Annotated in this window: 60 protein-coding genes and 1 riboswitch (1 of these 61 only partly in view); of the genes, 41 read left to right on the top strand and 19 right to left on the bottom strand. The window is 63.4% G+C overall.

The features are described 5' to 3' along the window. Nucleotides 1-22 precede the first annotated feature (22 nt). The 27 genes from flgA (at nt 23) to C8348_RS06730 (ending at nt 24,440) form a co-directional block, all read left to right on the top strand. Nucleotides 23-487 carry a flagellar basal body P-ring formation chaperone FlgA gene (gene flgA / locus C8348_RS06860; RefSeq protein WP_106752567.1) on the top strand — a complete coding sequence of 155 codons (465 nt, stop codon included), beginning with the start codon at nt 23-25 and terminating at the stop codon, nt 485-487. Nucleotides 488-489: 2 nt separating this feature from the next. Further along, on the top strand, nt 490-1,602 hold the full coding sequence (gene flgI / locus C8348_RS06855; protein ID WP_106752566.1) for a flagellar basal body P-ring protein FlgI: 1,113 nt from the start codon (nt 490-492) through the stop codon (nt 1,600-1,602). Nucleotides 1,603-1,766: 164 nt separating this feature from the next. Then, nucleotides 1,767-2,330 carry a MotE family protein gene (locus C8348_RS06850; protein WP_208983611.1) on the top strand — a complete coding sequence of 188 codons (564 nt, stop codon included), beginning with the start codon at nt 1,767-1,769 and terminating at the stop codon, nt 2,328-2,330. Next, a complete protein-coding gene (gene flgH, locus C8348_RS06845; protein ID WP_106752565.1) occupies nt 2,330-3,046 on the top strand; it encodes a flagellar basal body L-ring protein FlgH in 717 nt (238 codons plus the stop codon). The genes C8348_RS06850 and flgH overlap by 1 nt, the downstream gene beginning before the upstream one ends. Nucleotides 3,047-3,072: 26 nt before the next feature. Continuing rightward, a complete protein-coding gene (locus C8348_RS06840; protein ID WP_106752564.1) occupies nt 3,073-3,561 on the top strand; it encodes a flagellar basal body-associated FliL family protein in 489 nt (162 codons plus the stop codon). After that, the gene (gene fliP / locus C8348_RS06835) at nt 3,558-4,313 is read left to right on the top strand and encodes a flagellar type III secretion system pore protein FliP (RefSeq protein WP_106752563.1); all 756 of its coding nucleotides are present in this window, start codon (nt 3,558-3,560) and stop codon (nt 4,311-4,313) included. Before C8348_RS06840 ends, fliP begins: the two co-directional genes overlap by 4 nt. A gap of 411 nt (nt 4,314-4,724) precedes the next feature. Beyond that, nucleotides 4,725-5,642 (top strand): flagellin N-terminal helical domain-containing protein, encoded by a 918-nt coding sequence (locus tag C8348_RS06830; RefSeq protein WP_106752562.1) that lies wholly within the window; start codon nt 4,725-4,727, stop codon nt 5,640-5,642. 156 nt (nt 5,643-5,798) lie between these two features. Beyond that, the gene (fliF, locus tag C8348_RS06825) at nt 5,799-7,439 is read left to right on the top strand and encodes a flagellar basal-body MS-ring/collar protein FliF (RefSeq protein WP_106752561.1); all 1,641 of its coding nucleotides are present in this window, start codon (nt 5,799-5,801) and stop codon (nt 7,437-7,439) included. Further along, the gene (locus tag C8348_RS06820) at nt 7,439-8,083 is read left to right on the top strand and encodes a P-loop NTPase family protein (protein ID WP_106752560.1); all 645 of its coding nucleotides are present in this window, start codon (nt 7,439-7,441) and stop codon (nt 8,081-8,083) included. The genes fliF and C8348_RS06820 overlap by 1 nt, the downstream gene beginning before the upstream one ends. Beyond that, a complete protein-coding gene (locus C8348_RS06815) occupies nt 8,080-9,417 on the top strand; it encodes a MotB family protein (protein ID WP_106752559.1) in 1,338 nt (445 codons plus the stop codon). The genes C8348_RS06820 and C8348_RS06815 overlap by 4 nt, the downstream gene beginning before the upstream one ends. After that, nucleotides 9,414-10,757, top strand: coding sequence for a chemotaxis protein (locus C8348_RS06810; RefSeq protein ID WP_106752558.1), 1,344 nt, complete (start codon nt 9,414-9,416; stop codon nt 10,755-10,757). Before C8348_RS06815 ends, C8348_RS06810 begins: the two co-directional genes overlap by 4 nt. Continuing rightward, nucleotides 10,748-12,019, top strand: coding sequence for a flagellar hook-length control protein FliK (gene fliK, locus C8348_RS06805; protein ID WP_106752557.1), 1,272 nt, complete (start codon nt 10,748-10,750; stop codon nt 12,017-12,019). Before C8348_RS06810 ends, fliK begins: the two co-directional genes overlap by 10 nt. Continuing rightward, nucleotides 11,967-12,560: a transglycosylase SLT domain-containing protein gene (locus C8348_RS06800; RefSeq protein ID WP_208983609.1), complete on the top strand. Its 594-nt coding sequence runs from the start codon at nt 11,967-11,969 to the stop codon at nt 12,558-12,560. Before fliK ends, C8348_RS06800 begins: the two co-directional genes overlap by 53 nt. Before the next feature lie 480 nt (nt 12,561-13,040). Further along, nucleotides 13,041-14,315: a flagellar hook protein FlgE gene (locus C8348_RS06795; protein ID WP_106752556.1), complete on the top strand. Its 1,275-nt coding sequence runs from the start codon at nt 13,041-13,043 to the stop codon at nt 14,313-14,315. A gap of 27 nt (nt 14,316-14,342) precedes the next feature. After that, on the top strand, nt 14,343-15,833 hold the full coding sequence (flgK, locus tag C8348_RS06790) for a flagellar hook-associated protein FlgK (protein ID WP_106752555.1): 1,491 nt from the start codon (nt 14,343-14,345) through the stop codon (nt 15,831-15,833). Between the two features lie 6 nt (nt 15,834-15,839). Next, nucleotides 15,840-16,889, top strand: a complete 1,050-nt coding sequence (locus C8348_RS06785) for a flagellar hook-associated family protein (protein ID WP_106752554.1) — start codon at nt 15,840-15,842, stop codon at nt 16,887-16,889. Nucleotides 16,890-16,961: 72 nt separating this feature from the next. Further along, nucleotides 16,962-17,312 carry a flagellar biosynthesis regulator FlaF gene (gene flaF, locus C8348_RS06780; protein WP_106752553.1) on the top strand — a complete coding sequence of 117 codons (351 nt, stop codon included), beginning with the start codon at nt 16,962-16,964 and terminating at the stop codon, nt 17,310-17,312. A gap of 5 nt (nt 17,313-17,317) precedes the next feature. Further along, a complete protein-coding gene (gene flbT / locus C8348_RS06775) occupies nt 17,318-17,740 on the top strand; it encodes a flagellar biosynthesis repressor FlbT (RefSeq protein ID WP_106752552.1) in 423 nt (140 codons plus the stop codon). 25 nt (nt 17,741-17,765) lie between these two features. Then, the gene (gene flgD / locus C8348_RS06770) at nt 17,766-18,182 is read left to right on the top strand and encodes a flagellar hook assembly protein FlgD (RefSeq protein WP_106752551.1); all 417 of its coding nucleotides are present in this window, start codon (nt 17,766-17,768) and stop codon (nt 18,180-18,182) included. A gap of 2 nt (nt 18,183-18,184) precedes the next feature. Next, complete coding sequence (locus C8348_RS06765; RefSeq protein ID WP_106752550.1) at nt 18,185-18,451, top strand: flagellar biosynthetic protein FliQ; 267 nt, start codon at nt 18,185-18,187, stop codon at nt 18,449-18,451. Nucleotides 18,452-18,536: 85 nt separating this feature from the next. Then, a complete protein-coding gene (gene flhA, locus C8348_RS06760) occupies nt 18,537-20,627 on the top strand; it encodes a flagellar biosynthesis protein FlhA (protein ID WP_106752549.1) in 2,091 nt (696 codons plus the stop codon). Between the two features lie 2 nt (nt 20,628-20,629). Then, a complete protein-coding gene (gene fliR, locus C8348_RS06755; RefSeq protein ID WP_106752548.1) occupies nt 20,630-21,403 on the top strand; it encodes a flagellar biosynthesis protein FliR in 774 nt (257 codons plus the stop codon). Nucleotides 21,404-21,410: 7 nt separating this feature from the next. After that, nucleotides 21,411-21,848 carry a flagellar biosynthesis protein R gene (locus C8348_RS06750; protein WP_106752547.1) on the top strand — a complete coding sequence of 146 codons (438 nt, stop codon included), beginning with the start codon at nt 21,411-21,413 and terminating at the stop codon, nt 21,846-21,848. Between the two features lie 43 nt (nt 21,849-21,891). Continuing rightward, nucleotides 21,892-22,359 (top strand): rod-binding protein, encoded by a 468-nt coding sequence (locus tag C8348_RS06745; RefSeq protein WP_106752546.1) that lies wholly within the window; start codon nt 21,892-21,894, stop codon nt 22,357-22,359. Next, on the top strand, nt 22,356-22,775 hold the full coding sequence (locus tag C8348_RS06740; protein ID WP_208983607.1) for a flagellar protein FlgN: 420 nt from the start codon (nt 22,356-22,358) through the stop codon (nt 22,773-22,775). The genes C8348_RS06745 and C8348_RS06740 overlap by 4 nt, the downstream gene beginning before the upstream one ends. Next, on the top strand, nt 22,772-23,227 hold the full coding sequence (locus tag C8348_RS06735; RefSeq protein ID WP_106752848.1) for a hypothetical protein: 456 nt from the start codon (nt 22,772-22,774) through the stop codon (nt 23,225-23,227). Before C8348_RS06740 ends, C8348_RS06735 begins: the two co-directional genes overlap by 4 nt. 262 nt (nt 23,228-23,489) lie before the next feature. Continuing rightward, a complete protein-coding gene (locus C8348_RS06730; RefSeq protein ID WP_244293951.1) occupies nt 23,490-24,440 on the top strand; it encodes an NYN domain-containing protein in 951 nt (316 codons plus the stop codon). Between the two features lie 35 nt (nt 24,441-24,475). On the opposite strand, the gene C8348_RS06725 is transcribed toward C8348_RS06730, so the two are convergent. The 7 genes from C8348_RS06725 to motA all read right to left on the bottom strand — a co-directional run bounded on the left by C8348_RS06725 (nt 24,476) and on the right by motA (nt 29,887). After that, entirely contained in the window at nt 24,476-24,955 is a 480-nt protein-coding gene (locus tag C8348_RS06725; RefSeq protein WP_106752544.1) for a hypothetical protein, read from the bottom strand. After that, nucleotides 24,955-26,031: a flagellar biosynthesis protein FlhB gene (gene flhB, locus C8348_RS06720; RefSeq protein ID WP_106752543.1), complete on the bottom strand. Its 1,077-nt coding sequence runs from the start codon at nt 26,029-26,031 to the stop codon at nt 24,955-24,957. Before flhB ends, C8348_RS06725 begins: the two co-directional genes overlap by 1 nt. Nucleotides 26,032-26,085: 54 nt before the next feature. After that, complete coding sequence (locus tag C8348_RS06715) at nt 26,086-27,120, bottom strand: flagellar motor switch protein FliG (protein ID WP_106752542.1); 1,035 nt, start codon at nt 27,118-27,120, stop codon at nt 26,086-26,088. Between the two features lie 26 nt (nt 27,121-27,146). Then, a complete protein-coding gene (fliN, locus tag C8348_RS06710) occupies nt 27,147-27,440 on the bottom strand; it encodes a flagellar motor switch protein FliN (RefSeq protein WP_244293959.1) in 294 nt (97 codons plus the stop codon). 95 nt (nt 27,441-27,535) lie between these two features. Further along, nucleotides 27,536-28,063, bottom strand: a complete 528-nt coding sequence (locus C8348_RS06705; RefSeq protein ID WP_106752540.1) for a hypothetical protein — start codon at nt 28,061-28,063, stop codon at nt 27,536-27,538. Further along, nucleotides 28,044-28,988 carry a flagellar motor switch protein FliM gene (locus C8348_RS06700; RefSeq protein ID WP_106752539.1) on the bottom strand — a complete coding sequence of 315 codons (945 nt, stop codon included), beginning with the start codon at nt 28,986-28,988 and terminating at the stop codon, nt 28,044-28,046. The genes C8348_RS06705 and C8348_RS06700 overlap by 20 nt, the downstream gene beginning before the upstream one ends. Before the next feature lie 2 nt (nt 28,989-28,990). Continuing rightward, on the bottom strand, nt 28,991-29,887 hold the full coding sequence (motA, locus tag C8348_RS06695) for a flagellar motor stator protein MotA (protein WP_106752538.1): 897 nt from the start codon (nt 29,885-29,887) through the stop codon (nt 28,991-28,993). Nucleotides 29,888-30,165: 278 nt separating this feature from the next. Between motA and C8348_RS06690 the strand changes: the two genes are divergently transcribed. The 9 genes from C8348_RS06690 to C8348_RS06650 all read left to right on the top strand — a co-directional run bounded on the left by C8348_RS06690 (nt 30,166) and on the right by C8348_RS06650 (nt 38,576). Further along, nucleotides 30,166-30,954 (top strand): DUF1217 domain-containing protein, encoded by a 789-nt coding sequence (locus C8348_RS06690; protein WP_106752537.1) that lies wholly within the window; start codon nt 30,166-30,168, stop codon nt 30,952-30,954. Between the two features lie 5 nt (nt 30,955-30,959). Beyond that, nucleotides 30,960-31,685 carry a flagellar basal-body rod protein FlgF gene (gene flgF, locus C8348_RS06685; RefSeq protein ID WP_106752536.1) on the top strand — a complete coding sequence of 242 codons (726 nt, stop codon included), beginning with the start codon at nt 30,960-30,962 and terminating at the stop codon, nt 31,683-31,685. Nucleotides 31,686-31,730: 45 nt separating this feature from the next. Continuing rightward, nucleotides 31,731-33,056: a flagellar protein export ATPase FliI gene (fliI, locus tag C8348_RS06680; protein WP_106752535.1), complete on the top strand. Its 1,326-nt coding sequence runs from the start codon at nt 31,731-31,733 to the stop codon at nt 33,054-33,056. A gap of 318 nt (nt 33,057-33,374) precedes the next feature. Next, nucleotides 33,375-34,115, top strand: a complete 741-nt coding sequence (locus tag C8348_RS06675) for a response regulator transcription factor (protein WP_106752534.1) — start codon at nt 33,375-33,377, stop codon at nt 34,113-34,115. A gap of 193 nt (nt 34,116-34,308) precedes the next feature. Then, nucleotides 34,309-35,097: a precorrin-6A synthase (deacetylating) gene (gene cobF / locus C8348_RS06670; RefSeq protein WP_279629377.1), complete on the top strand. Its 789-nt coding sequence runs from the start codon at nt 34,309-34,311 to the stop codon at nt 35,095-35,097. Further along, nucleotides 35,094-36,431 (top strand): precorrin-3B synthase, encoded by a 1,338-nt coding sequence (gene cobG, locus C8348_RS06665; protein ID WP_106752532.1) that lies wholly within the window; start codon nt 35,094-35,096, stop codon nt 36,429-36,431. The genes cobF and cobG overlap by 4 nt, the downstream gene beginning before the upstream one ends. Then, nucleotides 36,428-37,060, top strand: coding sequence for a precorrin-8X methylmutase (locus C8348_RS06660; RefSeq protein WP_106752531.1), 633 nt, complete (start codon nt 36,428-36,430; stop codon nt 37,058-37,060). Before cobG ends, C8348_RS06660 begins: the two co-directional genes overlap by 4 nt. An 11-nt stretch (nt 37,061-37,071) precedes the next feature. Continuing rightward, nucleotides 37,072-37,815 carry a precorrin-2 C(20)-methyltransferase gene (locus C8348_RS06655; RefSeq protein ID WP_106752847.1) on the top strand — a complete coding sequence of 248 codons (744 nt, stop codon included), beginning with the start codon at nt 37,072-37,074 and terminating at the stop codon, nt 37,813-37,815. Then, the gene (locus C8348_RS06650) at nt 37,812-38,576 is read left to right on the top strand and encodes a precorrin-3B C(17)-methyltransferase (RefSeq protein ID WP_106752530.1); all 765 of its coding nucleotides are present in this window, start codon (nt 37,812-37,814) and stop codon (nt 38,574-38,576) included. The genes C8348_RS06655 and C8348_RS06650 overlap by 4 nt, the downstream gene beginning before the upstream one ends. Here the strand turns inward: C8348_RS06650 and C8348_RS06645 are convergent. Beyond that, the gene (locus C8348_RS06645) at nt 38,540-39,310 is read right to left on the bottom strand and encodes a cobalt-precorrin-6A reductase (RefSeq protein WP_106752529.1); all 771 of its coding nucleotides are present in this window, start codon (nt 39,308-39,310) and stop codon (nt 38,540-38,542) included. The two genes, C8348_RS06650 and C8348_RS06645, sit on opposite strands and share 37 nt — an antisense overlap. Between C8348_RS06645 and cbiE the strand changes: the two genes are divergently transcribed. Both cbiE and cobM read left to right on the top strand, forming a co-directional pair. After that, on the top strand, nt 39,303-40,610 hold the full coding sequence (gene cbiE, locus C8348_RS06640; RefSeq protein ID WP_244293950.1) for a precorrin-6y C5,15-methyltransferase (decarboxylating) subunit CbiE: 1,308 nt from the start codon (nt 39,303-39,305) through the stop codon (nt 40,608-40,610). The genes C8348_RS06645 and cbiE overlap by 8 nt on opposite strands. A 20-nt stretch (nt 40,611-40,630) precedes the next feature. Further along, a complete protein-coding gene (gene cobM / locus C8348_RS06635) occupies nt 40,631-41,392 on the top strand; it encodes a precorrin-4 C(11)-methyltransferase (RefSeq protein WP_106752528.1) in 762 nt (253 codons plus the stop codon). A 22-nt stretch (nt 41,393-41,414) separates the two neighbouring features. Here cobM and C8348_RS06630 read toward each other — a convergent pair whose 3' ends face one another. The 7 genes from C8348_RS06630 to C8348_RS06600 all read right to left on the bottom strand — a co-directional run bounded on the left by C8348_RS06630 (nt 41,415) and on the right by C8348_RS06600 (nt 48,571). After that, nucleotides 41,415-42,107: a pirin family protein gene (locus C8348_RS06630; RefSeq protein ID WP_198646952.1), complete on the bottom strand. Its 693-nt coding sequence runs from the start codon at nt 42,105-42,107 to the stop codon at nt 41,415-41,417. Between the two features lie 124 nt (nt 42,108-42,231). Then, the gene (locus tag C8348_RS06625; protein WP_106752845.1) at nt 42,232-43,416 is read right to left on the bottom strand and encodes a trans-sulfuration enzyme family protein; all 1,185 of its coding nucleotides are present in this window, start codon (nt 43,414-43,416) and stop codon (nt 42,232-42,234) included. Between the two features lie 142 nt (nt 43,417-43,558). Continuing rightward, nucleotides 43,559-44,533, bottom strand: coding sequence for a class 1b ribonucleoside-diphosphate reductase subunit beta (nrdF, locus tag C8348_RS06620; RefSeq protein ID WP_106752526.1), 975 nt, complete (start codon nt 44,531-44,533; stop codon nt 43,559-43,561). Nucleotides 44,534-44,550: 17 nt separating this feature from the next. Beyond that, nucleotides 44,551-46,743, bottom strand: coding sequence for a class 1b ribonucleoside-diphosphate reductase subunit alpha (gene nrdE / locus C8348_RS06615; protein ID WP_106752525.1), 2,193 nt, complete (start codon nt 46,741-46,743; stop codon nt 44,551-44,553). After that, nucleotides 46,737-47,135: a class Ib ribonucleoside-diphosphate reductase assembly flavoprotein NrdI gene (gene nrdI / locus C8348_RS06610; RefSeq protein ID WP_106752524.1), complete on the bottom strand. Its 399-nt coding sequence runs from the start codon at nt 47,133-47,135 to the stop codon at nt 46,737-46,739. Before nrdI ends, nrdE begins: the two co-directional genes overlap by 7 nt. A 9-nt stretch (nt 47,136-47,144) precedes the next feature. Further along, nucleotides 47,145-47,366: a glutaredoxin-like protein NrdH gene (gene nrdH / locus C8348_RS06605; protein ID WP_106752844.1), complete on the bottom strand. Its 222-nt coding sequence runs from the start codon at nt 47,364-47,366 to the stop codon at nt 47,145-47,147. Nucleotides 47,367-47,628: 262 nt separating this feature from the next. Next, a riboswitch (cobalamin riboswitch) is annotated at nt 47,629-47,845 on the bottom strand. Between the two features lie 60 nt (nt 47,846-47,905). Continuing rightward, nucleotides 47,906-48,571 (bottom strand): GntR family transcriptional regulator, encoded by a 666-nt coding sequence (locus tag C8348_RS06600; RefSeq protein WP_106752523.1) that lies wholly within the window; start codon nt 48,569-48,571, stop codon nt 47,906-47,908. Nucleotides 48,572-48,716: 145 nt separating this feature from the next. Here C8348_RS06600 and C8348_RS06595 point away from each other — a divergent pair, with 145 nt between their 5' ends. Next, nucleotides 48,717-49,382, top strand: coding sequence for a GntR family transcriptional regulator (locus tag C8348_RS06595; protein WP_208983606.1), 666 nt, complete (start codon nt 48,717-48,719; stop codon nt 49,380-49,382). Here C8348_RS06595 and C8348_RS06590 read toward each other — a convergent pair. Genes C8348_RS06590 through dctP form a run of 4 tightly spaced genes read right to left on the bottom strand, consistent with a single transcriptional unit; the run spans nt 49,366 to nt 52,998 of the window. After that, nucleotides 49,366-50,208, bottom strand: a complete 843-nt coding sequence (locus tag C8348_RS06590; protein WP_106752521.1) for a shikimate dehydrogenase family protein — start codon at nt 50,206-50,208, stop codon at nt 49,366-49,368. The two genes, C8348_RS06595 and C8348_RS06590, sit on opposite strands and share 17 nt — an antisense overlap. Next, nucleotides 50,205-51,500, bottom strand: coding sequence for a TRAP transporter large permease (locus tag C8348_RS06585; protein ID WP_106752520.1), 1,296 nt, complete (start codon nt 51,498-51,500; stop codon nt 50,205-50,207). The genes C8348_RS06590 and C8348_RS06585 overlap by 4 nt, the downstream gene beginning before the upstream one ends. Next, complete coding sequence (locus C8348_RS06580) at nt 51,497-51,988, bottom strand: TRAP transporter small permease (RefSeq protein WP_106752519.1); 492 nt, start codon at nt 51,986-51,988, stop codon at nt 51,497-51,499. The genes C8348_RS06585 and C8348_RS06580 overlap by 4 nt, the downstream gene beginning before the upstream one ends. A gap of 11 nt (nt 51,989-51,999) precedes the next feature. After that, on the bottom strand, nt 52,000-52,998 hold the full coding sequence (gene dctP / locus C8348_RS06575) for a TRAP transporter substrate-binding protein DctP (protein WP_106752518.1): 999 nt from the start codon (nt 52,996-52,998) through the stop codon (nt 52,000-52,002). A gap of 277 nt (nt 52,999-53,275) precedes the next feature. On the opposite strand from dctP, the gene aroQ reads away from it, so the two are divergent. Continuing rightward, complete coding sequence (aroQ, locus tag C8348_RS06570; protein WP_106752517.1) at nt 53,276-53,710, top strand: type II 3-dehydroquinate dehydratase; 435 nt, start codon at nt 53,276-53,278, stop codon at nt 53,708-53,710. Beyond that, nucleotides 53,707-54,100, top strand: partial view of a Gfo/Idh/MocA family protein gene (locus C8348_RS06565; RefSeq protein WP_106752516.1) — the start only. It continues 647 nt past the right edge of the window; 394 of the gene's 1,041 nt are visible here — the first part of the coding sequence; its start codon is at nt 53,707-53,709; its stop codon lies off the right edge, out of view. Before aroQ ends, C8348_RS06565 begins: the two co-directional genes overlap by 4 nt.

Genomic DNA, 54,100 nt, shown 5'->3' with positions numbered 1-54,100 from the left:
GGAGCTGACAAGGAGGCGCGCCATGTTCGTGCGACTGTTCATCTGCATGTTCGTTGCCGGAATGGTGGCCTCGGCGGCCCTGTCGGCGGCAAAGGCCGCCAACATCGATCTGCCGGTGCCGCGCGCCACGATCCATCCTGGCGATCTCATCAGCGCCGACATGGTCATCATTCGCCGCTTCCCGGAAAAGACCACGCGGCGGTTCCAGGTGGTGATGAGCCGCGAGGACATGGTGGGAAAGGTGGCTCGCCGCACACTGCAGCCCGGTCATCCGGTTCCGGCAACGGCCGTCGCGCCTGACGTTGTGATCAAGCGCGGTGAACCGGCGCGGCTCGTGTTCCAGGAAGGCGGTCTCTTCATCATTGCCCAAGCCGAGGCGCTGCAGAACGGCGTAGTCGGTGCCTTTGTCCGCGTCCGCAACATCGACAGCGGCCTGATCGTCACCGGCAAGGTCCAGTCGGACGGCTCCATCCTGATAGGAAACTGAACATGCGCCGAATTCTCCTTGCGCTGGCGGCAGTCGTATGCTGTGCGCTTGCCGGAACGCCCGTGTCTGCGATGGTCCGTATCAAAGACATCGCGACGCTGCAGGGCGTGCGCGACAATCAGCTCGTCGGTTACGGGCTGGTACTGGGCCTGCAGGGTTCCGGCGACACCTTGCGCAACTCGCCCTTCACCGAGCAGTCGCTGCAGTCGATGCTGGATAGCATGGGCATCAATGTTCGCGATGCGCGTCTGCGCACCCGCAACGTCGCTGCCGTGGTGGTCACGGCCACCTTGCCGGCCTTCACCGGCCAGGGTTCGCGCATTGATGTCAGCGTGTCGTCGCTGGGCGATGCCGCCTCGCTTGCCGGCGGCACTCTGGTGGCAACCCCGCTGCTGGGCGCGGATGGATCGGTCTATGCCGTGGCGCAAGGCTCGGTCGCCGTCTCCGGCTTTTCCGCGACCGGTCAGGCTGAAAGCCTAAAACAGGGCATCCCGACCGTCGGCCGTATTCCCAATGGTGCCCTGATCGAGCGCAACCTGCCGGACCGCTTTGCCAATATTCCGGCTTTGGTGCTGGAACTGTCCAATCCCGACTTCCGCACTGCCGTTCGCGTTGCCGATGCCATCAATCGTCACACCAAGGCGACCTATGGAGTCAACGCCGCGAAGGAGCGTGACTATCGCACCATCGACCTCACGCCTCCGAAAAAGGTCAATGTCACCCGTTTCATGGCGGAGATCGAAGCCCTTCTGGTGCAGCCGGACACGCCTGCCCGCGTCGTCATCGACGAGCGCACCGGCACGGTCGTCATCGGCCGTGATGTCCAGGTCTCTACCGTCGCCGTCACCCATGGCAACCTGACGGTCCGCATCACCGAAGCTCCTGAAGTCTCGCAGCCGCAGCCCTTCTCCTACACCGGCGAGACGGTTGTCACCCCGCGCACCTTCATTGATGCTGAGCAGAGCGGTGGCCAGCTCGCCATTGTCGGCGGCACCGATCTGCAGACCCTGGTGCGAGGCCTCAACCGCATTGGCCTGAAACCGACCGGCATCATTGCCATCCTGACGGCGATCAAGACGGCCGGGGCCCTCCAGGCAGATCTGGTGATCCAGTAGTTATCCATGCGACTTCGGCGTCCGCCTCCCGCGCGCCACTGCCCCGCCCGGCCTCCGGTGCGGGGCTTTTTCTTGCCGTCAGGTCGGTGGCTCCGGCCAAGCCCCGCGCAAGCCTCAAGGGTCATAGTCATCTGCAACAGCGACAGGAAAGGACGTCCCTCCCCATGGTCCGCAAGTCTTGCCTGCCCGCGCGGCATGGCCGCCGCCCCTCTCTCGTCCGCACCGGCCTGGCTCTTGCCATGGCCGTGCTGCCCTTCGCTCCGGCGCAGGCCCAGAACGCGCCCCAGCCCAAGCCTCAGGCCGTGCAGCTGGAAGAAGGGACAGAGCTCAGCGATGCCCAGATGTACTGCCGCAACACCGGCAACGCCGCCAATGATGCCCGGCTGGCCTGGCAGACCTGGAACCTCATTGCGCTTGAGGAAAAGGTGAAGGTCCGCATCCACGAGCTTGAGCGCAAGCGCGCCGAATACGAGGCCTGGGTGGAGCGGCGCGAGAAAGTCCTTAGCGAGGTCGAGGGGCATGTCGTCGCGATCTTCCAGCGGATGCGCCCGGAAGCCGCCGCCGCCCAGCTCGCCACCCTCGACGAGAACACCGCCGTTGCCGTGCTCGTCAAGCTGAACGCCCGCGCCGCCAGCCAGATCCTCGATGAAATGGAGCCGGCCCGTGCTGCGCAGCTGACCCATTCGATGGCGGGTCTCACGAAATCCGAAGCCGAGGGAAGCCTTTGATGCGCTTGTCCATTCCTCCCCAGACGGTGCTGGTCCTGGGTCTTCTGGCCGGTGGCTGTGCCGGCCAGCTCCAGGATCTCGGCCGCGAGCCGACCATGTCGCCGGTCGGCTATGGCCTTGCCTCCCAGCCGGCAGCCGTTTACCCGCTCAATACGTTCAGCCCAAGCGCCCGCAAGGACTACAACTCGCTCTGGGTCGGCGGCCGCGAGGACTTCTTCTCCGATCCGCGCGCCCGCCGCGTTGGTGATGTCCTGACGGTCAGGATCGCGATCAATGACAAGGCGACCCTCGACAACAACTCCAACCGGGGCCGCAATTCGAAGATCGGCCTTGGCGGTGAACTTTCGGCCGGTTGGGACGGCAAGTCCATCGGCGGCGAGGCTTCGCTGGACGGCACGTCCGGCTCCAACTCCTCATCGCGCGGATCCATCGACCGTAAGGAGCAGATTGCCTTGTCGGTCGCAGCTGTCGTGACCGACCGGCTGCCGAATGGCAATCTTGTCATCTCCGGGTCGCAGGAAGTCCGGGTCAACTACGAGATGCGGGTCCTCAACGTCTCCGGCATCGTGCGGCCGCGCGACATCGCCGGCAACAACACCATCGAATACGACAAGATCGCGGAAGCCCGTGTGTCCTACGGCGGGCGCGGCCGGATTTCGGAGGTGCAGCAGCCCGGCTGGGGCCAGCAGCTCTATGACGCCGTCGTTCCCTACTGATGCCTCTCATTCGACGGAGCCGATCCATGGCTGATGCCGATTTTTCCTCGTCTGGTCGCGGCGGCAGCACGACCGGCTTCCTGGGGTCCGTTGTCCTTCTGACCATCCTTGCCTCTGGCGTGGGTGCCTTGGCTGGCCTGTATTTCACCGACACGGTCCGCCGCGCAGTAAATGCCGAGAGTGCCCTGATGCCGGCACCGGCGCAGCCGATCTACTCCACCGCCTCGCGGCTGCGGTCCCTGAAGCCGCTGGTGACCAATCTGTCCGCCCCCCAGGATGCCTGGATCCGGGTGCAGGCATCCATCGTCCTGGATGAAACCGAGATAGAGGATCCTGTGCTTCTGGCCGGTCACATCGAGGAAGATATCCTCGCCTATCTGCGGACGATCACATTGGCCCATGTCGAGGGCGCCGCGGGTCTGCAGCACCTGCGCGAAGATCTCAATGAACGGGCGATTGCCCGTTCCGGCGGCAAGGTGCGTGAACTCATTCTCGAATCCCTGGTGGTGCAATGACGCGGTTCTGGCTTGCCTGTATTTTCCTCCTGGCCGGCACGGCGCTGGCCGCAGCCCAGTCCGTTCCGGCACTGCCGAGCCTGTCTGATCTGATCCCGCAAGGCGAGGGCAGCACGGCGGGACGTATCGTTCAGGTCATGGCCCTGCTGACGGTCTTGTCCGTCGCGCCGGGCATCCTGATCATGGTGACGAGCTTCATCCGCTTTTCCATCGCCTTCTCTTTCCTGCGCTCCTCCATCGGCCTGCAGACAACGCCGGGCAATCTCATCATCATCTCACTGGCGATGTTCATGACCTTCTATGTCATGGCCCCGACTTTCGACCGGGCCTGGAAGGAGGGCATGGTGCCCTTGATGAACAACGAGATCACCGAAATGGACGCCTATGACCGGATCACCGGTCCGTTCCGCGATTTCATGCTCAGCCAGGTCCGCGAGCAGGATCTGGTGCTGTTCGACGAACTGGCCGCTGGCCGGGTCACGTCAGGTGAGGCCGCCTCCGCCGAGGAAGTGGAACTGCGGGTGTTGGTTCCGGCCTTCATGATCTCGGAACTGCGCCGTGGCTTCGAGATCGGCTTTCTCATCGCACTGCCTTTCCTTGTCATCGACATGATCGTCGCCACGATCACCATGTCCATGGGTATGATGATGCTCCCGCCCACCGTCATTTCGCTGCCGTTCAAGGCGCTGTTCTTCATCCTGATCGATGGCTGGAACCTCCTCGTCGGCAGCCTGGTCAGATCATTCATTTAGCTGGCAAATAAAATATTGACGCACCAAAGGGTGAGGCAGCAATGCCTCGCCCTTTGGGCATTTTGGGGTGGTGCATTCGCCTTGAATACCGCGCCGTCCCGGCCTTGTGCCGGGATCTGTCAGGTGGTCGAAGGATTCGAAATGGCAACGCGCGTTGGAAAAAACAGGTCCCGGCACAAGGCCAGGACGGCGCGGTGAGGGTGGCGGCCACCGCATATTTCCTCACCGCAAACCCGAAAATCCCGACGCCGTCATTTCAAGTCAGCCCCGCACAAGCATGCCGGGCTAGGTTGAACTCACGACAGGTTGAACGGAACCCAACACACCGTTCAAGGGCATGACGCCGTTCTGTCGTACCGGTGAAAGCCCGGTATGTCCCCTTCAAAAATTACGAATGTGAAAGGGACCACCATGTCCAGCTTGATGACCAACGCATCCGCCATGACGGCGCTCCAGACCCTGAACGCAACCAACAAGTCGATGGCCCAGGTGCAGAACCGCATCTCTACCGGCTACCGGGTTGCTTCGGCCCAGGACAACGCCGCCTACTGGTCGATCGCAACCACCATGCGTTCCGACAACATGGCGCTTTCCGCAGTGAAGGACGCCCTGGGCCTCGGCGCCGCAACCGTGGACGTCATGTACACTGCCATGGACAAGACCGTTGATGTCGTCAACGAGATCAAGGCCAAGCTCGTCGCCGCCCGTCAGCCGGGTGTTGATCGTGGCAAGATCCAGTCCGACATCACCGAACTCCAGGGTCAGCTGAAGACGATCGCAGACTCGTCCGTGTTCAACGGCGAGAACTGGCTGTCGGTCGACTCCGGTGCGACAGGCTACAACGGCACCAAGTCGATCGTTGGCTCCTTCACCCGCTCCGGCGGTGCGATCACGATCGACACGATCGCGATCGATATCACGCAGACCGAACTGTACGACAGCGATGATCAGTCGGGCATCCTCGATCGCGACCGCACCGTTGGTGGCACCACCGCCAAGGTGTCGACCATCAACATCTCGGCCCTGACCGACTCTGCCGCTCATCTGACCAGTCTGGAAGAGCAGATCTCGATCGTCGACAACGCTCTGGGTGACATCACCAACGCAGCGACCCTGCTGGGTTCGGTGAAGAAGCGCGTGGACCTGCAGAAGGACTTCGCCGGCGCTCTGACTGATGCCATCGATCGTGGCGTCGGCCAGCTGGTTGACGCCGACATGAGCAAGGAATCGACCCGTCTGCAGGCTCTTCAGACCCAGCAGCAGCTCGGCATCCAGGCCCTGTCGATCGCCAACTCGAGCAGCCAGAACATCCTGTCGCTGTTCCGCTAAGTCCTTCGGCCGCAAGGTCTGGACCCTGGAGGGCCGCGTCCTTTTGGACGCGGCCCTCTTCCTTTTTTCGCGGTGCTGCGGGCGACACAAGCCTCGCGCCAGCCAGCGCCGCGATAGTCGGACAAGGTTCAGACCGAACGAGCACAGGGGTATGGAATGCCAGGCCGTGAACATGCCGAAAAACTCTTGGCCAATCTGATGGAGCTTGGTGTCAAGCGCCTCATTGCGCTGGCCCTCATCGGACTTGCGACCGTCCTGACCGTCGGTCTGGGCGCCTACTATCTGAGCCGTCCGCAGATGACGGCGCTCTACACCGGCCTTGAAGGCGACGATGTCAACCGCATCGGCTCCGCGCTCCAGGACGCCGGCATTCCCTATGACATCAGTGCCGATGGGGCCGCTGTCATGGTCGGTCATGGCGCGGCGGCACGGGCCCGCATGCTGCTGGCGGAACGCGGTCTGCCCCGAGGCGGCAGCACCGGCTATGAGCTGTTCAATGATGTTGGCTCGCTTGGCCTGACGTCCTTCATGCAGGAAGTGACCCGCGTCCGGGCGCTGGAAGGCGAGCTGTCCCGCACCATCCAGCTGATGCAGGACGTGCGGGCTGCCCGTGTGCACATCGTCATGCCGGAGAAGGCTTCGTTCCGCCGCGACCAGCAACCGCCCTCAGCTTCCGTCGTCATCCGCTCGGACGCGCCGAATGACACCCGGACGGCCGATGCCATCCGCCATCTTGTCGCAGCCTCGGTTCCGGGCATGTCGCCTGAAAAGGTGACCGTGCTTGACACCTCCGGCGGGTTGCTTGCCACGGGCAAGGATCCGGCCAACGCCTCTGCGGGCCAGATGGCCAGCCTCGAGACAGCCGTCAGTGCGCGCATCCAGGAAAATATCCGCAAGACCCTGACCCCCTATCTCGGGCTTGATCATTTCCAGGTCAGCGTCGCGGCTGATCTCAACACGGACAAGCGCCGCATTTCCGAGACCGTCTTCGACCCGGAATCGCGCACGGAACGCTCCATCCGCACCATCCGCCAGAACGCAACCTCGCAGAACACCAGCACCGAGACCCCGACCACGGTGGAGCAGAACCTGCCCGAGGAAGACGTCCAGGCGCAGAATGGCGAGCGTTCCAGCGAGGAGAACCAGCGCCGGGAAGAAACCGTCAACTACGAGATTTCATCCAAGACCACCGAGACCTCGCGAGAGGGATATTCCGTGGAACGGCTGTCGATCGCGGTTTTGGTTGACAAGGTCCGGCTGCATGCAGCGCTGGGCGGTACGCCCGATGAGGTCGCCGTCAAGGAGCAACTTGGCGAGATCGAGCAGCTTGTGGCCTCGTCCGCCGGCGTCAGCGCGGCGCGTGGCGACACGATCAAGGTCTCTGTCGTGGAGTTCTTCGAAGGGGCTGGCGATCTGGCTCCGGCCCCGCCGCTGTCGATCACCGAGCTTCTGCTGCGCCAGTCCGGCAATGTGATCAACGCTGTCGCGATCATGACGGTTGCCGGCCTGTTGATCTGGTTCGGCCTGCGCCCGGCCCTTGCGGTCCTCGTCCCGCAGCGCGCCGAAACACCGACCGAAATCTCCGAACTGGCCATGGCCGGGGAACTGGACGCGCAGGGGATGCCATTCTCTGAGCCGCGCGCCCTTGCTGCACCCGATCACACGGCACTTTTGAGCGACCTCACCAACAAGATCAATCAGTCATCCATCAAAAAGCTGGAATCGCTGCTTGAACTTGATGAGGAACAGTCGGCCGCGATCCTCAAGCAGTGGATGTATGAAGGGGAGCGCGTGTGATGCAGCATCGCCCCATCGCAGCGCATATTCCGGAACTGGCCGGACCAGGCTTTCCGCGCCTCAGCAAGGAAAACGTCGTCATGGCCGATGTCATTCTCGGCAATGACCGGCCGCCGGAGCCGACCGTGGAGGAACGCCTCGCCGCAGAGTATGCCCGTGGCGTGCGCACCGGCCGCCAGGCTGCACGACTTGAGGTCGAGGCCGAGCTCGAAACCCGCATTGAGGCCTTGCAGATCGAGGCAGAGACAGCCCGTCTCGCGCATCAGCAGGAAGAGGCTGAGCGCCTTGGCGAGAATCTCGCCGATGCGCTGGAGCACCTCGAAGACACCATCTCCGAAACGGTCGGAAAAGTGCTGTTGCCTTTCCTTGAAGAGGCTGTGGCGGCGCGGGCTGTCGAGAGTTTTCGCGATGCCCTTGCTGAAATTCTCACGGGTGCGGGAACGGATCGCCGGCTCATTGAGGTCAGTGGTCCGGACAGCCTGTTGCCGCAGGTCGTCGTTGGCCTCGGTCCTTTGCAGGACCGGGTCAAGCTGGTGCCCGGTGAGGGGCCGGAAGTGCGTGCCGTGCTCGAGGATACGGTGATCGAAACCCAGATGGCGGACTGGCTTGACCGGATCCGCAGTGCCCGGGAGCAGGTGGAATGACCGCAGAACTGCAGCCGACCGAAATCGTCATCGTGCGTCGCCGGTCGCCTCTGGACGCCGAGCCGGTAAAGAACGGTGTCTGGAAGATCGCTTTCGCGGACTTCATGACCGCCATGATGGCCTTCTTCCTGGTGATGTGGCTGATCAACGTCACTGACGACAGTGTCCGCAGGGGCGTTGCGCAATATTTCAACCCGGTGAAGCTCGCCTCGACCACCCAGACACGGAAAGGGTTGAACGATCCGGACATGCCGGGGCCGGAACAGGGCAAGCCTGCCGAGATTGACGTGATCATGAATTCTCCGCCGGATCCGGACGGGACGCCGGGATCGGCTAACGGTCAGGAGATGACAACCCGTTCTGCCACGGCGGATGCCAGTCCTGCGCGGCGTGGCCTTGGCGAATTCAAGCCCACCCACACGGAGACCGCCCTGTTCCGCGATCCCTACACCGTGCTGGACCAGCTTGCCGAGAGTGTCGCCGGAGCACCCGGCTCGGGCGCTGCACCGGAAAGCCAGGGGCTGGGAACGCAGCGCCAGGAAGGCGCCCAGGGCGGCGAAGCTTTCCGTGATCCCTTTGATCCGATGTATTGGCAGTTCCTGCCGGGCCGGGAGACAGCCGGACAGGAAGGCGGCAAGACCGCTGCGATAACCGGCGAGGTGCCATTGGGCACGGCAAGCTTTGCAGCTTCGGTGGAAACGCCTGAAGGCACAGCCGTTGCCCGTCCGCCTGAGGTTGAAGCCCTATCCGTTCCGGCAGAAACTGCAGGGGACGGTACCGGGGTAGGCAACCAGCCGCATGCGGGGGCTGGGGCGCAGTCAGGTATCAGCCAGGCGGTAGCGGCCCAGTCGCCTGCGGAAGTCAATGCCCGTCAGCTGGCCGACAGTCTGGCTCAGGTGCTGCAAGGCGCGGAAGGGACCTCGCTTGGTGCCACGGCTGCCCGGGTGAATGTCGAGCAGCAGGGGGCAGGTGTCCTCATCAGCCTGACCGACGACCAGAACTACGGCATGTTTGCTGTCGGTTCAGCCGAGCCGCGCGGGGAACTGGTCAAGCTGATGGAACGCATCGGCGGCGTGCTCGCCAACAAGCCAGGGCGTATCATCATCCGGGGCCATACGGACGGTCGGCCCTTCCGGTCCAGGGACTATGACAACTGGCGCCTGTCAACCGCCCGCGCGCACATGGCCCTGTACATGCTGCAACGGGGTGGCGTTGACGCTGCCCGCATCGACCGGGTCGAAGGCTATGCCGATCGTGATCTGAAGCTTCCGGAGGATCCGCTGGCACCGGTCAACCGCCGCATCGAGATCTTCATTCTGGAGGGCGAGGCATGAGTGTGGACGCAAGGACAAGGGTCCTGAACCGGTCGCTTCGGGTCTCTGCGGCCGTATCGGTTCTGACTCTGATGCTTGGGACGGTCTGGTGCGAACCACTGAAGGCGCAGACCGGCGCACCGGCAGGCGGCGAGACCCTTGCAGCTCCGGCGCCGGAACCGGCAGATCCGGCTGTGCCCAATCCCGGTCTTGCCGCGCGTGTTGCTCCGGCTGGAACGCAGCCCTTTGAACTGGTGCGTACGTTGCAGGCCCTGCAGGGTGAGGTGGCGAAAGGCAGCCGGGAGGCGCATCTGGCCCAACGGACCCTGCTCGGCCGGATGAATGCGGAGTTTCTCGCAGCTCCTGCAGAAACCTGGGCGGACCAGCGCAATGCCCGTGCGGCAGTGATCTATCTCCTGAGCGGTGGCAACCCGAAGGTGATGCACCAGCTTGTTGAGCTTTCGCCACCGCCGGCTGTCGAGATGGATCTGATGCGCGGGGCCATCGCCTATGTGGATGGCCGGGGCGAAGAGGCGCGCCGGCTTCTGGCCCGGTTCGAACCGATGGACATACCGCCGAACCTCGGTGGTCAGATCGCGCTCGTCCGGGCCGCACTGGAGGTCTCCGCCAATCCGCCGGAAGCGTTGCGTCTTCTGGGTGTGGCGCGATTGCTGATGCCTGGAACACTGGTGGAGGAAGCGGCCCTGCGCCGCGAAGTCTTCCTGGCAGGCAAGATCGGCGAGATCGACCGGTTCCAGTCCCTGTCGATCCGTTATCTGCGCCGGTTCAAGTCGTCGATCTATGCCGGGGACTTCCAGCGTCGGTTCGGTCTTGCCCTCGAGGGGCTCGGCTTTGGAACGGACGAGCGGCGCTTTGCCTTGCTCGAGACACTGCTTACCGAGTTCGAGCCGGCGGAGCAGCGGACGTATTTTCTGGCCGTTACCCGCCAGGCCGTGACCCATGGTCATCTCGATATTGCCCGCAAGGCTGCGGACAAGGTGCGGCCTTTGGTCGTGAAAGGTTCGCCGGAGGAATTGCGTCTTCGGATTTATACGGCGGCAGCCAGCCTTGCCCCGGAGGACATCATGCAGACGCGCGAATTGCTGTGGTCGGTCGATCGCAAGGCGCTGGTTGCAGACGAGCGCGAGTTGATGGACGCCGTCTATGCCGTGCTGAATCACGTCCGCCACTGGCCCACTCCGCCCGATGGCGTGATTGGCGATGTGGGGGCGTATGCGCAGGTGTCCGCTCCGGCGGATCCTGGCTGGCTGCGCCCGGTGATGCGGCAAGCCGACCTCGCACTCAACGAAACAGAAGCCCTGCTGGGCAACACGCGGGGGGGAGCCCGGACATGGCAGTAAGCACATCGGCCGTCATGCAGGCCCCGGCGCCTGTTGCAGGGCGCGGCCAGGAGAGCGCCGGCGATGGCGCCGGAAACGGATTCTCCGATGTCCTGCGCGACGTATCCCAGCCGAAGGATCAGGATGCTTCGGCGGGTCAGCCATCTTCTGCCGGATCGGAACCGGAGAGCCCCGCTTCAACTGACGGGGCCCTTCAGCTTCAGGACGATGCGGCAGGTCTCCTGAAGCTTCTCGTCACGCCGGCCGCCGGGATCCCGGATCAAGGCGCGGCGGGCGATGCAAACGCACTGGCGGCCTTGCTGGGCCTGGCTCCATCCCTGGCCGTTGCCGCGGCACCGGCAGCCTCTCCGAACTCGCCCGGTCCGCAGGGACCGCTCCGGTCCGGGGCGCCCGCTTTTGCTGAACCGCAAGCAGGAGCAGGGCCGCTGGTCTCTACGCCCGTCGCCGGAGGTGCTCCGGCTGCCGGGCAGGCCGCAGTTGCATCGGCAGGGACATCCCCCGCAGCGGCCGCGCCGGTCGCTGGAAACCTGTCCGGACTTGATGATGCAGGTCTCTTTGCCCGCTTTGCCGTGGCGCCTGAAGAGGTCAGCGTCGGGGTCGGCGACACTCGCTCCGGCGACAGCCAACGCGCCATGGCAGCTATAGGCCAGGTTCGTGTCCTTCGCGAGGAAACCCACTTCGCACCCTCGCTCCGGCTCTCTCCGCTTCAGCAGGTGGGCGAGGCCATCATCGGGGCTTTGTCAGAACCGCGTCCGGCTCCGTCGGCGCAAGGGCCGGCCGCTGGGGGCCTGTTCTCCACCGGCTCCACACGTCCGATGGTCAAAGTGCTCGAAATCCAGCTGCAGCCGATGGAACTGGGCAGCGTGAAAGTCTCGCTGCGCCTGATCGGCGACCGGGTGGAAGTGGTCATGTCAGCGCAGAACCCGGACACTGCCGAGTTGCTCCGGCAGGACCGGCAGCTTCTGGATCAGATGTTGCGCGCGGTCGGTCAGAAGGCGGACACGATCACCATTCAGTCCGCTGGCGACGACCGGCCGATGTTCCAGGTCAACGGCTCCTTGCAGGGGCAACAATCTGGCTGGACGGCCCAGTCCGGTGACGGCGGCCCCGCATGGGGCGCGGGCACCGGCGGCGACAGTGAACCACAAAATGGCGGCGGAGATCAGACGCATGACGGCCCGCTGCAGGAAGACCAGGAAGACGCAGGACATGCAGCACATTCGGACAGTCGTAGCGATCGCAGCGGCGCTGTTTATCTCTGACGCCGGCTCTTTTGGCTTTGCCCCTGGTGTGGCATTTGCCGCGCCGGGGCAGGCCATCTGCGAGCGGGAAATGGCCGCCGCCGCCCGCGCCTACAAGATCCCGCTCGGCGTTCTCTACGCCGTCGGTTTGACAGAAACCGGGCGGCGCAATTCCCTCTCGCCCTATGCGCTCAACATTGAGGGCGAACCGAAGTTCCCTGTTACCGCCCGGGCTGCGGAGGCAGAGGTGATCTCGGCCAGGGCGCGCGGCAAGAAGCTGATCGATATCGGCTGCATGCAGATCAACCATCATTTCCACGGCGAGAAGTTCCGCTCGGTCTCCCATATGCTGGAGCCGCGCGCCAATGTCCGCTATGCGGCCCGCTTTCTCAACGAGTTGCACGCCCGCCAGGGGACCTGGACAATGGCGGTCGCCCGGTATCACGCCGGCCCCAACAACGACCCGGCGCAGAAACGCTATGTCTGCAAGGTCATCACCAACATGGTTGCCAGCGGTTTTGGCCAATGGACGCCGGAAGCCAGCAAATTCTGCAAGGCCTGATCGCGGCTCGTGCGTGATTGCCCTCGTGCGCGCGCTTTCAGGTCGAGTAGGCCCCCGCAGCGGTCGAGGTGGTCCTGTGGGCGTGGTCGCCCTTCATGCGGAAACACGCGTTCCGAGGTCATCCCCGCTTTGTGAGTGTGACTGTTGATCATGTGGTGTCACACACACGGGTCATCCCCGCCTTGTGCGGGGATCCAGTTTTCCGTCCGCTGGCGCCAGGACAACAGGTCGGCCGTGCCGGTGTTGTGGATCCCCGCACAAGGCGGGGATGACTGCTGAGGAAAAGAAATTTTCAAATAAATCAATTCATTTTTACAGTTTAGTGGAAATTAAATTATGTGAAATAGAAATTAATAAAAGTAATTTATACTTAAAATTTTATTAAAATCAGCCGTCATCTGACGATTGTCCGATCAACAGCTTCACGCAAGATTGACGGCGTTGAATGTCTCCAGAAATTTTGGCAACGGGAGACGTTCCATGAGTCTTTACGGCGTAATGCGTACCGGCGTGTCCGGCATGAATGCCCAGTCCAGCAAGTTGGGTACAGTCGCGGACAACATCGCGAATTCGAACACGACCGGATACAAGCGCGCGGCGTCCGAATTCACCTCGATGGTTCTGTCGCAGGGCACCGGCACCTATAACTCAGGCGGCGTGAAAGCCAACACGGTGCGGGCGATTTCGCAGCAGGGATCGCTGAGCTACACGACATCGTCTCTGAACCTTGCGATTGACGGCAACGGCTTCTTTGTCGTGGCCGACCGTGACGGCACCCAGTCGCTCACCCGCGCCGGCGCCTTTGTCATCGACAAGGAGGGCTATCTGGTCAACACCGCTGGCTTTACCCTGCAGGGCTATCCGATCAACGGCGGCGTCGCGGCGACGCCGGTCGCCAACGGCCTCGGCGGCCTGGTCGACGTCAATGTCTCGCAGAACCAGTTGGAAGCCACTCCGACGAACAAGGCAACCCTTTGGACCAACGTTCCGGAAGGCGCAGCTATTGTCGCCGCAGCCGACTTGCCGTCCGCCAACGCCGCAACCGCAACGTTCTCTGCCAAGACCTCTGTCATCATGTTTGACAACCTTGGCAATGAAGTGAAGCTGGACGTCTATTACTCCAAGACGGCCATATCTCCGACCGAGTCCACCTGGGAAGTCGCGGTCTTCAACGCCGCTGAAGCCGCTCCAGGCGGCGGCTTCCCCTACACCGGCCCGGCCCTCTCCACCCAGACCCTGACTTACAGCCTGACCACCGGCAAGCTCACGACAGCCAGCCCGACGGACATCGCCATCACTGTCCCGAATGGTGGCACCTTCAACATGGATCTGTCGGGCGGCACTTCGCTGGCGGCTGGCTTTGCGGTCACCAAGGTTGAGGCCAATGGCAATGCGCCGAGCGCGGTCGAGACGGTCGAGTTCAACGAAGAGGGGATCCTCAGTGCCGTTTATTCCAACGGTGCCCGCCGCGAAATCTTCCGCATCCCGCTCGCCGACGTGCCGAGCCCGGACAAGCTGACGGCGCTCTCGGGCAACATCTTCACCCAGTCGAACAACTCCGGCGACATCCGCGTCGGGTTCCCGGGCGAGGGCGGTCTGGGCAGCGTGGTGGTCGGTGCACTGGAAGACTCCAATGTCGATCTGGCGACCGAACTGACCTCGATGATCGAGTCACAACGTGGCTACACGGCCAACTCGAAAGTGTTCAAGGCAGGCTCCGACCTGCTCGAGGAACTGGTCAATCTCGTCCGCTGATGCGCCGAGCAGCAAGGAATATGTGACATGAGCCTTTCCGTTGCCCTGAAGGTCGCCCAGTCGGCCCTGAGCGCGCGCCAGACCGAAACGGCGACGGTCTCCCGCAATATCGCTGGAGCCCAGGAGGCTGGCTACTCGCGCAAGACCGTCATGCTCAGCACCGTCGTCAGCGAGGGCGGGCATGTCGGCGGAGTGCGCAGCGACGGCATCCGCCGGACCACCGACAATGCTCTCTACAGCTCGCTGCTGCGCTCCACGTCCCGGGCCATGTCCCAGGATGCGGTTGCGGCGGGATTGGAAAAGCTGGAGCAGACGGTCGGCAACACCGAGCTGAAACGCTCTCCGGCCGCCCAGCTCGGTACGCTGGAAACTGCGATCCAGAACTACGCGTCCGATCCGGGCAATTCGATCCTGGCCCAAACGATGTTGGGCGCGGCCAAGGACACGGTGCGGCTGCTCAACGAATACACCGGCCTTGTCCAGGATGTGCGCGCCGAGGCAGACGCCGACATCAACAGTTCCGTCGGACGCATCAACGAATTGCTTGGTCAGGTCGAACGCCTCAATGGCCTCATCGTCAAGGGTGGCCAGTCGGGCGCCGATATCACCGACGCGCTGGATGCCCGCGACAAGGCGTTACACGCCCTGTCGCAGGAAATCGGCATCTCCACCCTGACCGCATCCGACGGCGGGGTCGTGATCTACACCGACAGCGGTGTCACGCTGTTCGAGACCACGGCACGCACCGTCAGCTTTGCGCCGACGAACACCTTCAACGCAGCGACGGTCGGCAATGCCGTCTTCATCGACGGCGTTCCGGTCGCCGGGCCCAACGCGATCATGCCGATCGGCAGCGGCCGGCTGCACGGGCTGACCCAGCTGCGCGACAGCACCGCCGTGACCTATCAGAACCAGCTCGATGAAGTCGCACGTGGCCTGATCGAAGCCTTCGCGGAGCAGGACCAGTCCGGCGGCGGCGGTCCTGACCAGGCTGGCCTGTTCACCTATTCCGGCGGCCCGGCCCTGCCGGCGACAGCCACCCTGTCAGCGGGGCTGGCAGGCGACATCCGGATCAACGCCAATGCCGACCCGGACCAGGGCGGCAGCCTTGAGCGCTTGCGAGATGGCGGCATCTCCGATCCGCTGAACCCGGACTACGTCTACAACCCGGCCAACAACGCCGGCTATGCCATCCGGATCCAGGAATATGTCACGGCACTCAACGCTCCGCGTGTCTTTGACGGTGGCGTTGGCCTTGACCCAACCGATACGCTGAAGGGCTTTGCCGGCTCCTCCGTCAGCTGGCTCCAGGCGGCGCGCAAGTCTTCTGCCGCCGATGTCGAGGTCCAGTCGGTCATCGTCACCCGCACCGCCGAGTCCCTGTCCAATGCCACCGGTGTCAATCTCGATGAGGAAATGACGCTGCTGCTCGACATCGAACGGGCCTATGGCGCGGCGGCCAAGCTGATTTCCGCTGTCGATCGCATGCTCGATGACCTGCTCTCCGCTGCGAGGTAACCCAAGATGAAAACGTCCTATATCTCCACGTTCACCCTGTCGGACTCCACGCGGAGCCTCCTGCAACGCCAGACCGCCAATCTTGCCAAGTTGCAGATCGAGATTTCTTCCGGTCGCAAGGCTGACATCGGACTGGATCTCGGCGCCCGCACCGGCGAGGCGGTCTCGGTCCGCGCCGAGCACACCCGGCTCGATGCGCTGATCGATACCAACGCATTGACCGCTTCCCGTCTCGATGTGACCCAGGCTGCGCTGAAGGATCTCCTGACAACCACCCAGGACAGCCTGGCGACCCTTGTGGCTGTGCGCGACAGCAACGGCTCGGCCTCGGTTGCCAAGGGACAGGCAGAAGGCAGCCTGAAGCTGCTTGTTTCCCGCCTCAACACCCAGCTCGGCGGCACCTACATCTTCTCCGGCATCAACACCGACACCAAGCCGGTCACCGATTACTTCGCGACACCGGCTTCAGCCAGCAAGGTAGCCGTGGATGCGGCCTTTCTCGGCGCGTTCACTTTCAACCAGGCAGATCCCAACGTCGCCACGATCACTCCGGCTGCGATGACGGCCTTCCTAAATGGCCCGTTCGACACGCTCTTTGCCGATCCCCAGTGGGGCGCGACCTGGTCGACGGCGACCAACCAGACCATGACGTCGCAGATTTCTCCCGCCGAGTCCCTGAACAGCTCGGTCAGCGCCAACGAGAAGTCGATGCGCCAGCTCGCCGCCGCCTTCACGATGATGGCCGACCTCGGTGCAGAAGGGCTCAGCAAGGAAACCTACAAGGTCGTCGTCGACAAGGCGATCTCGCTGCTCGGAGAAGCTGTTGTCGGGGTCACCAATCTCATGGGCGGGGTCGGCCTGGCGCAGTCGCGCGTATCGGCGGCCAGCGACCGGCTCGAAGTCCAGACCAACATCCTGAACAAGCGCGTCAACAGCCTTGAACTTGTCAACAAGGAGGAAACTGCGGTGCGTCTCAACACCGCGATCACGCAGCTCGAGACGACCTACGCGGTCAGCTCCCGCATCCAGAGACTGAGCATTCTGAACTTCCTGTGAGACGCGTCCGGTCCATTCCGGCCCGGGCGCACCTTGCCGCCCGCCGCTGAATGACGACGCAAGAGAGGTGCCATGTATAACTTTTCCTATGCCGAGGCGATTGACGACTTCGGCCGCGACCCGCGTGCCGAAGAACGGGAAGCCATGGACATTGTCATTGCCCAGCTGGAGCTGGCTCGGGAGCGCGGTCCCCGGTCCCGCGAGACCATCGAGGCGGTCTACAACACCCGCCGTTTGTGGAGCTATTTCATCGACAATCTGGCCGAGGAGACCAACGAGCTGCCGGTCGAGATCCGCGCCGACCTTATCTCCATCGGCATATGGGTGATCAAGGAGCTGGAGCGCATCCGTCGCCAGGAAACCGACAGCCTCGACGCCCTGATCGAGATCAACACAATCATTCGCGACAGCCTCGCACGGTGACCTCCATGCATATTGCTCTCAAGGCCGGTGAACGCATCTTCATCAACGGGGCCGTGCTGCGGGTGGACCGCAAGACGAACCTGGAGCTCATGAACAACGCGGTATTCCTCCTGGAAGCCCATGTCCTGCAGCCGCAGGACACGACGACACCGCTGCGGCAGATCTACTTCGTGCTGCAATCGATGCTGATGGACCCCGTCGCCGCCGGCAATGCCCGCGACCTTGCCGAGGTGCTGATCGCCTCTACACGCAAGACTTTCTCCAACCGCGACATCGTTGATGGTCTGGGCGAAGTGGAAGCCTACATGGCAGAGGACCGTCTGTTCGATGCGCTCAAGACCATCCGCGGCCTCTACCCGATCGAGGCCCTGATCATGAATGGCAAGGTGGCCGATCGCGCCCGTGCCGGCGAAACCGAAGCGGCGTGACGCCCGCGCGTGAGGAGAGACACAGATGACCGTCATCCAGCCAACAGCCATTCAGCCCAATCAGGCGGCGCAAGCCGGGAAGTCCGGCCCTGCATCGGCAAAGGAACAGCTGACCCTCGACTACAATGCGTTCCTGCAGTTGATGATGGCGCAGATGAAGAACCAGGATCCGACCGATCCGGTGGACGCAACCCAGCAGCTCGCCCAGCTCGCCAGCTTTTCGCAGGTCGAACAGGCGATCAAGACCAACTCGAAGCTGGAAACGCTCCTGACCAACATGTCCTTCGGCCAGGTCGATGACCTGATTGGCCGCACGGTTACAGACAGCACCACCAATGTCAGCGGCCTGGTCAAGTCGGTTGAGGTCTACAGCGACGGCACGATGCTGGGGCTCGACAATGGCAAGAAGATCCTGCTCGGCCCCGGCGTGAAGATCTCCTGACCATGAACGAGGCCGATGCGATTGATCTCGTGCGCAACGCCATCTGGGCGATCATCGTCGGCTCGGCGCCGGCGGTGATTCCGGCGATGCTTGTCGGTGTGTCCATTGCCCTGGTGCAGGCCTTGACCCAGGTACAGGAAGTCACCCTGACTTTTATTCCGAAGATCCTGGCAATCCTCGTCATGATCATCATCGCCGCCCCGTTCATCGGGTCGGAAATCTATGCCCTGACCGCGCTTGTCTACGGGCGCATTGAGAACGGGTTCTGACGCGGGACAACCTGGCGTCCTCACCATGCCCACGCAAGCTTCACCACAGATAGTGGAACTGCGATCCCTCGAAACGAGATGAGGCATGTCGGACACAGCCCTTACGGCCATCGGCCAGACCCCCAACGGAAGCCGCCGCGACATTGGCTTTGCCGTTGGCATCGCCCTGATCCTGGCAGTTCTCTTCCTGCCCATTCCCGCCTTCATGATCGACATGGGGCTGGCTCTTTCCATCGCCCTGTCGGTTCTGATCCTGATGGTGGCCCTCTGGATCCAGAAGCCACTCGATTTCTCGTCCTTCCCGACGATCCTGCTGATCTCGACGATGCTGCGGCTGTCGCTAAACATCGCGACGACCCGCGTGATCCTGGCCAATGGTCATGAAGGCGTCGATGCCGCCGGCCACATCATCAACGGCTTCTCGACTTTCGTCATGAGTGGCGACTTTGTCATCGGGCTGATCGTCTTCACGATCCTCGTGGTGGTCAACTTCATCGTTATCACCAAGGGGGCGACGCGCATCGCGGAAGTCGGCGCCCGCTTTACCCTGGATGCCATTCCGGGCAAGCAGATGGCAATCGACGCGGACCTGTCCGCCGGTCTCATCGATGACAAGGAGGCACAGCGCCGCCGCCGCGAGTTGGAGGAGGAGAGTTCCTTCTTCGGCGCGATGGACGGTGCATCGAAATTCGTGCGCGGCGATGCCATCGCCGGCCTGATCATCACCGCCGTCAATATATTCGGTGGCATCGTCATCGGCGTTACTCGCTACGATATGAGCCTGGGTGAGGCGTCCGACGTCTTCACCAAGCTGTCGGTGGGTGATGGCCTGGTCACCCAGATCCCGGCGCTGATCGTCTCTCTGGCCGCCGGTCTGCTGGTTTCAAAGGGCGGTACCCGTGGGGCAACCGAGACGGCCGTTCTCAACCAGCTCGCCGGATACCCGCGCGCGCTGATGGTTGCGGCCGCCTTGATGGGCATCTTTGCACTGATGCCGGGCCTGCCCATCCTCCCCTTTGCCTTCCTTGGCGGTCTGATGGCGTTCATCGGTTACTCGATCCCGAAGAAAAAGGCGGCTGCGGAACAGATGGCAAAGGCGGTTGCGGAAGCGGCCGAGGCGAAGACCAAGCGCGACAGTCGCGAGTCCGTCAAGGAATCCCTCAAGACGGCCGAGATCGAGCTTTGCCTCGGCAAGCAGGTCGCCTCCCAGCTGCTGGTGGGCCACAACGAGCTGGCCCGCCGCGTCGGCAAGATGCGCCGCAAGTTCGCCGAGCAGTACGGCTTCGTCGTCCCGGATATCCGCGTCTCCGACAGCCTGACCCTGGATCCCAAGTCCTACCAGATCCGCATTCACGGCACTGTCGTCGCCATGCAGGAACTGAAGGTTGGTGAGCTTCTGGTCATGACCGACGAGGATCGCAACCTGCCGCTGCTGGGCGAACCGACCCGTGAGCCTGCCTTCGGCATGCCGGCCTACTGGGTGCCGATGGCCTATCAGGATGAACTGAAGCGCGATGGCCTCGTTCCGGCCGACAACAACACGGTGATCCTCACCCACCTGTCCGAGGTGATCCGCAACAACCTGCCGCAGCTCTTGTCCTACAAGGACATGCGCAACCTGCTGGACCGGCTCGATCCGGAATACCGCAAGCTGATCGACGACATCTGCCCGTCGCACATCTCGTTCTCAGGCTTGCAGGCGGTGCTGAAGCTTCTGCTGTCGGAACGCGTGTCCATCCGCAACCTGCACCTCATCCTGGAGGCCGTGGCCGAGATCGTGCCGCATGTCCGCCGGTCGGAGCAGGTGGTGGAACATGTGCGCATGCGCATTGCCCAGCAGATCTGCGGTGATCTTGCCGAAGGCGGGCCGCTCAATATCCTGCGCCTTGGCAACCGCTGGGATCTGGCCTTCCACCAGAGCATGAAGCGCGACAGCAAGGGCGATGTCATCGAGTTCGACATCGAGCCACAACTGGTCGAGGAATTCGGCACCCAGATGTCGGCGGCAGTGAAGACCCACATGAGCGGCGGCAAGCGCTTTGCCATCGTCGCGGCTCCCGAGGCCCGGCCCTATGTGCGCATGATCGTGGAGCGCATGTTCCCGACCTTGCCGGTCCTGTCCCATCTCGAAATCGCGCGAGGCACGGATGTCGCGACCATCGGCAGCATTTCCTGATCATGCTGGGCGAGATGATCCTAGCCCGGTTCGGCACGGAGACGGTTCTGGCCGTCTTCCTGCTGTTCTGCCGGATAGGCAGCTGCCTGATGGTGATCCCGGGCTTCGGCAGCGACCGTGTTCCGGTCCGGGTGCGGCTGCTGGTGGCCATCGCGATCACGCTGGCGCTTTCGCCGCTGTTGTTGCCCTCGATGCGGGCGGCCATGCCGGACCAGGGGCTGGCGACAGTGACACGCTTCATCGTCGCCGAACTGTTTGTCGGACTGCTGCTTGGTCTCATGGGCCGCGCCTTCATCGCGGCGCTGGAAACCATCGGGACGCTGATTTCAATGTCCATCGGCCTGTCGACCATGCCGGGGCTGGCGGTGGAAGGCAACGAGGCGCTCCCGTCGCTGGCCAACCTCATGACGCTGACAGCAACGGCGATGGTCTTCATCACCAACCAGCACTGGGAACTGATCCGCGCGCTGGCCGACAGCTACACGGCCGTCCCGGTCGGGTCTGGCCTGGATGTGCAGAGCGGCCTCGCGCGCTTCTCGGACCAGCTGTCGGCCACTTTTCTCCTGGCACTGCGCATCGGCAGCCCTTTCGTGATCTATGCCGTGGTGGTCAACTTCGCCCTTGGCCTTGCCAACAAGCTGACGCCGCAGATCCCGATCTATTTCATCGCCATGCCCTTCGTCATCGCGGGCGGGCTCTACTTCCTGTTCGTCGTGCTGGGAGAAGCCCTTCTCCTGTTCCTCGACGGTTACGTTACCTGGCTCAAATTCAGTTGAGGCTTTCATGTCCAAGAACGCCAAGGAAATCGGGCGCATCCTCAAGCTCCAGCGTCAGATCCACCAGTTGTCGGCCTGGATGCTGGTCAATCTCGACCGGCAGGATGAACAGCTTGCCGAAAAGCAGGAGCGCGTGCTGAAGGCCCTGTCAGAGGGCGATCTTGCCCTGCAGGATCGCTTCATCCGCAATGCATCCCAGCGATTGAAGACCATCGCGGAGGAACAGGCCCGCCTGTCGGAGGCCCGTGAAAAGGTCGAGGCGGAAATGGCCCGGCAGGGCCGCATGCTCAAGGTCACCGAACGGCGGCTAGCCACGGTGGCGCGGCTGGAGCATCAGGCCGGCGAAAACCGGCGCCTCGCCGATATCCTGGAACGCTACATCAACACGGAGGCGCAAGCCTCCCGCAAGCTGGACGACCTAGTTTCGAAGGCAATGGAAGCCTGAACTCCGGTCCTGCGGATCCGGACCCAGTCACAGGAGCTGCGTTATGGCGATTTCCCCGCCAACCGATCTTGTTCTCGATGTCGTCCGTGCCGCCGAACCAGCCGCCGCGCGCATGGCTGCCTCCCGGCTTGAGCGCCTTTCCTACGCCGCCGCATCGTCTTCAGGCGTGGACGGCTCGCCTTTCGCGGATGCGCTGAAGGATAGCGGCGGCGACGACATCACCGATGTTCCCGCCTTGCCAGGGGGTACCGGCGGGGCCCGGGTGGCCATGTACAACGCCACCTCGGTCAATCATGGCACTTTGTCGCCGGCGCAGAAATTCGAGGCGATGATCCTGCAGCAGTTCGTGGACGGTATGCTGCCGGATGATGCCGAGAGCGTCTATGGCTCCGGCACGGCCGGCGGGATCTGGAAGTCCATGCTGGCCGAGCAGATCAGCACCCAGATTGCCGCCCGTGGCGGTATCGGCATCGCTGACTTTGTCAACTCCAGTCTGAAGGCACGCGCATGAACGAGGCTCCTGCCATGTCCACCGCATCCGATCCGGTTGACCGTCTTTCAGGTCCCGCAGGCGATGCCTTGATCGCGGCGATCAGCAAGGCCCATGCGGTCGTTGAAGCCGAAACGCGCGCCCTGCGCGACCAGGCCAGCCTTGATCTGCGCGCCTTTGAACATCGCAAGAGCCAGGCCCTTCTGGAACTGACAAGGGCCAGCCGTGGTCTCTTGCCGGCCGGTGTCGAGACCTTGCGTGGCACGCCTGTCGCCGAGGAACTGGGGCGGTTGCGCGAAGCGCTTGATGCCAACATGGCCTTGCTCGCCAAACACCTCGATGCGGTCCGGGAGATCGCTGAAGTCATTTCCCGGGCCATGCTCGAGGCGGAGTCCGATGGCACCTACAGCGAGCGGGTCGCGGGGTGGCGGCCATGATCCGGCTGGTAGCCGTCGGCCTGTGGATGTGCCTTGCAACCCTCGCCTCCAGCTATGGCGCGGTCTATTACATGACGCACCAGATGCCGGGAACTGACCAGGACACAAAGCTCGGCGGGCTCGATTACGAACGCCTGCGCCCGATCAACGTGCCTATCCTCGAGAATGGCGCCCTGCAGGGCTATGTCGTCGCCCAGCTCGTCTTTACCGCGGATGGCGACAGCCTCAGCAACGTCGCAGTTCCGCCCCATCCCTTCATCGTCGACGAGACCTTCCGGCTTCTCTACGCTGATGAAAGCCTCAACTTCCGCCGCCTCGAGCGCTACGACCTCGACAGGCTGAAGGTACAGGTGCGCGAAACCGTCAATACGCGGCTCGGCAGCGACCTGATCCAGGACATCCTGGTGGAAGAATTTAACTACTTCGCCAAGGACGACGTGATCTCGCATTGAGGAAGGTTGGCAATATCCAGAACAGGTTTGCGGTCGAAATGGCACAACGGCAACGAGATAGCGTCGTCTTGACAGTTCCATTGTCACTGAAAAGTTCTCGCCCCCGATTGTGTCTCACGGTCTGCGCAATTGACCGCTTGGCGAAAAAACACTATAACTGGTCACAACAACTAACCTCATATCCTGTGAGACTTGCGCTCCGGGCGGTGAGGAAGAAAAGCCGGCGCAAGCCGGTTTTTTTATGCCCTCGGGAGGGCGCAGTTTGCTGACGTTGCGCACGCGCGTTTATGTTGACGGCTACAATCTCTATTACGGCTGCTTGCGCGAAACGGCGTACAAGTGGCTGGATGTCCTGGCGCTGTTTGATAAGCAGATTCTCCCCTCAATCCTTTATCGTCCTGCATCGGATGACGCACCGGCCCGGATGGTGCTTCACTCTGAATGTGCTGTGAAGTACTTCACGGCAAAGATTGTCGAAAGTGCAGCGAGAGGCCCGGATTCAGTCTCGTCCCAGGCTCAATACCACAATGCACTGACGCAGCACTGTCGTGGACGTGTCCAGTTTATCATGGGTAAATACGCGATTTACAAAGCAAATCAGTTTGCTGTTGATCCCGAAAATCCAGTGCGATGGCCAAGGGACTGTGAAAAGGTTCAGGTTTGGAAGCTCGAAGAAAAGCAGTCAGATGTGAACATCGCGCTACAGCTGTATGATGACGCTTTGAATGGTGAGATCGATCAAGTGGTCTTGGTGACCAATGATACGGATCTCTCCCCTGCGCTTGAAATGCTGAAGACACGTTGCCCGGATGTTGTGCGTGGTCTGGTTATCCCAACGCGTAAACAGGGTGCTGAAGGGAAAGTTGAGCGTGAGGCAAACGCATCCCTGACAAAGCACGCCAGTTGGGTACGGCGCCACATCTTGGCGGATGAACTCAGGGCGTCCCAGCTTCCGGAGGTTGTTGCCGGTGCTCGCCGCGCCAGCATTAAACCGCATTCATGGTACGCAAAGCCGCATCACATTGAAAGGATGCTTGAACTCGCCCGGCCGGTTCTAGGAACCGATGCCGCGGTCTTCAAATGGGCTCGCAGACATAGCGAACACTTCGGTGGTCGGCGGCCCATTGATCTCGTTGAGACGAATGAGGGTGCTGCGGAACTTTTCGACTACATCGAAGCTTATGTCCTGGCGGGGCCCCGAGGAAACAACTGACACGACAGGACGCCCGCCCCGTCAGCACTCCGGCCCTACTGCGGCAGTGGCCGCAACCGGGCATCACTCAGCGCCTCCGCAAGCCGCTCGGTGTTTTCTTCCGGATCCTCGGACGGATCGGCGAACTCCACATGGTGGATGTCGACAGACGAGCCGCGTGCATCCAGCGTCAGGCCGAAATAGACCCAGACGCCCTTGTTGCGGAATTCGAGGTCGAGCCGCACGCTTGGGGTGGTGTTCCAGTCCAGCTCCGTCTGCGCGCCAAGGCCGTAACGGAGGGTTTCGTTCTTGAAGAAAAGTTCGGAGGAGGACTTCACCAGATCCGAGATATTGGCGTGCTTTTCCGTCCGCACGAAGGCGATGTAGTCGATCACATCGACCAGCCGCAGCTCTTCCGCTACGTCGCTGATTGCATTGGCCAGCAATCCCTCACGCACCTGTCCAGCGCCAGTGAGACGGGTCATCGGACTGGAGGAGCCTTTTTGCATCATGCGGCCTTCAAACAATTCGTGCATCACACGACCTTTACTGTCTTGCGCGAATACACGTAAGAGATGATTTCCGCAACCATGCGATAAAACTGCGGCGGGATCATGCGCTCCAGTTCGGTACTTGCATAAAGCGCCCGGGCCAGTTCCCGGTTCTCGATGACGGGGATGTTGTTGTCTTCGGCGATCTGCCGGATCTTCAGGGCAATGAGGTCCTGTCCCTTGGCGATCACCACGGGCGCGGCTGTCTCATCCCTGTCATAGCGCAGCGCGATGGCAAAATGCGTCGGGTTGGCGATGACCAGGGTGGCCTGCGGCACCGCAGACATCATCCGGTTGCGTGCCCGGTCGCGGGCGATGGAGCGCTGGCGCGCCTTCACCAGCGGGTCGCCTTCGGACTGCTTGTACTCGTCCTTCAATTCCTGACGGCTCATCTTCAGCTTCTGGCGCCAGTGCATCCGGGCCCAGACAAGGTCAAGGGCAACCAGCAGGATGGTGGCGATGCAGATGCCCGAGAGCAGTTTCATCGACAGGTGCAGGATCGTTTCGGGGAGGGCAGAGGGGTCGGTGAACATGGCATTCACCAGCCCGTCCGTGTTGGAACGGAGCAGCAGGATCGAGACAAGGCTGATCGTGCCGAACTTGAACAGGGCCTTGCCAAACTCGACCAGGCCTTGCGCGCCGAATAGCCGCTCCCATCCCTTGAGAAGGGACAGCCGCGAGAACTGGGGCTGGATCCGGTTGAGCACGAACCGAGGCGCATTCTGGAGAAACGACGCGGCCAGTCCCGCGACCATGAGGATCGCGACGATGGGGGCGAGAAACAGCCCGACTTGCAGGCCCACGCTATGGGTGAGTAGGATCGCATCCGAACCATTTCCAAGGCTGTATCCTCCTGCGTTGTCGATCAGACCGGTCAGTCCGGCGGTCAGCCGCTGGACACCCGAGACGGTGACGAAACTTCCGATCAGCAGGACGCCGAGGAAGCTGGCCAGCACCGATGCCTCCTTGGAGGCAGGGATGTTGCCCTTGTCGATGGCGTCCCGGATCTTCTTCTCGGTCGGCTCTTCTGTTTTTGAATCCTGGTCTTCCTGCTCCGACATGGCTCCGCCCGGGCTGGAGGGGTCTGGTGCGCGTCAGGGCTGTCCTGATTTCCATCAGCGGAAATAGGCCGCTTCCTCCTGCTTCGGGTTGAGCTCGATCTCGCCGCGCCCGGCCATTTCCAGGGCAAGGTCGGTGATCGAGGAACGCGCCTGTAGCACGTCGCGCTGGCCGACGGGCTCGCCGCTCGCCAGTTCGTGTTCGACGATGCGCCGCGTGCGCGAGGTCAGCGACGACAGGATCACTTCGCGGAAACTCCGGTCGGTGCCCTTGAGGGCCATGACGATGCGGTCGGTCGGGATCTGGTCGAAGATCGCCATCCGCGTCCGAGAGTTGAGGTTGATGATGTCGTCGAAGGTGAACAGCAGCCCCTTCAGAAGCTCGGCCGACTTCGGCCGCGCTTCGGTCAGGCTGGTCAATGCCTCTTCCATGTGATCGCGGTCCATCTTGTTGAGGATGTCCGCCATCCGGGCATAGGAGTCTGCTTCCATGCTGCCCGAGAGGTTCAGCATGAAGTCCTCATGCAGCGTCTTTTCGACATCGCGCATGATTTCCTGCACGATCGCCTTGATCGACAGCATGCGCCGCATCAGCTGGTTGCGCAGCGGCGGTGGCAACTGGCTCAGCACCTTGGCCGAGGCGCTGGGCCGGATCTTCGACAGGATCAGAGCCGCCGTCTGCGGATGTTCCTTCATCAGGTAGTTAGCGAGCACCGTTTCCGAAACGCTGGTGATCCGGTCCCAGATCGAGCGGTTGGAGTTGCCCAGCACGTCCGACATGATGTCGGCGACCTGGTCCTCCGGCAGCACGCCCTCCAGCATCTTCTCCACTTCATTGGCCGTGCCGAACAGGGTCGTGCCATTGGAGAACTGGACAATGAAGTCCTCAGCCAGCCGGTCCAGTTCTTCCGCCGCCACCGTGCCCAGCTGCGCTGCGGCCACGGTGATCATGCGGATTTCTTCCTGGTCGAAGTGCTGCAGCAGCCGCTTTGAGCTCGGCTTGCCGAGCGCCAGCAGCAGGGCAGCCACTTTCTGGGTGCCCTTCAGGGCCCGTGTTGGCAGCATGGTGTTCATGGTCGCACTCGCAATCATGGGCCTCTGGTCTTTCAGCGGGCGGCTCAAGCGTCCAGCAGGCCGCTCTGGGCGCTGATGATCTCGGTGAGCGACACACCGAAGCGGGAGTTGTCGTCTTCCACGACCACCACTTCGCCCCGCGCGACCACGCGGCCATTGACCACGATGTCGACTGGTTCACCGACCCGGTGGTTGAGCGGAATGACCGCGCCACGGCCGAGCTTGAGAAGGTTTGCGACCAGCATCGTTGCTGACCCGAGCACCACCTGGATGTTCACCGGAATGCCGAGAATGGTGTCGAGGTTGCGGTCGTCGCCCATCAGGTCTTCCTGGGCCATCCTGGCTCCCTTGCGCTCAGCGCTCTCGACCTTGGCGAAATCGGCCTGGCTTGCCGACTTCACGCCGGCGCTGTCGAAGGTATCAGTGGTCTTGCTCATGTCAGGTCATCCTTGCGGTGCATGGAAACGGAACGGAACGGGCCGGTCTGCAGGTCGTCGATGCGGTGGACCCGCATCTCGGTCGGGGGCGGCGCACTGGCGAGCAGCGGATCGGTGCGGCGGGCGGCTTCCTTGCCTGTGGTCCCGGCCGGATCCGTGTCGGAGGGGGTGAACTGGCTTGCCGACGGGCGAACAGCCAGTTCGGCGGACAACTGCTTCAGCTCTGCCTTCAGCACCGATTGCTGGCGCTTGGCCTCGCGGATCAGGCCGTCGATTTCGGCGATCAGGTCGCGGGCGTCATCCATCCGCGAGCCGAGGGCATTGAGCACCTGGGCACCGCGCACGTTGATTTCCTGGATCGAAACCTCGATGCCGTCGAGGGCGAGGGAGGTCTGGTCGAACACGCGCTGGTAATCCGCATGATAGGAGCCAAGCCGCCGCAGCTCGCGGTACATGGTCACCATCTTGATGCTGGTGATCGCCAGCGCGACCAGCAGCACTGCATCAACGAGATAGGAGATCATCGACGATGTCCCTTTCCAGATGGATCAGGTCTTCGACCTGAAGGGTGTAGGAGCCGTCCAGTTGTCCAAGGCGGCAGTTGAAGATCGGCTGCTGGTTGCATTCCAGCTTCACCGGGCTGCGCGGCGTAGCCTGCAACTCGATGACCTGCCCGACCTGCAGATTGGCAATGTCGCCGAGGCTCATCTCGCGCTCTTCCAGAACGGCCTGAAGACGGACCTCCGTGCGCTGGATCTCGCTCTGGAAGTGCTGCGTCCACTGCTTGTCGCGGGTGGACATTTCGCCCGACAGGACCTGAGACAGCTTCTGCCGCAGCGGGTTCAGCGTGGAATGCGGCATGACGACGAAGATTTCGCCGCCGCGACCAATCGCCTGCAGCAGCAGGCGGGCGATCACGGCCGGGTTGTTGCGCCGGCCGATGATGGCAAAGTCCATGCGGCTCTCGACCCGCTCGATCTTGAGCGTTGTTTCCGCAATCGGGCTGAAGGACTCGGCCAGGGCCTTGGCCGCCACCTCGAACACGGTGCGGGCAATCCGGGTCTCGATGGACGAGAACGGCCGTTCCTCATCGATCGGTGGCTCGGTCCCGTCTGCGCCGAACAGGACATCGATCATCGTGAAGATGAAATCCCGGTCGAAGCCGATCAGCATGCGGGTGTCGAGTTCCGGCGAGTAGAGCACCGCGACAAGCGCATTGGACTCATAGACGTCGAGCACATCGCCGATGCGTTCATTGTCGATGTTCGACACCGAGATATAGGACGGCGAGGCCGACTTCTGGCGCATGGCATCGGCAAAGACGCGGGCCATGCGGTCGAACAGTACCGGCAGCATCGGCAGGCGGTCGACCGAGATGCCTGCGGCATCCAGCAGCCGGTCGGTGATCTGGGCGCGTTCGCTTTGGTAGGACTGGGCAGCTTCGAGCATGATCAGGCTGCTCCCTTCAGATCCTGCACGCCTTCGGAGCTGTGTCCGCCGGAGTTCATGGTCTCGTTTTCAACTTCATCAATGGTCGGGCGGTCATAGGCGGAGATGGTCTTGCGTCCATGCTCGAGGGCGACCTGCGGCGGGGCGCCGTTCATGAACGCCAGAAGCGACTGCTTGACGATGATGTAGGGGCGCAGCCGCGCTTCACGCACGCCCTTCACCTTGTGTGCGATCGGAGCAACCAGGGCGTAGGACAGGAAGATGCCGACGAAGGTGCCAACGAGGGCGGCGCCAATCAGCGAACCAAGGATCTGCGGTGACTGGTCGATGGCCCCCATCGCCTTGATCACGCCCAAGACTGCAGCAACGATGCCGATGGCCGGCAACGCTTCGGCCAGGGCAGAGAGCGCGTAGTAGGGCTTCATCTGGTCGCGGTGGATGGTCTGCAGTTCCTCGTCCATCAGCGCCTCGATCTCATGCGCCCTTGCGTTGCCGACGATGATGAGGCGGAAATAGTCGCAGACGAAGGTCGACAGGCCGCGGTTGCGATAGACCGTCGGGAAAGCGCGGAAGATCTCGGACTCCTGCGGATTCTCGATATGCGGCTCGACCTCGTTGCGGCCCTTGGAGCGCAGCTCGCGCATCAGCGCATAGAGCAGCGCCAGCACGTCGAGGTAGTCGCGCTTCTTCGGGATGGAATTGAACAGCGCCTCGCGGGTGGCCCGCAGCGTGTCGACGATCGACTTCATCGGATTGGCGACGAAGAACGTGCCGATGGCGATACCGATGATGATCACCAGTTCCCAGGGTTGCCAGAGAACGGTCACCTTGCCGCCGAGGGCGGAGAACCCGCCGATCAGCGAAACGGCGGCGATGATCAGACCCAGAATGATTGTCACCTGGCAGCTCCTTGCCGGTTGCATGTTTCATGTCGATGTCTGGAGGCTAGGAGGCGAGGCTTGCCCGAAGCTGTCGGGTATTTTGCTGGCTTTGCCGGGCCTTGTTTGCCGCAAGCCGGAAGGCAGGGCGCTTGAAGTTCAGGCGTGGAAAGAGAAGCCCGGCGTGCGAGCAGAGAGAACTGGCGGGCCGCAAGGTCCAGCCCGGCGCAAGCCTCGCCGCGCACATTCGCCGCATGACAACGGGCCGACGCCGTGCCCTCACATGCGGACCACAGCTGATGATAAGCACATTGCTGCAGTACCAGATGGTGACGGGCAACCTGAACCGGTCGCTCAAGGTCACATCCCAGGACCCTCAGGTGGCGCGCGAGAGCGCCTATTACCTCAAGACAATCGGCACCATCAAAAGCGTCGAGGAGTTCCTCGACAATGATCGGGTCTATGCCTTTGCCATGAAGGCGATGGGTCTGGAAGATATGACCTATGCCAAGGCCTTCATGAAGAAAGCCCTGAACGACGGGGTGGACAAGCGGGACAGTTTTGCCAACCGTTTGGCCGACAAGCGCTATGCCGAGTTCGTCAAAACCTTCAATTTCAGCCGCTATGGCCCAACCACCACAACCTTCAGTCGGACCCAGAAGCCCATTGTCGACGCCTATGTCCGCCAGACGCTGGAGGTGAAGAGCGGCGAGAGCAATGAGGCGGTGCGGCTCGCGCTGTATTTCTCGCGCAAGGCTGCAACCCTGAAGAATTCGTATGAGGTGCTGGCAGATCGTGCCTTGCAGCAGGTCGTGCTGACCACCCTTGGCCTGCCGAAGGAATTCGCTGCCGCCAATATCGACAAGCAGGCTGCCTTGATCACCAACCGGGTCAAGTTTGAGGATTTCAAGGATCCGGCCAAGCTCGACATGTTTCTCAAGCGGTTTGCCACCATGTGGGACCTGCAGAACGGCGGTCCGCAGGCCGCCGTGTCCCCGGCGGTCATCCTGAACACCGGCGGCACGCCCGGTGGCATTGGCCAGGATCTCCTGGCGCGTATCCAGTCCTTCAAGCTCGGCGGGTTCTGAATATCATGCAGTCAGCTCTTTACGTTGCCCTTTCCGCACAGGTCGCCCTGTCCAACCGCCTCGACACGGTTGCCCGCAATCTCGCCAACATGAACACCGTCGGCTATCGCGCCGATGAGGTGAAGTTTTCCGAGATGCTGTCCAAGGCGGCGCAGGATCCGGTCAGCTTTGCCAGCACCGGTGAAACCTTCATTTCCCGCCAGACCGGCGGCCTCACCCGCACCGACAATGCTCTTGATGTCGCAGTCGAGGGCGAGGGTTGGCTGGCCATCCGCGTCGGCCAGGACGTCGCCTACACGCGCGATGGCCGGATGCAGATCGACGCCGACGGTGTGCTGCGGACCCTCAATGGCTATGATGTTCTCGACGCCGGCGGCTTGGCCATCCAGCTCAATCCGGACAATGGCATGCCGAATATTGGCCGTGACGGCTCCATCACCCAGGGCGAGGAGCAGGTCGGCGCCATCGGCCTGTTCCGCATTCCGGATGATGCCAAGCTGCGCCGCTACGAGAACTCCGCCGTCATGCCCGACAGGCCCGCCGAGCCGATCCAGGAGTTCATCCAGGACGGTGTTGTGCAAGGCTACACAGAGACAGCGAACATCAATCCGATCCGCGAGATGACCAAGCTGATCATGCTGACCCGCGCGTTTGATGCGGCCTCGAAGATGATCGAGACCAGCAACGACTCGCAAGGTTTGGCCGTTCGGGATCTCGGCGAGACGGCCTAAATCAGTCTTCGCTTTACTCTTGCTTGCATCAGGATCCGACGCGCAATGAATGCACTCGACCGGCTCGCCCACGCCATTGCCGCCGCCACCAAGGAAGTGGATCCTGTCCGGGTCGGCGGCCGGGTCACCCAGGTCACGCCGAGCGCCATCCGGGTCAGCGGCCTGTCGAAGATGGTCTGCCTCGGCGACCTCGTGACCCTCTCCGGAAAAGGCGGCGAGCGGCGCGGCGAGATCATCCGGCTCGACGAGCAGGACGTCATGGTCAAGCCCTTCGAGCCGCATGCCGACATCGGCATCGGTGCCCGGGCCTACCGCAAGGGTGCATTGACCGTGCATCCGCATGTCAGCTGGAAGGGCCGTGTCGTCGATGCGCTGGGCCAGCCGGCGGACAATCTCGGACCGCTTCATCCGGGTCCGGAAGCCATGCCGCTGGACCGGGAGCCGCCGCAGATGCTGGAGCGCGGCCGTGTCCGCAAGCCGGTCCGCACTGGCGTCAAGGTCATCGACCTGTTCACCCCGCTCTGTGTCGGCCAGCGTGTCGGCGTCTTCGCCGGATCCGGGGTCGGCAAGTCGACGTTGCTGGCGATGCTGGCCGGATCCGACGACTTCGACACGGTCGTTGTCGGGCTCGTCGGCGAACGGGGTCGAGAAGTGCGTGAATTTGTCGAGGATGTTCTCGGAAAGGCACTGGAAAGGTCAGTCATTGTCGTGGCAACGGGCGATGAAAGCGCCATGATGCGCCGCCTTGCGCCACGTACCGCCATGAGTGTCGCCGAGTATTTCCGCGGCCGCGGGGACTCTGTCCTGCTCATCATTGATTCCGCCACCCGCTTCGCCCACGCCGCCCGCGATGTCTCGATGGCTGCCGGCGAACCGCCAGTTGCCCGGGGCTATACCCCGTCGGTGTTCTCGGATCTGACCCATCTTCTTGAACGCGCAGGTCCGGGGCCGGAGGGTGAGGGAGCGATCACCGGCATCTTCTCGGTGCTGGTCGATGGCGACGATCACAACGATCCCGTCGCCGATACCTTGCGCGGCGTGCTGGATGGTCACATCGTGCTGGATCGCTCGATTGCCGACGCCGGGCGCTATCCGGCCGTGAATGTCCTTGGCTCTATCTCGCGCTTGTCCCAGCACGCCTGGACGGCGGAGGAACGGGAACTGATCATGCGGCTCAAGGCCATGATTTCCCGCTATGAAGACACCCGCGATCTGCGCCTGATGGGCGGATACCAGCCGGGCAGTGACGCGGCCTTGGACAAAGCCTGCCAGCTGGTGCCGAAGATCTACGAGTTCCTGCGCCAGGACGCACGCTCCCGCCAGGCAAGTGATCCCTTCTCCGACCTCGCCAGAGCATTGTCCCAGGGATAATGGCGGCAACCTCTGCGATCTGGTCTGCGAGCATCGAGGCTCGCAAACGGGATGCCCTTGCCAATCAAAAGAATTGTCATTATAAGTTCATGCAAAGAGCGGTCTTTTCGCATGTTATTTTTTGATTTTTCAGTAGTTATCTTGATTTTATTTTTAATAGATTTTTATATTTCACAAGTTAAATCGTATTCAATCTGATTTTATAACCGTGTATAATTCTTGTTATCATGTCCATGATTGTTGTGGTCATGTGGTGTTTGACCCGAGGCCGATGAACCAATAGTGATTCATCAACAAGGCTGTGCTGGGGACAACACCATGTTTGTAATTGTTGATGATCGGGAGATCGTGACGACCGGATACGCATCCGGTTTTGAGCGTGAGGGCTTTGCCTGCCTGGCGCTGTCGCCGCAGGAGTTGCCGGACTGGGTCAAGACGGCGTCTGAAGATGATCTCGCCTCCATTGAAGCCTTTCTCCTTGGCGAATGTGATGAGCGCCCTGATTTTCCCCGCATGATCCGGAGCTATTGCGATCAGGCACCGATCCTGGCGCTCGATGAACGCCCGAGCCTCGATCAGACACTTGAACTGTTCGCCTGCGGCGTTGACGACGTGTTGCGCAAGCCCGTGCATGTCCGCGAAATCCTCGCCCGCGTCGGTGCCATTCGGCGCCGGACCATGGCGGAGGCTGACAACCTTGAGATTGGCCGGATCCGCGTGTTCCTTGATGGCCGCGATCCCGTCATTGCCGGTGAAGTCTTCGAGTTGCCCCGCCGCGAACGCCGTATTCTTGAGTATCTCGCCCGCAACCATGGCCGCCGCGTCACCAAGACGCAGATCTACAATGCCGTCTATGGTTTGATGAACGAGGAAGTCGATGAATGCGTCGTTGAGAGCCATGTGTCCAAGCTGCGCAAGAAGCTCAAGGATCGGCTCGGGTATGATCCGATCGAATCCAAGCGCTACATCGGCTACATGCTGAAAGCCCAGCCGCTGGAAGCTCCGGGTGTCCAGCCGGTGCGAGTGGCCGAGGCGCGCCGGGTGCTCGAGAGGGTCTGACAGCCCGTTTCCACAAACTGCTTGGGTTCCGGCGCGGATCCGCGCCAGCCTAGTAATGCGCCGGCTTCGGGATTCGACCATTTGCCGTCGGTCATCGCACTGGCAATCTGCAGGAACTGCCTCTAAACACAAAACGTGCGGGACCCAAACCGGGACGCAGGCCGGCAGCGCAATGGGCGCACGGGAGAAGGCAGTGAGCAGGCGAATTCGCGTCATCGGGATCGGCTCCGGCAATCCCGACCACATGACCATTCAGGCAATTGACGCGCTCAATTCCTGTGACGTCCTGTTCGTGCCCACCAAGGGCGAGGAAAAGGCCTTCCTCGCCGAACTGCGCCACGAAATCTGCACCCGCTTCATCACCGGCCCGATGCCGCGGCTCGTCCACTACGCCGTGCCGAAGCGCCGAGCCGATGGCGATTATGGTACTGCTGTCGACGACTGGCACGACGCGATTGCCGCCATTTACGAAGACCTGCTCCTGTCCGAGGTCGCCGAGGGCGAGACCGTGGGCCTGCTCGTCTGGGGCGATCCGATGCTCTACGACAGCACCCTGCGGCTGATCGACAGGCTTACGGCGCGGGCACGGGTGTCCTTCGACCACGACGTCATTCCCGGCATCACCAGCCTGCAGGTGCTCTGCGCCGAACACCGCATGCCGCTCAACCGCATTGGCGCGCCGGTGACGATCACCACCGGACGCCGGCTTGCCGCTGGCTGGCCGGAGGGCGCGTCGGACGTGGCCGTCATGCTCGACGGTGTTCAGGCCTTCAACTCTGTCGCCGACCGGGATGCGACCCTCACCTGGGGCGCTTACCTCGGCACACCTATGCAGATCCTGCGTCAAGGGCGTCTCGGCGACATTGCCGACGAGGTCACCGCCACGCGGGCCGCGGCCCGGGCCGAGCACGGCTGGATCATGGACATCTACCTGATCCGTGCCAGCGCGACCGAAGCGGATTCGGACGGGGAGGCGGCATGAGCGTGGCTCAAACCCTTGCCACAACAGCGCGCCCGCCCGAACGCCGGGGGGGCTGTCCGACACTTGCAACGCCGATGGAAACCGGCGACGGCCTGCTGGCGCGGCTGCGCCCCGTCGCGCCGGGCTACGCCCCTAAAGCCTGGCTGCGGCTGGCGACCCTGAGCCAGATGCATGGCAACGGCCTGCTTGATGTCACCGCGCGGGGCAACCTCCAGTTCCGGGGCCTGACCCGCGACAGCGCTGCGCGACTGGCGCAGGATCTCGCCGACGCCGGGCTCCACAGCCACACCGGCCTTGCCATCGAAACCCCGCCGCTCGCGGGCCTCGACCCAAGCGAAATCGCTGATGGCCGGCCGCTGGCGGATGCCCTTCGCTCCGCCGTCATGGCTGAGGGCGATGCCCTGCGGCTTGCGCCCAAGCTTGCCGTCGTGGTCGACGGCCGCGGCCTGCTCAACCTCTCGGGCCAGGTCGCCGACATCCGCCTCGATGCGGTCCGCCGCGACGGCGCGGTGCTCTGGCGCATCGGACTGGCGGGCGACGCATTGTCCGCGCATGCCCTCGCTGAAGTCCCGCAAAGTGAGGCCGTCGCGGCGGTTCTCCAGCTGCTTTCGGCCCTTACGGCGCGTGGCCCCGCCGCCCGGGGCCGGGACCTTGATCCGGCTGCCCTCGCCCGGTCAGACACCTTGCCGCCGCCGCAGGCGATCCCGTCGCCGGCACCGGTCGGTTTCCTCACCGCGGGCGGCCTCGCCGTGCAGGGCGTGCGCCTGCCCTTTGGCCGGATCGCTGCCGATGCGCTGATCACCTGGCTCGACGGGCTGGAACGGCTCGGCGCGAGCGAGGTTCGTCTTGCCCCCGGCCACGCCCTGCTGGTGCTGGGGATTGCCCCGGAACGGGCAGTCGAGGCTGCGGCGCTGGCGCAGGCGGCCGGTCTGATCGTTGACCCGGCGGACCCGCGCAATCACATCGTCGCCTGTCCGGGCCAGCGTGGCTGCGGCTCCGGCCTGATCGACCCGCGCGCGCTCACCGACCTGCTCGTCACCACAGCACCGGCCTTGCTCGACGGATCGCTGACGCTGCATCTCTCCGGCTGCGGCAAGGGGTGCGCCCATCCTGCTGCCGCGCCCCTTGGCCTCACCGGAACGGCCGGCGGCATCGCGCTGGTCGTTGCTGGCCGGGCCGGCGACGCGCCGGTGGCCGTGCTTGCCCCCGCCGACCTCGGCCCGGCCCTGAGCCGGCTGAGCCTGCGCCTGCGCGCCGGCTCGGACAGCGCCGCCACCCAGATCACCCAGTTGGGGCCGGACGGGCTCCGCGCCCTCATCAAAGACGAGACATGACAGACTACGACTACATCAAGGACGGTCAGGCGATCTACGTGAAGTCCTTCGCCATCATCCGCGCGGAGGCTGACCTCAGCCGCTTCAGCGAGGCCGAGGCCGACGTCGCCGTGCGCATGATCCATGCCGCCGGACTGGTCGAGGCGGCGCAGCATTTCGTCTTCGGCCCGGGCTTTGTCGAAGCCGCGCGCGGTGCGCTTGAAGCGGGCGCTCCGATCTTCTGCGACGCCGAGATGGTCGCGCGCGGGGTGACCGCCGCCCGCCTGCCCGCCGGCAACGAGGTCCTCTGCACCCTGCGTGACCCGCAGACCGCGGCGCTGGCCGAGGAGATCGGCAACACCCGCTCGGCGGCAGCCCTGCGTCTGTGGCTTCCCCGTCTGGCAGGCGCGGTCGTTGCCATCGGCAACGCCCCGACGGCCCTGTTCTACCTCCTTGAACTGCTGCGCGACGGCGCACCGAAGCCGGCGGCGATCCTGGGCATGCCCGTCGGCTTTGTCGGCGCGGCCGAATCCAAGGATGCGCTGGTGGAGAATTCCTATGGCGTTCCTTACGCCATCGTGCGCGGCCGGCTGGGCGGCAGCGCGATGACGGCCGCTGCCCTCAATTCCCTGGCGCGGCCCGGACTGTGATGGATCTGATGATGACTGAGGCGAGTGACAAGATTGGCCGGCTGTACGGCGTGGGCACGGGTCCGGGGGATCCGGAGCTGCTGACGCTGAAGGCGGCGCGGGCACTGGAAGAGGCGGATGTGCTGGCCTGGTTCGCCAAGGCGGGCCGGCGCGGCAACGGGCGCGGCATCGTCGAGGCGCGCATCAAGCAGGGCATCATCGAGCTGCCCCTCTACTATCCGGTGACCACCGAGATCGACAAGGAAGAGGACGCCTACAAGAGCCAGATCACCGCGTTCTACGAGACCTCGGCCGCCGCCATCGCTGAGCATCTGCGCGCCGGGCGCACCGTGGCCGTGCTCTCCGAAGGCGACCCGCTCTTCTATGGCTCCTACATGCACATGCATGTGCGCCTCGCGCCGCATTTCCCCGTCGAGGTCATCCCCGGCATCACCGCTATGTCCGGCTGCTGGTCGCTCGCCGGTGTGCCGATCGTGCAGGGCGACGACGTGCTGACTGTCCTGCCCGGTACCATGGCGGAAGCCGAACTGGTGCGCCGCCTGAAGGATACGGAAGGCGCCGTCATCATGAAGCTCGGCCGCAACCTGCCCAAGGTGCGCCGCGCGCTGTCCGCCGCCGGCCGTCTGGAGGACGCGATCTATGTCGAGCGCGGCACGATGCCGACCTCCAGCTCCACCCGCCTCGCCGACAAGCCGGACGACAGCGCGCCCTATTTCTCGCTGATCCTCGTGCCGGGCTGGAGCGGGCAGCCATGACGGGCGTCATCCATGTCATCGGCACCGGCCCCGGCAATCCGGAGCAGATGACGCCGGAGGCCCTGCGTGCCGTCGCGGTGTCGCAGGAGTTCTACGGCTACTTTCCCTACATCGAACGCCTGAACCTCAGGCCTGACCAGAAAGCAGTCGCCTCCGACAACCGCGAGGAACTGGCCCGCGCCCGTGCGGCCCTCGCCCGCGCCGCCGAGGGCATCAATGTCTGCGTCGTCTCCGGCGGGGACCCCGGCGTCTTTGCCATGGCCAGCGCCGTCTGCGAGGCGATCGAGCATGGGCCGGAGGCCTGGCGCGCGCTGGAGCTGGTCGTGGTTCCCGGCCTCACCGCCATGCTGGCGGTCGCCGCCCGCATCGGTGCACCGCTCGGCCATGACTTCTGCGCCATTTCCCTGTCCGACAACCTGAAGCCCTGGGACCTGATCGAGCGCCGCCTGCAGCTGGTGGCCGAGGCCGGGCTGGTGATGGCCTTCTACAATCCGATCAGCAAGGCGCGGCCCTGGCAGCTGGGCCGGGCCTTCGACATCCTGCGCACCGTGCTGCCGGGCGAGACGCCGGTGATCTTTGGCCGCGCGGCCGGCCGCCCGGACGAGCGGATCGTCGTCAGCACGCTGGCAGCGGCCGATCCGGCCGAGGCCGACATGGCCACCTGCGTCATGGTCGGCTCGCCCGAGACCCGCGTCATTGCCCGCCCGGGCCGGCCGGATCTCGTCTACACGCCGCGCTTTGCCGGCAGGCCCAGGCCATGATCCAGCAGCGCGACCGCCTCCGCCGCTGTCCCGGCCCTGAGGGCCGTGACCGGCGCTGGCCGCTCGATCAGCACCACCGGCAGGCCAAGGGTCCGCGCGGCGGCGATCTTGCCGTAGGTGGCCGCGCCGCCGCTGTTCTTGCAGACGATCACGTCGATCTGCCACGCAAGCAGGAGCCGCTCCTCGGCTGCCTCATCGAAGGGCCCGCGCGACAGCAGCGTTTCCAGCTGCGGCAACTGCAAGGGCGGCTCCACCGGATCGACGCTGCGCACCAGATACCGATGCTGCGGCGCCGCCTCGAAGGCCGCCGCCTCCTGCCGGCCGATGGCCAGAAACACGCGCTTCGGCGCTGCGCCAATCGCCGCCACGGCCGCCTCGACCGAGGCAACCGGCTGCCACCGGTCGCCCAGTTCGGCTTGCCATGCCGGCCGCTCCAGCCGGATCAGCGGCACGCCGGTCAGCCTTGCGGCTGTCGCGGCGTTCTGCGTGATCTGCCGGGCAAAGGGATGGGTCGCATCAATCAGCACGTCGATGGCATGCTGGGTGAGACAGGCTGCCAGTCCCTCCGCACCGCCGAAGCCGCCCGTCCGGGTCGGGGCCGGCAGGGGCAGGGGATCGCGGGTGCGCCCGGCGAGCGACAGGGTGAGCGCGATGTCGCGGCGCGGCGCAAGCTGTTCGGCCAGCTCGCGCGCTTCGGTCGTGCCCGCCAGAACGAGGATGTGACGCGTGTCCAAGCCTGACCAACTCCCCCTGCCGCCAGCGGCGGTTTCGCCGTCCTGTAGCGCTCCCTGGCTCGTCCTGATCGGCCTCGGTGAAGACGGTTTAGCCGGGCTCGGCGAGGCTGCCAAGGCGGAGCTTGCCCGGGCCGAGCTGGTGTTCGGCGGCCAGCGCCATCTGGACCTCGCCCAGTCGGCGATCCGGGGCGAGGCACGGAGCTGGCAGAGCCCCTTCGAGCGCTCGGTGGAGGACATCCTGGCGGCCCGGGGCCGGTCCGTCGTCGTGCTTGCCTCGGGCGATCCGTTCCTCTTCGGCGTCGGGGCCACCCTGTCGCGGCGCATTCCGGCGGCCGAGATGCGGAGCTATCCCGCCCCGTCCTCCTTCAGCCTCGCAGCCTCCCGCCTCGGCTGGCCGCTGCAGGACACGGTTTGCGTCTCCCTGCATGGCCGCCCGCTCGACCTGATCCGGCCGCATCTGCAGCCCGGCAGCCGCGTGTTGGCGCTGACCTCCGATGCCACCGGCCCCGCCGATCTCGCCGCTCTGCTTGTGACCGAGGGCTTCGGCGCCACCCGGCTTACCGTTCTGGAAGCGTTGGGTGGCCCGCGCGAGCGCGTGACCACGACTGTGGCCGAGGGCTTCCGCCTCACAGACATCGACAGCCTCAATGTCTGCGCGCTCGAGGTCGCCGCCAGTGCCGGAGCCCGCGTCCTGCCGCTCGCCGCCGGCCGCGATGACAGCCTGTTCGAGCACGACGGCCAGATCACCAAGCGCGAGATCCGGGCGCTGACCCTGTCGGCGCTGGCGCCCCGCCGCGGCGAGCACCTGTGGGACATTGGCGCCGGCTCCGGCTCGGTTGCCATCGAATGGATGCTCACGGACCCCTCGCTGACCGCCACCGCCATCGAGGCCGATCCCGAGCGCGCCGCCCGGCTGGTGCGCAACGCTGCCCGGTTCGGCGTGCCGTCCCTGCGGCTCGTGCAGGGCACCGCGCCCGCGGCGCTGCAGGGGCTGGCCAGCCCCGATGCGATCTTCGTCGGCGGCGGCGGCTCGGAGCCCGGCGTCATGGACACAGCCTGCGCCGCGCTGAAAGCCGGTGGCCGGCTGGTCGCCAATGCCGTGACGCTGGAGATGGACGCCGTGCTGCTCGCCCTTCACGCAAGGCTCGGCGGCAGCCTGACGCGGCTCGAGATCGCCCGCGCCTCGCCCGTCGGCAGCATGACCGCCTGGCGCCCGGCCATGCCGATCACGCAATGGGTCTGGATCAAGCCGGATCCCGAGAGCCCCGCGCCGTCGTCTGACGCCCCCGTTTCAAGCTAGATCCGTCACGAGGAAATCCCATGGCCGTTCACTTCATTGGCGCCGGTCCCGGCGCAGCCGATCTCATCACCGTGCGGGGCCGCGATCTCATCGGCAAATGCCCGGTCTGCCTCTATGCCGGTTCGCTGGTGTCGCCGGAGCTCCTGCAATATTGCCCGGACGGGGCGCGGATCATCGACACCGCGCCGATGTCGCTGGACGAGATCGAGGCGGAATATGTCCGCGCGTCCGAACTCGGGCAGGACGTGGCCCGTCTGCACTCCGGCGATCTTTCTGTGTGGAGCGCGGTGGCCGAGCAGATCCGCCGGCTGGAGAAGAACGGCATCTCCTACACCATGACCCCCGGCGTCCCGGCCTTCGCCGCCGCCGCCTCCGCGCTCGGGCGTGAGCTCACCATCCCGGCGGTGGCGCAGAGCCTCGTGCTCACCCGCGTCTCCGGCCGCGCCTCGCCAATGCCGAACGACGAGACGCTCACCCGCTTCGGCGCAACCGGTTCAACGCTCGCAATCCATCTGGCGATCCATGCGCTGGAGCGGGTTGTCGAGGAACTGACCCCGCTCTATGGCGCGGACTGTCCGGTCGCCATCGTCGTTAAGGCATCCTGGCCGGACGAGCGGATCATCCTCGGCACGCTCGCCGACATCGCCGCCAAGGTCGCCGCCGACCCGATCGAGCGCACGGCGCTGATCTTCGTCGGCCACGGCCTCGGTGCCCGAGACTTCCGCGAAAGCGCCCTCTACGACACCGCCTACCAACGCCGCTTCCGCGGCCGGGGTGAGTAAGGGCGGCGGGCGGGACCTTTACTCAGGCAAGGTCGAAGCGCAGCAGCCGACCGTCCGTGTGCCAGCGGATGTCCGGCGCCGGCTGGTCGATCTGGATGCCGTCGCCGGCCGTCAGCCGTTCGCCGCCAATCTCCGCCAGCCCGTCGATGACATGCAGGAAAAGGCCGCGCCCGGGTGTATGCGGGAGCGGCGTTACATCGCCGTCCCGCGCCAGAAGCACGGAAACTCGTGTGTCCGAACCAAGCTCCGTCAGCGCGCCGCTGCCCGCGGGGCCCGCTAGGTCAACCCAGTCATTGTCCTGGGGCGGCAGCGCCGCCTGCTGATAACCGGGCGTTCCGCCGGTCTTGTCCGGGATGATCCAGATCTGCAGCAGGTGCGTGGTTTCGTCCTCGGCTCCGTTCATCTCCGAATGCGAGATGCCGCTGCCGGCGCGCATGAGCTGGATCTCGCCCGCCGCTGTCTCGCCCTTGTGTCCAAGACTGTCCTCGTGCCGCACCTTGCCCTTCAGCACCAGGGTCAGGATGTCCATGTCGGCATGGTCGTGCCAGGCAAAGCCGGCTCCGGGAATGATCCAGTCCTCGTTGATCACGCGCAGCGCCCGGAAGCCCATGCGCTTGGGATCGCGGAACTCGCCGAAGGAAAAGGTGTGAAAGCTGTCGAGCCAGCCCTTCCGGCTGCGCCCGCGGCTCATGTTCTCATGGATCAGCAACGTCATTGTCGTCTCCCGCATCCGGCAGCGCGAGGCTTGCCGGATGCATCAGGCAGGTGTGTTGCCGCACAGATGGGGGCGTGGCGGGCAGCGGCAAGGCCGCGCCGGGCGGGGCTGCCCTGCGGCAGGATCAGGGCTTGCGTGCGCTCAAGGCGTGTTGAAGCCGGGCGAGAAGCGCGTCAATGTCCCGCGTGAGGTCGTCCTCCGCTTCCAGCCCGATGCTGAGACGCAGGATCTGTGCGGCGCCCTGCCAGGGCCGTGCGGTGCGAGTACCGGTGATGGGTTGCGGCGCCAGCAGGCTGCGGGTGCCGCCCCAGGACGCGCCGATGGCAAAGGTCTGAAGCCCGTCCAGGGCGGCATCGAGATGCGGCGTTGCCTCCGGGGTGAACTCGACACTGAACAGCGGGCTGGAGCCGGCGAAGTCACGCAGCCAGACATCATGCCCTGGACTGCCGGGCAGCGCCGGATGCAGCACGCGTTGAACGGCAGGATGGCCGGCAAGACGCGTCGCCAGCCGCAGGGCGACGGCGCTGGCATGGGCCAGTCGCAGCGGCATCGTTTCCATGCCGCGCAGGACAAGCGCCGCGTCATCCGGCGACACGCCGCTGCCGAGCCGGCCGATCAGATTGCGCAGCGGCAGGATGAGCGCCTCGTCGCGCAAGGTCAGCGCGCCCATCAGAAGATCGGCATGCCCGCCATGGAACTTGGTCAGCGCTTCGGCCACGAAGTCGACGCCATGCCGCAACGGCTTGAAGTTCAGCGCGGTCGCCCAGGTGTTGTCGCAGCCGACGAGGGCACCATGCTGGTGTGCGATCGCGGTGATGGCGGGCATATCCATCACCTCCATCGTGTTGGATCCGGGCGACTCGCACCAGATCAGCCGCGTGCGGGCGTCGATCTGCCGGGCCACATCCTCGGGCGACAGCGGATCGAAATAGCGCACCGTCACGCCCATCCGCACAAGATCGAGATCGGCGAACTGGCGGACCGGCGGGTAGACCGTATCGGCAATCAGCACCGTGTCGCCAGCCGACAGCACCGCCAGCATGGCCAGCACCACCGCGGCCTGTCCGGAGGGCGCCAAAAACGTCCAGACGCCGCCGTGCAGGTCGCTGAGACTGCGTTCCAGCATCCGCGTCGTCGGCGTGCCGTGCAGGCCGTAGGTGTAGCCATCAGGGGCCAGATCGCCGCGCGCCGCGAATGTGGCCGCATCCGGGAAGACAATGGTGGAGGCGCGATAGACGGGCACCGCAAGCGCGCGAAACCCGTCGGTTTCCGGCTGCGGATGAAGGATGCAACGGCTGGTGTCCTGCATGGGGGTCTCCTGATCAGCCCGATAGGACACGACAAACTGCACGCCGTCCAATCGCAAGATGCGGCCTGATCCTTTCCCGGATTGTTGTTTCATTCATTCGCCTGCCGGCGGACCAGGGCCCCTGATCCGCCGGCGCACGCGATCAGAAGTCCCAGTCTTCGTCTTCGGTCGCGACCGCCTTGCCGATGACATAGGACGAGCCGGAGCCGGAGAAAAAATCGTGGTTCTCGTCTGCGTTGGGCGAGAGCGCGGAGAGGATCGCCGGGTTCACCTTGCAGGCCTCGGCCGGGAACAGGGCTTCATAGCCGAGGTTCATCAGCGCCTTGTTGGCGTTATAATGCAGGAACTTCTTTACGTCCTCGGTCAGGCCGGCCCCGTCATACAGATCTTCCGTGTAGCGGGCCTCGTTGTCGTAAAGCTCCAGCAGCAGGTCAAAGGCGAAGTCCTTGATCTCCTGGCGGCGCGCTTCCGGCTCCCGGTCCAGCGCGCGCTGGAACTTGTAGCCGATGTAGTATCCGTGCACGGCCTCATCGCGGATGATGAGGCGGATCAGGTCGGCCGTGTTGGTCAGCTTGGCCCGGCTCGACCAGTACATCGGCAGATAGAAGCCGGAGTAGAACAGGAAGCTTTCCAGGAAGACGGAGGCGACTTTTTTCTTCAAGGGATCGCCGCTGTCATACTGCTCCATGATCAGCGCCGACTTGCGCTGCAGGAACTCGTTTTCCTCCGACCAGCGATAGGCCTCGTCCACGTCGGACGTCATGCAGAGCGTGGAGAAGATCGAGGAATAGGAGCGCGCGTGCACCGCTTCCATGAAGGAGATGTTCGACAGGACCGCTTCCTCGTGCTGGGTCACGGCATCCGCCATCAGCTTCACCGCTCCAACCCCGTTCTGGATGGTGTCCAGCAGGGTCAAGCCGGTGAAGACGCGGATGGTCAGGCGTTGTTCCTCCGGCCGGAGCGTCGCCCAGGACGGTATGTCGTTGGACAGCGGCACCTTTTCCGGCAGCCAGAAATTCCCCGTCAGGCGGTTCCAGACCTCGAGGTCCTTGTCGTCCTCAAGCCGGTTCCAGTTGATGGCGCGCACGCGGGAGGCGGGCTTGATATGCATGTTCATGGTGCCTTTTCCCCGGTTCACAGTGTGCAGGACACGCAGCCTTCGACCTGCGTGCCTTCCAGCGCCATCTGGCGCAGGCGAATGTAGTAGATGGTCTTGATGCCCTTCTTCCAGGCGTAGATCTGCGCCCGGTTGATGTCGCGCGTCGTCGCGGTGTCGCGGAAGAACAGGGTCAGGGACAGGCCCTGATCGACATGCTGCGTTGCTGCCGCATAGGTGTCGATGATCTTCTCCGGGCCGATCTCATAGGCATCCTGGTAATAGTCCAGGTTGTCATTGCTCATGTAGGCTGCCGGATAATAGACGCGGCCGATCTTGCCTTCCTTGCGGATCTCGATCTTCGACACGATCGGATGGATCGAGGAGGTCGAGTGGTTGATGTAGGAGATCGATCCGGTCGGTGGCACGGCCTGAAGGTTCTGGTTGTAGAGCCCGCCAGTCATCACGGCTTGCCTCAGCGCCCGCCAGTCGTCCTGGGTCGGGATATGGATGCCGGCATCGGCAAAGAGCTGTGCGACCTTCGGCGTCTTCGGCGTCCAGGCCGCGTCGGTGTACTTGTCGAAATAGGCGCCAGAGGCATATTGCGAGGCCTCGAAGCCCTTGAAGCTGCGCCCCTTTTCCACCGCGAGCCGGTTCGACGCGCGCAGCGCGTGATAGGTCACCGTGTAGAAATAGATGTTGGTGAAGTCGACGCCTTCCTCGGAGCCGTAGTGGATGCGCTCGCGGGCGAGATAGCCATGCAGGTTCATCTGGCCAAGGCCGATGGCATGGCTGTCCTCGTTGCCCTTGGCGACCGAAGGCACGGAGGCGACGTTGCTCATCTCCGACACGGCCGTCAGCGCACGGATCGAGGTCTCGATGGTCTTGCCGAAGTTGGCGCTGTCCATCGTCTTGGCGATGTTCAGCGAACCAAGGTTGCAGGAAATGTCCTTGCCGAGATGGGCATAGGACAGGTCCTCGTTGAACCGGCTTTCCTCGCTGACCTGCAGGATTTCCGAGCACAGGTTGCTCATGGAGATACGTCCGGCGATCGGGTTGGCCCGGTTCACCGTGTCCTCGAACATCAGGTAGGGATAGCCGCTCTCGAACTGGATCTCGGCGATGATCTGGAAGAACTCGCGCGCCTTGATCTTGGACTTGCGAATCCGCTTGTCCTCCACCATCTCGCGGTACTTTTCCGTCACCGATATCTCGGTGAAGGGAACGCCATAGACCCGCTCGATGTCATGCGGCGAGAACAGGTACATGTCCTCGTTGTTCTTCGCGAGTTCGAACGTGATGTCCGGCACGACAACGCCGAGCGACAGCGTCTTGATGCGGATTTTCTCGTCCGCGTTCTCCCGCTTGGTGTCGAGGAACCGCAGGATGTCCGGGTGGTGCGCGTTCAGATAGACCGCGCCGGCGCCCTGACGTGCGCCAAGCTGGTTGGCATAGGAGAAGCTGTCTTCCAGCAGCTTCATCACCGGGATGACGCCGGACGACTGGTTCTCGATCTGCTTGATCGGCGCTCCGGCCTCACGAATGTTGGTCAGGCTGAGGGCAACGCCGCCACCGCGCTTGGACAGCTGCAGGGCGGAATTGATCGACCGGCCGATGGACTCCATGTTGTCCTCGACCCTGAGCAGGAAACAGGACACCAGTTCGCCGCGCTGCTTCTTGCCGGCGTTGAGGAACGTCGGCGTCGCCGGTTGGAAGCGGCCGGAAATGATCTCGTCCATCAGATCACGGGCCAGCTGCTCGTCGCCGCGCGCCAGCGTCAGCGCCACCATGCAGACACGGTCCTCGTAGCGCTCCAGGTAGCGCTTCCCGTCGAAGGTCTTCAGCGTGTAGCTGGTGTAATACTTGAAAGCGCCGAGGAAGGTCGGGAAGCGGAACTTCCTGTCATAGGCAGCATCGAAAAGGTCGCGGATGAACGCGAAGGAATACTGCGCCAGCACCTCGGGCTCGTAGTAGCCTTCGGTCACCAGATAATCGAGCTTCTCCTTGAGATTGTGGAAGAAAACGGTGTTCTGGTTCACATGGGTCAGGAAATACTGCCGCGCCGCTTCCCGGTCCTTGTCGAGCTGGATCCGGCCGTTCGCGTCATAAAGGTTCAGCATCGCGTTGAGCGCGTGATAATCCAGCTCCTCGACGGGCCGGCCCTTGCGGTCGGCCGTGAGGGGCTGCGCGGCCGTGTCATCCGCGTCCAAGAGTGAGGGCGTGTCTAGCATGTCCAAAACCGTTCCAGTCCCTGGCTGACATTCGCGACATCCTCCGCCGTGCCGAGCAGCTCGAAGCGGTAGAGGAACGGCACCTGGCATTTGGCCGCGATGATGTCGCCGGCGAGCCCGTAGGCCGCGCCGAAATTGGTGTTTCCCGCGGCGATGACGCCGCGGATCAATGCGCGGTTCCGCTCATCATTGAGAAAGCGGATCACAGGTTTGGGCACCGCGCCTTTCGGCGTTCCGCCCCCATATGTGGGCGTGACCAGCACGAAGGGCCGTGTTGCAAGCGGAGCCGGTGCGGCGGCATCCACCGGCAGGCGCAGCGCGTCCTGGCCGAGCTTTTCGACAAAGCGGCGCGTATTTTCCGAGGTGCTGGAGAAATAGACGAGCCCGCTCATCGCCTTGCCTCAGGCAAGTCCGCCGATCAGGTCGGGACGGAACCCGGCCCAGTGCTGCTCGCCGGCGATCACCACCGGAACCTGGCGGTAGCCGAGGCCGGTGACGAGGTCATAGGCCTCTGCATCTTCGGAGATGTCGACCAGGGTGTAGGTGATGCCCTGGCGCTCGAGCGCACGGGTGGTGGCGTTGCACTGGACGCAGGCAGGCTTGCTGTAGACGGTGACAGTCATGATTTGCGGTCTTTCGAACACGAAAAAGGGCTTGGACACGATGACGTGTCCGTCGTGAAGCGGGACAAATACACCTTTGGGCCGGAAGACCGTCAGGCAGGGAAGGGAAGAGTGCGCTCCTGGCGTCTAGCCGGGCGGGAACTCGAAACTGGTTCTGATCAACATGACTTCACCCCGAAGCTGGTAGTGACGGGGATCGAGGGAACGGCCAGCCCGGCAAGCGGGACAAGATCTGACCGCGCCCCTCCGGTCACCCCGCCGGCGGACGTTGCTGTTCGAGGCAGGTCTCCTGGCTCGCGGATCATCACGTACAGGCCTCGCCTTCCCGGAATTGCTTCCAGTGGCTTTCATGGCCCGCGTTCACCGCTCACAGTTGCGGGGGCAGCCCCGGCTTTGTCTGGCATTTGCCATCCGCACCGGCTTCCCATCTTAGCCTTCGTTTCTATCGAATCGAAGGAACCTTGAACACAAGATATAGTAGTTCAGATCAGGAGATTGTCAATGAGTGGGGATGCTGACGGGCGGCAAACCATCGTGAGTCAATCCGGAAAACGCAGCGCCAGGGCCTCGCCTGTCCGCAGGATATGACGTTTCAACGCGGCCGTGGCCTTGGCCGCATTGCGCTCAGTTGCGGCGCGGGCGATCTCGTCATGTTCGGAGGCGACGTCCCTCTCGTCTTCGCCCCCCAACATATAGAGGTTGGCATATCGGTCCTGCATATTTGCGGTGATACGGCAAAAGCCGAGCAGCACCGGCATGCCGCAGCTCTGGATCAGGGCGTAATGGAAGGCGGAATGGACCTCGTCCCAAGGGGGCGATACCGGGTTCTGATTGCCCTTGCGCGGCGTGTGCCGCAGTTGGTGCAACGCACGCAGCACGTCGCTCTCCCAATCAAGGTCGCCGCGAACAATGCTGGCCTCAAGGGCCATGGTCTCGAACTCCGCCCTGAGCCGCGTGACCTCTTCCAGGTTTCCGCGCGAAACCGGTGCAACCCGGTATCCCTTCTGGTCCTCGAACAGGACGAGGCCATCGGCGACCAGACGCGCCATGGCTTCCCGCAGGGGGCTGATCGAGGTGTCGTGCTGTTCTTTCAGTCGGTCGAGATTGATCTTGCTTCCCGGTTCCAGTTCGCCGCGCAGGATTGCGCTCCGGAGCTGACCGGAAATGCGGCTGGAAATCGTTTCCTTTCGGGGAGTATCGGTCATGCGTGGCTCCGTTTATATTGATCAGTATAAACGATGATTCCGGTTTTTGCGTTTGCTGATCCAAATTTGGATTATGTGAACCGGTTTGTCGCAAATTTACGAGCCTGCCGATCATTGAGGATTGCGGGCGAGGGAAGGAACGGCCGTGACAGTTTCCCTGTTTCAGGCAACATATTTGCGAGTGCGCTCCGACATTGTCTTCGGCCAGTTGCTCCCCGGGCAGCGCCTGCGCCTTGAGGAACTGAAGGAAGGCTATGGCGCTTCGGTTCCGACCTTGCGCGAGGTGCTGAACCGGCTGGCCTCCGAAGGGCTGGTCGTGACCGAGAACGAGCGCGGCTTTGCCGTTGCGCCGATATCGGCCGGAAACCTCCTTGAACTTGCGGCTCTTCGCAAGCTGATCGAGGTCCATGCGCTGGAGCAGTCGTTCCGCAATGGAGATGTCGTGTGGGAGAGCGAGGTGGTTGCTGCCCATCACAAGCTCAGCCGCATCGAGGCCAGGATGATCTCGGGCGAGGCCTGTGACCGCACCGAATGGAAGCGCTACGATTTCGGCTTCCACCAGACTCTGATCTGCCGGTGCCAGTCGGCGGAACTTATGTCGGTGCACAAGGGCATCTTTGACAAGTACCTGCGCTATCAGATGATCTTCCTGACCTTCCGCGGCGATGTTGCGGCGAAGGAGCATCAGGATCTGCTTGAGGCAGCGCTTGCCCGCGATATTGAGAAGGCGCAGTCCGTGCTGCTGCATCATATCGACGGCGGTGTGGAGCATGCGCTGGCGGCGCAGCGGTCCTCTATCCCTTCTGGTTGAGCACGTCGCGCAGCCAGTCCGTGCGCCGCACAGGCTGGCCGGTGAAGATCTCAAAGGCTTGAATGCCTTGGTGGAAATACAGCTCATAGCCTGAAAGGAAGTCCGCGCCGAGCCCTTCGAGTTGCGCCCGGAAAGTCGTGTGGTCCGGCGTGTAGACCGCATCGAAGGCCCAGCTCGGCTCACCTTTGACCCCCTCCGGCAAGGGGGAGCCAGGCTTGCCGGCCATGCCGAGGGGCGTGCAATTGACGACGCCATCGTAGCCGCCGAGATCCGCCAGGGCAGAACCATCGATACTGAAGGCATTGGTCTTGCCCTGGGCAGAAAGGGCTTCGGCGAGGCTCGCGCTTTTCGCTGGATCGCTGTCGATGAGAGCCACCATCTCGGCGCCCAGTTCAGCAAGACCGAACCCGATCGCCCGGCCGACCCCGCCCGCTCCGATCATCAGGACACGGCCCGGCCTGCGCCCCGGCCAGAGGCTGCGGAAAGCGGAAACGAAACCGCTGTAGTCGGTGTTGTAGGCGCGTGGGCCTTCCGGGCTGAAGTGGATTGTGTTGCTCGAGCCCATCGCGGTGACGACCGGATCGCCGGCGGGAACCATGGCCGCGGCCAGCTCCTTGAACGGATAGGTGACATTGACACCGTCGAAGCCGCAGTCCCGGCAGTGCGACAGCATGCGGATAAAGTCATGGTCCCATTCGTCCGGGATCAGCAGGTCGTAGCTGGCATTGCCGCCCAGGGACAGGGCGCAGGCTATATGCAGGGCCGGTGAGCGGGATTGCCTGATGTTGCCGCCGATCAGGCCAAGGCGCCAAGTGGTCTTGGTCATCCCACATATCCGAATTGCCGCGGCAGCCAGAGCGACAGGCCGGGGAAGAAGATCAGCAGCGCGAGGGCCAGCAGCAGTGCGGCGACGAAGGGCAGGATGTTGGTGATGATGTCGCGGAGTGAAATTCCGGTGAGCGCATTGATGACGAAGAGCAGGATGCCATAAGGCGGGGTGATCAGCCCGATCATGCAGTTGACGATGGCGACGACGCCGAAATGCAGGAGGTCGATGCCGAGCGCCTTGCAGGCAGGAATGAACAGCGGAAGGATCACTAGGATGATCGTGGTTGCATCCAGAAGGCAACCCAGCAGCAGAAGCAGCAGGTTGATCATAAGAAGAAACGCCAGCGGGCTGAGGTCCATGCCGGCCAGCCAGTGCTGAAGTGCTTCCGGGATGCGTTCCGAAGCAACGATATAGTTGAAGATCAGCGCGCAGCCGATGACGATGCCGACTGTTGCCGCCTGCCTTGCGCTTTCCCGCATCTGCGTGACGAATTCCCGGAAGCTGAGGCTGCGGTAAATGAATACGGACAAGAACAGGGCGTAGAGCGCGGCAAGAGCAGCGGCCTCTGTGGGTGTTGCCGCGCCGCCGTAGATGCCGCCCAGCAGGATTGCCGGCATCAGCAACACAGGAATGGCGCGGAAGGTGATGCGCGGGATCTGCCGGGCCGGGACCGGCTCCTCCATCGGCACGTTGAGGCGTATGGCCATGGCATAGTTGAAGACCATCAGCATGAGGCCCATAAACAAACCCGGTATGACGCCTGCAAGGAACAGGTAGCCGACAGACTGGTCCGAAATGAGCGCATACATGACCATCGGGATCGATGGCGGGATGATCGGTCCTATGGTCGCGGACGCTGCGGTGATAGCGGCGGCATAGCCGGGCGGGTAGCGGCCATCCTTTGTCATCATGGAAATGATGATCTTGCCGATACCGGCCGCATCGGCGACGGCCGAGCCCGACATCCCGGCGAAGATCAGCGAGGAGACGATGTTGACCTGGCCGAGGCCGCCACGGAACCGTCCGACAATTGCGACGCAGAAGTCGAGCAACTTGGTGCTGACGGTCCCGGCATTCATGATGTTGGCAGCGACGATGAACAACGGCACGGCGAGCAGCACGAAACTGTCGTAGAGCGACTGGATGAGCTGTTCGGCAGCAAGGCTGAGGTCGGCGCCCTGGATGGCGAGATAGGTGATCCCGCCCAGAAGAAGCGAATAGCCGATGGGCGTGCCGATGGCCGCAAGGGCAAAGACGGCAAGCAGGCAGAGCAGGAACGCAAGGCTCATGGCGTGGGGCTCCTGTCGGCACGGGGGCGGTCGCGCAGGATCGCGATGAGGCCGAATGCGTAGCGCAGGATGAGGCCGACCGAGAACGCGATGAAGATGATGAAGACCCACTTCAGCGGGATGAGAAGCGTGGCACTGCGCTTGATCTTGTAGAAGTCGACGTAGTCCCAGGCCGCCGGCAGTTGCACAATCAGACCGACGGTGATGGCAAGCGCCGACAATGCGGAAAAAATCCGCCGCGTCCGGTTCGAGACCGATTGGTAGAGCAGGTCAAACTTCACGTGCTCGTTGTCGGACAGGCAGAAGGCGGAGCCCCACAGGACGAGCCAAAGCCAGAGCGTGAGACAGACTTCAACCGACCAGCCCATGGGCAGGTTGAGCAGATAGCGTGCGGTGATCTGCGCAATGAAGACGGCGAACATGGCGGCGAGCATCGCCGCCGCCACGTAGTCGGCCCCATTGCGCAGCGCTTTGACAAGGCGCTGCATGGGCGTCGGCCTTACTTCGCCTGCGCGTTGATCTCGTCGACAATGCCGGCGGGCCAGGCTTTGGCGTAGTCCGAGGCAAGGTAGTCAGCCTGAACCTTGGCGCGGAATGCGGCGACGTCCGGCTCGTAGACCTTGAGCCCCTTCTCCTTCATGAAGGAGACCAACTCGTCTTCGAGCGTCAGCTGACGGCCACGCGCAGTCTCGGCGGCGGCATCGGCTGCGGCTTGGGTCGCTGCCTGCTGTTCTGGTGTCATCTTGTCCCAGACGGCCTTGGAGATCGCGAGATAGTTGAGGTCGACAAGGTGCGACGTCAGCACGATCTGCTTGGTCACCTCATAGAACTTGGAATCGCGTACCGTCGGCAGCGGATTGTCCTGGCCGTCGATCGCACCGGTCTGAAGCGCGGTGTAGATCTCACCGAAGGCGACCGGAACCGGATTTGCTCCGAGCGCGCGACCAAGGAACTGCCAAGCATCGGTGCCGGGCATGCGCAGCTTCACGTTGGCAAGGTCGGCCGGGGTCTTGATTTCCTGGTCAGTGCGCAGGTTGAGCTGGCGGCGGCCGAGATACATAACGGTGAGCAGCTTGACGCCCAGCGTATCCTCCACCCTCTGCTTGAAGGGCTCCATCAGCGGTGCATTGAAGACCGCGACCTGATGGGCCGCATCCCGGTGCAGGTAGCCGGCGGAGAAAACGGAGAACTCCGGAACGAACTGGGCCAGTTCCTGCGCCGAGGTGATGGCCATTTCGAGGTTGCCGCGTGCGATGGCTTCGAGTTCGGTCGCCTGCTTGAACAGCGTGCCATTGTAATGCGGCTCATAGCTCGCAAACTCAGAGACGGCCGGGCCGAAGACTTCGGCAAGTGCCTTGGTGCGTTGATCGGTCTCGGTGGCCACGGTGGACATGCGAAGCTGAATCTTGTCAGCGGCGAAGGCAACGCCGCAGCTGATCATCATGGCAGTGGCAGCCGCAGCGGACAAAAGCGCGCGGCGCGTCATTGAAGCGGACATCGGATCTCCTCCCTTTTTTCACCTTGTCAGGCACCTCCTCCCCGAGGTGACCAGGTCAGACTGGCAGGAAATTCCCTGCTCGTCCATCCAATATCTTACGTTAGATAAAATAATCGATGCAACTGTAAAAACTTATGTTGCAATGCATAATCGATTTTTTCTTCCGTTGTCAGATGGCCTCGTCTAAGCTGGCTGGACTGATGGGCCGCATGGGCGAGGACCGACGGTGCGGCCGGTGCTGGACAGACTGGTCGGAGCAGGAAGGCGGAGCAGGCATATGAAGACGGTGCACATTGTAAATGGCCCCAATCTCAATCTTCTGGGGATGCGGCAGCCGGAAATCTATGGTCGCGACACGCTTGAGGACGTGCGCATCGCCTGCGAACAGCTTGGCCAGTTGCTGGGGCTGAAAGTGGAACTGTTTCAGTCCAACCATGAAGGCGTCATCATCGACCAGATCCATGCAGCACGGCATTCCGCAGCCGGGATCATCATCAACCCGGGCGCGTTCACGCACACATCGATTGCGATCCATGATGCCCTGAACACGTTTGACGGGCCGGTGATCGAGGTTCACATCTCCAACATCCACAAGCGTGAGAGTTTTCGGCATCATTCCTATGTCTCGCTTCGGGCAGATGGCGTGATTGCGGGGCTGGGCGTCGAAGGGTATCAGCTTGCCGTCCGCAGGCTGGCGTCGCTGCTGTCATGACCGCGCTGGTCCGCCTCGCCGTTGCCGGTGCCGGACTGATCGGCCGGCGCCATATCGCCGCGATCCGCCAGTCCGAGGGAGCCGAATTGGCGGCCGTGGTGGACCCGACCGATGGCGCGCGGAACGTGGCGGCCTCAGAGGGCGTTGCCTGGTTCCCTGATCTATCCGAAATGCCCGACGGGCAGTGCCACGGGGTCCTGCTGGCAACACCCAATGCCGTGCATGTCGAGGGCGGTCTGGCCTGTGTCGCCCGACGACTGCCTGTTCTCGTCGAAAAACCCTTTGCGGTCAGTGTCACGGAGGGGCTTGCCCTCGTGAAGGCTGCCGACAGCGCCGGCGTGCCTTTGCTCACCGGCCATCATCGCCGCCATAACCCGCTCATCGTTGCCG

The organism is Pannonibacter carbonis, from assembly GCF_003012935.1.
Lineage (GTDB): Bacteria > Pseudomonadota > Alphaproteobacteria > Rhizobiales > Stappiaceae > Pannonibacter > Pannonibacter carbonis.
This window is presented reverse-complemented; position numbering and strand designations above follow the sequence as displayed.

What these genes read in the sequence shown, in the direction of transcription:
- flgA (WP_106752567.1), top strand. Translation starts at nt 23, where the DNA reads ATGTTCGTGCGACTGTTCATCTGCATGTTCGTTGCCGGAATGGTGGCC.
- flgI (WP_106752566.1), top strand. Translation starts at nt 490, where the DNA reads ATGCGCCGAATTCTCCTTGCGCTGGCGGCAGTCGTATGCTGTGCGCTT.
- C8348_RS06850 (WP_208983611.1), top strand. Translation starts at nt 1,767, where the DNA reads ATGGTCCGCAAGTCTTGCCTGCCCGCGCGGCATGGCCGCCGCCCCTCT.
- flgH (WP_106752565.1), top strand. Translation starts at nt 2,330, where the DNA reads ATGCGCTTGTCCATTCCTCCCCAGACGGTGCTGGTCCTGGGTCTTCTG.
- C8348_RS06840 (WP_106752564.1), top strand. Translation starts at nt 3,073, where the DNA reads ATGGCTGATGCCGATTTTTCCTCGTCTGGTCGCGGCGGCAGCACGACC.
- fliP (WP_106752563.1), top strand. Translation starts at nt 3,558, where the DNA reads ATGACGCGGTTCTGGCTTGCCTGTATTTTCCTCCTGGCCGGCACGGCG.
- C8348_RS06830 (WP_106752562.1), top strand. Translation starts at nt 4,725, where the DNA reads ATGTCCAGCTTGATGACCAACGCATCCGCCATGACGGCGCTCCAGACC.
- fliF (WP_106752561.1), top strand. Translation starts at nt 5,799, where the DNA reads ATGCCAGGCCGTGAACATGCCGAAAAACTCTTGGCCAATCTGATGGAG.
- C8348_RS06820 (WP_106752560.1), top strand. Translation starts at nt 7,439, where the DNA reads ATGCAGCATCGCCCCATCGCAGCGCATATTCCGGAACTGGCCGGACCA.
- C8348_RS06815 (WP_106752559.1), top strand. Translation starts at nt 8,080, where the DNA reads ATGACCGCAGAACTGCAGCCGACCGAAATCGTCATCGTGCGTCGCCGG.
- C8348_RS06810 (WP_106752558.1), top strand. Translation starts at nt 9,414, where the DNA reads ATGAGTGTGGACGCAAGGACAAGGGTCCTGAACCGGTCGCTTCGGGTC.
- fliK (WP_106752557.1), top strand. Translation starts at nt 10,748, where the DNA reads ATGGCAGTAAGCACATCGGCCGTCATGCAGGCCCCGGCGCCTGTTGCA.
- C8348_RS06800 (WP_208983609.1), top strand. Translation starts at nt 11,967, where the DNA reads ATGCAGCACATTCGGACAGTCGTAGCGATCGCAGCGGCGCTGTTTATC.
- C8348_RS06795 (WP_106752556.1), top strand. Translation starts at nt 13,041, where the DNA reads ATGAGTCTTTACGGCGTAATGCGTACCGGCGTGTCCGGCATGAATGCC.
- flgK (WP_106752555.1), top strand. Translation starts at nt 14,343, where the DNA reads ATGAGCCTTTCCGTTGCCCTGAAGGTCGCCCAGTCGGCCCTGAGCGCG.
- C8348_RS06785 (WP_106752554.1), top strand. Translation starts at nt 15,840, where the DNA reads ATGAAAACGTCCTATATCTCCACGTTCACCCTGTCGGACTCCACGCGG.
- flaF (WP_106752553.1), top strand. Translation starts at nt 16,962, where the DNA reads ATGTATAACTTTTCCTATGCCGAGGCGATTGACGACTTCGGCCGCGAC.
- flbT (WP_106752552.1), top strand. Translation starts at nt 17,318, where the DNA reads ATGCATATTGCTCTCAAGGCCGGTGAACGCATCTTCATCAACGGGGCC.
- flgD (WP_106752551.1), top strand. Translation starts at nt 17,766, where the DNA reads ATGACCGTCATCCAGCCAACAGCCATTCAGCCCAATCAGGCGGCGCAA.
- C8348_RS06765 (WP_106752550.1), top strand. Translation starts at nt 18,185, where the DNA reads ATGAACGAGGCCGATGCGATTGATCTCGTGCGCAACGCCATCTGGGCG.
- flhA (WP_106752549.1), top strand. Translation starts at nt 18,537, where the DNA reads ATGTCGGACACAGCCCTTACGGCCATCGGCCAGACCCCCAACGGAAGC.
- fliR (WP_106752548.1), top strand. Translation starts at nt 20,630, where the DNA reads ATGCTGGGCGAGATGATCCTAGCCCGGTTCGGCACGGAGACGGTTCTG.
- C8348_RS06750 (WP_106752547.1), top strand. Translation starts at nt 21,411, where the DNA reads ATGTCCAAGAACGCCAAGGAAATCGGGCGCATCCTCAAGCTCCAGCGT.
- C8348_RS06745 (WP_106752546.1), top strand. Translation starts at nt 21,892, where the DNA reads ATGGCGATTTCCCCGCCAACCGATCTTGTTCTCGATGTCGTCCGTGCC.
- C8348_RS06740 (WP_208983607.1), top strand. Translation starts at nt 22,356, where the DNA reads ATGAACGAGGCTCCTGCCATGTCCACCGCATCCGATCCGGTTGACCGT.
- C8348_RS06735 (WP_106752848.1), top strand. Translation starts at nt 22,772, where the DNA reads ATGATCCGGCTGGTAGCCGTCGGCCTGTGGATGTGCCTTGCAACCCTC.
- C8348_RS06725 (WP_106752544.1), bottom strand. Translation starts at nt 24,955, where the DNA reads ATGCACGAATTGTTTGAAGGCCGCATGATGCAAAAAGGCTCCTCCAGT.
- flhB (WP_106752543.1), bottom strand. Translation starts at nt 26,031, where the DNA reads ATGTCGGAGCAGGAAGACCAGGATTCAAAAACAGAAGAGCCGACCGAG.
- C8348_RS06715 (WP_106752542.1), bottom strand. Translation starts at nt 27,120, where the DNA reads ATGATTGCGAGTGCGACCATGAACACCATGCTGCCAACACGGGCCCTG.
- fliN (WP_244293959.1), bottom strand. Translation starts at nt 27,440, where the DNA reads ATGGCCCAGGAAGACCTGATGGGCGACGACCGCAACCTCGACACCATT.
- C8348_RS06705 (WP_106752540.1), bottom strand. Translation starts at nt 28,063, where the DNA reads ATGATCTCCTATCTCGTTGATGCAGTGCTGCTGGTCGCGCTGGCGATC.
- C8348_RS06700 (WP_106752539.1), bottom strand. Translation starts at nt 28,988, where the DNA reads ATGCTCGAAGCTGCCCAGTCCTACCAAAGCGAACGCGCCCAGATCACC.
- C8348_RS06690 (WP_106752537.1), top strand. Translation starts at nt 30,166, where the DNA reads ATGATAAGCACATTGCTGCAGTACCAGATGGTGACGGGCAACCTGAAC.
- flgF (WP_106752536.1), top strand. Translation starts at nt 30,960, where the DNA reads ATGCAGTCAGCTCTTTACGTTGCCCTTTCCGCACAGGTCGCCCTGTCC.
- fliI (WP_106752535.1), top strand. Translation starts at nt 31,731, where the DNA reads ATGAATGCACTCGACCGGCTCGCCCACGCCATTGCCGCCGCCACCAAG.
- C8348_RS06675 (WP_106752534.1), top strand. Translation starts at nt 33,375, where the DNA reads ATGTTTGTAATTGTTGATGATCGGGAGATCGTGACGACCGGATACGCA.
- cobG (WP_106752532.1), top strand. Translation starts at nt 35,094, where the DNA reads ATGAGCGTGGCTCAAACCCTTGCCACAACAGCGCGCCCGCCCGAACGC.
- C8348_RS06660 (WP_106752531.1), top strand. Translation starts at nt 36,428, where the DNA reads ATGACAGACTACGACTACATCAAGGACGGTCAGGCGATCTACGTGAAG.
- C8348_RS06655 (WP_106752847.1), top strand. Translation starts at nt 37,072, where the DNA reads ATGACTGAGGCGAGTGACAAGATTGGCCGGCTGTACGGCGTGGGCACG.
- C8348_RS06650 (WP_106752530.1), top strand. Translation starts at nt 37,812, where the DNA reads ATGACGGGCGTCATCCATGTCATCGGCACCGGCCCCGGCAATCCGGAG.
- cobM (WP_106752528.1), top strand. Translation starts at nt 40,631, where the DNA reads ATGGCCGTTCACTTCATTGGCGCCGGTCCCGGCGCAGCCGATCTCATC.
- C8348_RS06630 (WP_198646952.1), bottom strand. Translation starts at nt 42,107, where the DNA reads ATGACGTTGCTGATCCATGAGAACATGAGCCGCGGGCGCAGCCGGAAG.
- C8348_RS06625 (WP_106752845.1), bottom strand. Translation starts at nt 43,416, where the DNA reads ATGCAGGACACCAGCCGTTGCATCCTTCATCCGCAGCCGGAAACCGAC.
- nrdF (WP_106752526.1), bottom strand. Translation starts at nt 44,533, where the DNA reads ATGAACATGCATATCAAGCCCGCCTCCCGCGTGCGCGCCATCAACTGG.
- nrdE (WP_106752525.1), bottom strand. Translation starts at nt 46,743, where the DNA reads ATGCTAGACACGCCCTCACTCTTGGACGCGGATGACACGGCCGCGCAG.
- nrdI (WP_106752524.1), bottom strand. Translation starts at nt 47,135, where the DNA reads ATGAGCGGGCTCGTCTATTTCTCCAGCACCTCGGAAAATACGCGCCGC.
- nrdH (WP_106752844.1), bottom strand. Translation starts at nt 47,366, where the DNA reads ATGACTGTCACCGTCTACAGCAAGCCTGCCTGCGTCCAGTGCAACGCC.
- C8348_RS06600 (WP_106752523.1), bottom strand. Translation starts at nt 48,571, where the DNA reads ATGACCGATACTCCCCGAAAGGAAACGATTTCCAGCCGCATTTCCGGT.
- C8348_RS06590 (WP_106752521.1), bottom strand. Translation starts at nt 50,208, where the DNA reads ATGACCAAGACCACTTGGCGCCTTGGCCTGATCGGCGGCAACATCAGG.
- C8348_RS06585 (WP_106752520.1), bottom strand. Translation starts at nt 51,500, where the DNA reads ATGAGCCTTGCGTTCCTGCTCTGCCTGCTTGCCGTCTTTGCCCTTGCG.
- C8348_RS06580 (WP_106752519.1), bottom strand. Translation starts at nt 51,988, where the DNA reads ATGCAGCGCCTTGTCAAAGCGCTGCGCAATGGGGCCGACTACGTGGCG.
- dctP (WP_106752518.1), bottom strand. Translation starts at nt 52,998, where the DNA reads ATGTCCGCTTCAATGACGCGCCGCGCGCTTTTGTCCGCTGCGGCTGCC.
- aroQ (WP_106752517.1), top strand. Translation starts at nt 53,276, where the DNA reads ATGAAGACGGTGCACATTGTAAATGGCCCCAATCTCAATCTTCTGGGG.